General features: G+C 66.2%; 45 protein-coding genes, 1 tRNA gene and 2 pseudogenes. 34 read left to right on the top strand and 14 right to left on the bottom strand.

Features of this window, described 5'->3' with window-relative positions:
• The first annotated feature begins 111 nt into the window (after positions 1–111).
• The 6 genes and pseudogenes from pyrF (at position 112) to coaBC (ending at position 3,663) form a co-directional block, all read left to right on the top strand.
• On the top strand, positions 112–1,026 hold the full coding sequence (gene pyrF / locus ACM9NP_RS18435; protein ID WP_415647980.1) for an orotidine-5'-phosphate decarboxylase: 915 nt from the start codon (positions 112–114) through the stop codon (positions 1,024–1,026).
• A 171-nt stretch (positions 1,027–1,197) separates the two neighbouring features.
• Positions 1,198–1,521 carry an integration host factor, actinobacterial type gene (gene mihF, locus ACM9NP_RS18430; protein WP_415647977.1) on the top strand — a complete coding sequence of 108 codons (324 nt, stop codon included), beginning with the start codon at positions 1,198–1,200 and terminating at the stop codon, positions 1,519–1,521.
• 20 nt (positions 1,522–1,541) lie between these two features.
• Positions 1,542–1,670 (top strand): annotated as a pseudogene (locus ACM9NP_RS18425) (guanylate kinase); the annotation flags it as partial.
• Between the two features lies 1 nt (position 1,671).
• The coding region (gmk, locus tag ACM9NP_RS18420; protein WP_415647976.1) for a guanylate kinase at positions 1,672–2,153 on the top strand (482 nt) is incomplete at its 5' end.
• Between the two features lie 30 nt (positions 2,154–2,183).
• A complete protein-coding gene (gene rpoZ / locus ACM9NP_RS18415) occupies positions 2,184–2,465 on the top strand; it encodes a DNA-directed RNA polymerase subunit omega (RefSeq protein WP_415647975.1) in 282 nt (93 codons plus the stop codon).
• Positions 2,458–3,663 carry a bifunctional phosphopantothenoylcysteine decarboxylase/phosphopantothenate--cysteine ligase CoaBC gene (gene coaBC / locus ACM9NP_RS18410; protein WP_415647974.1) on the top strand — a complete coding sequence of 402 codons (1,206 nt, stop codon included), beginning with the start codon at positions 2,458–2,460 and terminating at the stop codon, positions 3,661–3,663. Before rpoZ ends, coaBC begins: the two co-directional genes overlap by 8 nt.
• A 23-nt stretch (positions 3,664–3,686) precedes the next feature.
• Here the strand turns inward: coaBC and ACM9NP_RS18405 are convergent, their stop codons facing one another.
• Positions 3,687–3,995, bottom strand: a complete 309-nt coding sequence (locus tag ACM9NP_RS18405; RefSeq protein WP_415647973.1) for a hypothetical protein — start codon at positions 3,993–3,995, stop codon at positions 3,687–3,689.
• 299 nt (positions 3,996–4,294) lie between these two features.
• On the opposite strand from ACM9NP_RS18405, the gene ACM9NP_RS18400 reads away from it, so the two are divergent.
• The 6 genes from ACM9NP_RS18400 (at position 4,295) to ACM9NP_RS18375 (ending at position 10,124) form a co-directional block, all read left to right on the top strand.
• Positions 4,295–5,113, top strand: a complete 819-nt coding sequence (locus ACM9NP_RS18400) for a pentapeptide repeat-containing protein (protein ID WP_415647972.1) — start codon at positions 4,295–4,297, stop codon at positions 5,111–5,113.
• Positions 5,114–5,260: 147 nt separating this feature from the next.
• Entirely contained in the window at positions 5,261–6,454 is a 1,194-nt protein-coding gene (locus ACM9NP_RS18395) for a trypsin-like serine peptidase (RefSeq protein ID WP_415647971.1), read from the top strand.
• Between the two features lie 116 nt (positions 6,455–6,570).
• Positions 6,571–7,761, top strand: coding sequence for a methionine adenosyltransferase (metK, locus tag ACM9NP_RS18390; protein ID WP_415647970.1), 1,191 nt, complete (start codon positions 6,571–6,573; stop codon positions 7,759–7,761).
• Between the two features lie 191 nt (positions 7,762–7,952).
• Positions 7,953–8,315, top strand: a complete 363-nt coding sequence (locus ACM9NP_RS18385) for an ArsC/Spx/MgsR family protein (RefSeq protein WP_415647969.1) — start codon at positions 7,953–7,955, stop codon at positions 8,313–8,315.
• Between the two features lie 59 nt (positions 8,316–8,374).
• Positions 8,375–9,193: a MerR family transcriptional regulator gene (locus ACM9NP_RS18380; RefSeq protein ID WP_415647968.1), complete on the top strand. Its 819-nt coding sequence runs from the start codon at positions 8,375–8,377 to the stop codon at positions 9,191–9,193.
• Between the two features lie 58 nt (positions 9,194–9,251).
• The gene (locus ACM9NP_RS18375; protein ID WP_415647979.1) at positions 9,252–10,124 is read left to right on the top strand and encodes a hypothetical protein; all 873 of its coding nucleotides are present in this window, start codon (positions 9,252–9,254) and stop codon (positions 10,122–10,124) included.
• A gap of 286 nt (positions 10,125–10,410) precedes the next feature.
• Here the strand turns inward: ACM9NP_RS18375 and ACM9NP_RS18370 are convergent, their stop codons facing one another.
• A complete protein-coding gene (locus ACM9NP_RS18370; protein ID WP_415647967.1) occupies positions 10,411–10,704 on the bottom strand; it encodes a single-stranded DNA-binding protein in 294 nt (97 codons plus the stop codon).
• A 386-nt stretch (positions 10,705–11,090) separates the two neighbouring features.
• Here ACM9NP_RS18370 and ACM9NP_RS18365 point away from each other — a divergent pair, with 386 nt between their 5' ends.
• Entirely contained in the window at positions 11,091–12,137 is a 1,047-nt protein-coding gene (locus ACM9NP_RS18365) for an NAD(P)H-dependent flavin oxidoreductase (protein ID WP_415647966.1), read from the top strand.
• Positions 12,138–12,327: 190 nt separating this feature from the next.
• Positions 12,328–12,999, top strand: coding sequence for a hypothetical protein (locus tag ACM9NP_RS18360; protein ID WP_415647965.1), 672 nt, complete (start codon positions 12,328–12,330; stop codon positions 12,997–12,999).
• Positions 13,000–13,138: 139 nt separating this feature from the next.
• Here ACM9NP_RS18360 and ACM9NP_RS18355 read toward each other — a convergent pair whose 3' ends face one another.
• Complete coding sequence (locus tag ACM9NP_RS18355; protein ID WP_415647964.1) at positions 13,139–13,417, bottom strand: hypothetical protein; 279 nt, start codon at positions 13,415–13,417, stop codon at positions 13,139–13,141.
• A 29-nt stretch (positions 13,418–13,446) separates the two neighbouring features.
• On the bottom strand, positions 13,447–14,046 hold the full coding sequence (locus tag ACM9NP_RS18350; RefSeq protein ID WP_415647963.1) for a hypothetical protein: 600 nt from the start codon (positions 14,044–14,046) through the stop codon (positions 13,447–13,449).
• A gap of 379 nt (positions 14,047–14,425) precedes the next feature.
• Between ACM9NP_RS18350 and ACM9NP_RS18345 the strand changes: the two genes are divergently transcribed.
• A complete protein-coding gene (locus tag ACM9NP_RS18345) occupies positions 14,426–14,809 on the top strand; it encodes a hypothetical protein (protein ID WP_415647962.1) in 384 nt (127 codons plus the stop codon).
• 55 nt (positions 14,810–14,864) lie between these two features.
• Here ACM9NP_RS18345 and ACM9NP_RS18340 read toward each other — a convergent pair whose 3' ends face one another.
• From ACM9NP_RS18340 to ACM9NP_RS18325, 4 genes and pseudogenes are all read right to left on the bottom strand, one after another.
• Positions 14,865–15,224: a hypothetical protein gene (locus tag ACM9NP_RS18340; protein WP_415647961.1), complete on the bottom strand. Its 360-nt coding sequence runs from the start codon at positions 15,222–15,224 to the stop codon at positions 14,865–14,867.
• On the bottom strand, positions 15,187–15,399 hold the full coding sequence (locus ACM9NP_RS18335; RefSeq protein ID WP_415647960.1) for a hypothetical protein: 213 nt from the start codon (positions 15,397–15,399) through the stop codon (positions 15,187–15,189). Before ACM9NP_RS18335 ends, ACM9NP_RS18340 begins: the two co-directional genes overlap by 38 nt.
• Before the next feature lie 421 nt (positions 15,400–15,820).
• Positions 15,821–15,946: pseudogene (locus ACM9NP_RS18330) on the bottom strand (IS5/IS1182 family transposase); the annotation flags it as partial.
• Between the two features lie 232 nt (positions 15,947–16,178).
• A complete protein-coding gene (locus tag ACM9NP_RS18325; protein WP_415647959.1) occupies positions 16,179–16,574 on the bottom strand; it encodes a RidA family protein in 396 nt (131 codons plus the stop codon).
• Positions 16,575–16,698: 124 nt separating this feature from the next.
• Here ACM9NP_RS18325 and ACM9NP_RS18320 point away from each other — a divergent pair, with 124 nt between their 5' ends.
• From ACM9NP_RS18320 to ACM9NP_RS18310, 3 genes are all read left to right on the top strand, one after another.
• Positions 16,699–17,685, top strand: a complete 987-nt coding sequence (locus ACM9NP_RS18320) for a helix-turn-helix transcriptional regulator (RefSeq protein ID WP_415647958.1) — start codon at positions 16,699–16,701, stop codon at positions 17,683–17,685.
• A gap of 144 nt (positions 17,686–17,829) precedes the next feature.
• The gene (locus tag ACM9NP_RS18315; RefSeq protein ID WP_415647957.1) at positions 17,830–18,024 is read left to right on the top strand and encodes a hypothetical protein; all 195 of its coding nucleotides are present in this window, start codon (positions 17,830–17,832) and stop codon (positions 18,022–18,024) included.
• Between the two features lie 239 nt (positions 18,025–18,263).
• Positions 18,264–19,145: a DUF6892 domain-containing protein gene (locus ACM9NP_RS18310; protein WP_415647956.1), complete on the top strand. Its 882-nt coding sequence runs from the start codon at positions 18,264–18,266 to the stop codon at positions 19,143–19,145.
• A gap of 133 nt (positions 19,146–19,278) precedes the next feature.
• Here the strand turns inward: ACM9NP_RS18310 and ACM9NP_RS18305 are convergent, their stop codons facing one another.
• Complete coding sequence (locus ACM9NP_RS18305; protein WP_415647955.1) at positions 19,279–19,542, bottom strand: hypothetical protein; 264 nt, start codon at positions 19,540–19,542, stop codon at positions 19,279–19,281.
• Positions 19,543–19,767: 225 nt separating this feature from the next.
• Between ACM9NP_RS18305 and ACM9NP_RS18300 the strand changes: the two genes are divergently transcribed.
• From ACM9NP_RS18300 to ACM9NP_RS18270, 7 genes are all read left to right on the top strand, one after another.
• Positions 19,768–20,187: a CBS domain-containing protein gene (locus ACM9NP_RS18300; RefSeq protein ID WP_415647954.1), complete on the top strand. Its 420-nt coding sequence runs from the start codon at positions 19,768–19,770 to the stop codon at positions 20,185–20,187.
• Positions 20,188–20,364: 177 nt separating this feature from the next.
• A complete protein-coding gene (locus ACM9NP_RS18295) occupies positions 20,365–20,718 on the top strand; it encodes a hypothetical protein (RefSeq protein ID WP_415647953.1) in 354 nt (117 codons plus the stop codon).
• Between the two features lie 198 nt (positions 20,719–20,916).
• Positions 20,917–21,147 carry a hypothetical protein gene (locus ACM9NP_RS18290; protein ID WP_415647952.1) on the top strand — a complete coding sequence of 77 codons (231 nt, stop codon included), beginning with the start codon at positions 20,917–20,919 and terminating at the stop codon, positions 21,145–21,147.
• A gap of 22 nt (positions 21,148–21,169) precedes the next feature.
• A complete protein-coding gene (locus ACM9NP_RS18285; RefSeq protein WP_415647951.1) occupies positions 21,170–21,376 on the top strand; it encodes a hypothetical protein in 207 nt (68 codons plus the stop codon).
• Between the two features lie 77 nt (positions 21,377–21,453).
• Positions 21,454–21,999, top strand: a complete 546-nt coding sequence (locus ACM9NP_RS18280; RefSeq protein ID WP_415647950.1) for a hypothetical protein — start codon at positions 21,454–21,456, stop codon at positions 21,997–21,999.
• Between the two features lie 345 nt (positions 22,000–22,344).
• Positions 22,345–24,093, top strand: a complete 1,749-nt coding sequence (locus tag ACM9NP_RS18275) for a hypothetical protein (protein ID WP_415647949.1) — start codon at positions 22,345–22,347, stop codon at positions 24,091–24,093.
• A complete protein-coding gene (locus ACM9NP_RS18270) occupies positions 24,090–25,382 on the top strand; it encodes a hypothetical protein (RefSeq protein ID WP_415647948.1) in 1,293 nt (430 codons plus the stop codon). Before ACM9NP_RS18275 ends, ACM9NP_RS18270 begins: the two co-directional genes overlap by 4 nt.
• A gap of 402 nt (positions 25,383–25,784) precedes the next feature.
• Here ACM9NP_RS18270 and ACM9NP_RS18265 read toward each other — a convergent pair whose 3' ends face one another.
• On the bottom strand, positions 25,785–27,602 hold the full coding sequence (locus ACM9NP_RS18265) for a hypothetical protein (RefSeq protein WP_415647947.1): 1,818 nt from the start codon (positions 27,600–27,602) through the stop codon (positions 25,785–25,787).
• A 605-nt stretch (positions 27,603–28,207) separates the two neighbouring features.
• Positions 28,208–28,282 (bottom strand) — tRNA-Val (locus tag ACM9NP_RS18260).
• Positions 28,283–28,511: 229 nt separating this feature from the next.
• Between ACM9NP_RS18260 and hrpB the strand changes: the two genes are divergently transcribed.
• On the top strand, positions 28,512–31,082 hold the full coding sequence (gene hrpB / locus ACM9NP_RS18255) for an ATP-dependent helicase HrpB (RefSeq protein WP_415647946.1): 2,571 nt from the start codon (positions 28,512–28,514) through the stop codon (positions 31,080–31,082).
• A gap of 90 nt (positions 31,083–31,172) precedes the next feature.
• Here hrpB and ACM9NP_RS18250 read toward each other — a convergent pair whose 3' ends face one another.
• Entirely contained in the window at positions 31,173–31,868 is a 696-nt protein-coding gene (locus ACM9NP_RS18250; protein WP_415647978.1) for a cytidylate kinase family protein, read from the bottom strand.
• A 405-nt stretch (positions 31,869–32,273) separates the two neighbouring features.
• The gene (locus ACM9NP_RS18245; RefSeq protein ID WP_415647945.1) at positions 32,274–33,029 is read right to left on the bottom strand and encodes a TetR/AcrR family transcriptional regulator; all 756 of its coding nucleotides are present in this window, start codon (positions 33,027–33,029) and stop codon (positions 32,274–32,276) included.
• An 83-nt stretch (positions 33,030–33,112) separates the two neighbouring features.
• On the opposite strand from ACM9NP_RS18245, the gene ACM9NP_RS18240 reads away from it, so the two are divergent.
• The 5 genes from ACM9NP_RS18240 (at position 33,113) to ACM9NP_RS18220 (ending at position 38,274) form a co-directional block, all read left to right on the top strand.
• On the top strand, positions 33,113–33,685 hold the full coding sequence (locus tag ACM9NP_RS18240; RefSeq protein WP_415647944.1) for a hypothetical protein: 573 nt from the start codon (positions 33,113–33,115) through the stop codon (positions 33,683–33,685).
• A gap of 262 nt (positions 33,686–33,947) precedes the next feature.
• Positions 33,948–34,367, top strand: a complete 420-nt coding sequence (locus tag ACM9NP_RS18235) for a CBS domain-containing protein (protein WP_415647943.1) — start codon at positions 33,948–33,950, stop codon at positions 34,365–34,367.
• Between the two features lie 108 nt (positions 34,368–34,475).
• Positions 34,476–35,816, top strand: coding sequence for a cytochrome P450 (locus tag ACM9NP_RS18230; protein WP_415647942.1), 1,341 nt, complete (start codon positions 34,476–34,478; stop codon positions 35,814–35,816).
• 278 nt (positions 35,817–36,094) lie between these two features.
• A complete protein-coding gene (locus tag ACM9NP_RS18225) occupies positions 36,095–36,706 on the top strand; it encodes a bifunctional 4-hydroxy-2-oxoglutarate aldolase/2-dehydro-3-deoxy-phosphogluconate aldolase (RefSeq protein WP_415647940.1) in 612 nt (203 codons plus the stop codon).
• A gap of 5 nt (positions 36,707–36,711) precedes the next feature.
• A complete protein-coding gene (locus tag ACM9NP_RS18220; protein WP_415647939.1) occupies positions 36,712–38,274 on the top strand; it encodes an N-acyl-D-amino-acid deacylase family protein in 1,563 nt (520 codons plus the stop codon).
• 61 nt (positions 38,275–38,335) lie between these two features.
• Here the strand turns inward: ACM9NP_RS18220 and ACM9NP_RS18215 are convergent, their stop codons facing one another.
• Positions 38,336–38,974 carry an FMN-dependent NADH-azoreductase gene (locus ACM9NP_RS18215; protein ID WP_415647938.1) on the bottom strand — a complete coding sequence of 213 codons (639 nt, stop codon included), beginning with the start codon at positions 38,972–38,974 and terminating at the stop codon, positions 38,336–38,338.
• Positions 38,975–39,093: 119 nt separating this feature from the next.
• On the opposite strand from ACM9NP_RS18215, the gene ACM9NP_RS18210 reads away from it, so the two are divergent.
• From ACM9NP_RS18210 to ACM9NP_RS18200, 3 genes are all read left to right on the top strand, one after another.
• Positions 39,094–39,588, top strand: a complete 495-nt coding sequence (locus ACM9NP_RS18210; RefSeq protein ID WP_415647937.1) for a MarR family winged helix-turn-helix transcriptional regulator — start codon at positions 39,094–39,096, stop codon at positions 39,586–39,588.
• Positions 39,589–39,711: 123 nt separating this feature from the next.
• Positions 39,712–40,395 carry a MerR family transcriptional regulator gene (locus ACM9NP_RS18205; protein ID WP_415647936.1) on the top strand — a complete coding sequence of 228 codons (684 nt, stop codon included), beginning with the start codon at positions 39,712–39,714 and terminating at the stop codon, positions 40,393–40,395.
• Positions 40,392–42,443, top strand: a 2,052-nt coding sequence (locus ACM9NP_RS18200; protein ID WP_415647935.1) for a VIT domain-containing protein, incomplete at its 3' end; no start/stop codon positions are given. The genes ACM9NP_RS18205 and ACM9NP_RS18200, both read left to right, overlap by 4 nt.

Genomic DNA, 42,443 nt, shown 5'->3' with positions numbered 1-42,443 from the left:
ACCCGGAGACGCCGTACCGGGACGCTCGGCCGTCGCAATACCCCGATCCATCGCAGTACCCCGACCCTCAACCCCCGCACCACCCCTACCCGCCACAAGGAGACGATCGCCGTGCCTGACAACACTTTCGGTGCCCGGACCGCCGCGGCCCTCTCCCGTCGCGGCCCCCTCTGCGTCGGCATCGACCCCCACGCGCAGCTCCTGCGCTCCTGGGGCCTCGACGACAGCCTCGACGGCGCGCGCCAGTTCTGCGAGACGCTCGTCGCCGCCGTCGCCGGTCACGTGGCCTTCGTCAAGCCACAGTCGGCGTTCTTCGAACGCTTCGGATCGGGCGGCATCGCCTTGCTGGAGAACGTCATCGCCGAATCACGTCGTGCGGGGGCCCTCGTCCTCCTCGATGTCAAACGCGGCGACATAGGCTCGACGATGTCCGCGTACGCCCAGGCGTACCTCGACGCCGACTCGTCACTGGCGGTCGACGCCATCACCGCCAGCCCGTACCTCGGTTTCGGTTCCCTGCAACCACTCTTCGACACGGCGCAGGCCAACGACCGGGGCGTGTTCGTACTGGCGTTGACATCGAACTCCGAAGGCGGGCAGGTGCAGTTGGCACGTCGCAAGGACGGTAGGACTGTAGCTCAGTCCATCATCGACGAAGCAGCGGCACTCAACGCCGAAGCCGAGCCCCTCGGTGACATCGGCATCGTCATGGGCGCGACCGTTCCCGGGTGCAAGGAGTCGAATGCCTTGACGCTACGGCAATCCACCTACGGCATCACGCACAACGTCGTCCACAACGGTGAGACGGCTCACGACCTGTCGGAGCTCAACGGTCCGATCCTGGTGCCCGGCATGGGCGTCCAAGGCGGCCAGCCGAGCGATCTGCGACGCGTGCTCGGTGCGTCCGCGCAATGGGCGATCCCTTCGTACTCAAGGGAAATCGCTCGTCACGGCCCCACTGTCGCAAGTGTGCGCTCGGTCGCGGAACAGACCGCTAAGGACTGCGCGGACGCGATTGGGCGTTGAGTACGAATTCGGAGGACCGGCGTCACGGGGCCACCCCGCGTGCTGACGCCGAGGGTCATGTGGTTACGTTTCCCGCGCTGGATTAAAAAACCAGCGTGTGGGAGGGACCGGTGGTCATCGGGCCCTCTACATAGTCCATGAAAGACCAATCGCCTCACCCAAGGAGACCCTGTGCCGCTCCCGCAGCTTACGCCTGAGCAGCGCGCTGCCGCCCTCCAAAAGGCCGCAGCCGCCCGTAAGGCCCGTGCTGAGCTGAAAGAGAAGCTCAAGACCGGTGAGAAGTCGCTGGCCGACGTCCTCGCCGCTGCGTCGGAAGACGACATCGCCGGCAAGATGAAGGTGTCTGCCGTGCTCAAGGCCCTCCCGGGAATCGGTGACAAGCGCACCGTCCAGATCATGGAGAAGCTGAAGATCGCCGACAGCCGTCGTCTCCGGGGACTTGGCGAGCACCAGCGCCAGGCGCTTCTTGCCGAGTTCGCTGACGGCGACGCATAGTCGTCGGGTAGAAAAAACACGTGAGCTTTGACGACAATCGCCGCAAAGCGGCGCGCCTGACGGTTCTCTCCGGGCCGTCAGGCGTCGGCAAAGGCAGCGTGAAGGCGCTCATCCGAGAGCGATACCCCTGGGTGTGGTTCTCGGTGAGCNCCACCACGCGCTCGCCCCGGCCCGGCGAAATTCCCGGTTTTCACTACCACTACTACGATCGCGCGCATTTCGAGAAGCTCGCCGCCGACGGCCAGTTCCTCGAGTGGGCGCAGTACGCGAACAACTTCTACGGAACGCCCCGCGCCCCCGTCGAAGAACGGTTGGCTCGCGGCGAGAACGCCGTCATGGAAGCCGACGTGCAAGGCGCCCGTCAGGTGCGCAAGGCGATGCCCGAGGCGCAATTGGTGTTCTTGGCACCTCCCAGCTGGGAAGAGCTGGAGCGCCGCCTGAAGGGCCGCGGCACCGAGGACGCGGAGACGATCCGGCGTCGACTGGATCTGGCTCAGGACGAGTTGGCGTCAGAGTCTGAGTTTGACCGCACGATCGTCAACTACACAATCGAGCAGGCCACCGAGGAGCTGGTAAGCTTGCTCGGTTCGCCCAGCGAGTCCTCATCGACTTGCTCGGCCATTCATCATTAATCGCGATCCACGTATTGAGGCTGATTCCGCGTGTCTGGAACCGTTGCCGATCCGGTCGGTATCACCAAGCCGCCCATCGACGATCTGCTTGAGAAGTCGCAGTCGAAGTACCAGCTGGTGATCTACGGCGCCAAGCGCGCCCGCCAGATCAACGCCTACTACAGCCAGCTCGGTGAGGGCTTGCTCGAGTATGTCGGTCCGCTGGTCGAGACGACCCCGCAGGAGAAGTCGCTGTCGATCGCGCTGCGCGAGGTCGACCAGGGCCTGCTGATCACCGAACCGTTGGCGGAGGGCGCCGAGGACGTTGTCTGACCGTCCGAACGTCGTCCTCGGGGTCTCCGGCGGAATCGCCGCCTACAAGGCGTGTGAGGTTCTGCGCCTGTTGACCGAGTCGGGGCACGACGTGACGGTGGTGCCGACGGCGTCGGCGCTCGAATTCGTGGGGGAGGCGACCTGGGCGGCCTTGTCGGGCCGACCGGTCGCCACCGCCGTGTTCGAGGCCGTGCACGAGGTGCCGCACGTGTCGATCGGTCGTCGTGCCGATCTCGTCCTGGTCGTCCCCGCGACGGCGGACGTGATGGCGCGGGCGGTCGGGGGCCGTGCCGATGACCTGCTCACGGCGACGCTGTTGACGGCGACCTGTCCCGTCGTGTTCGTTCCGGCGATGCACACGGAGATGTGGGAGCATCCGGCCACTGTGGATAACGTGGCGACCTTGCGGCGGCGCGGTTCGACAGTGTTGGAACCGGCGTCGGGGCGGTTGACCGGCAAGGACACCGGCAAGGGGCGGTTGCCCGATCCTCGGCAGATCGCGGAGTACGCGTTCGCGGTGCTGGCGGGTCGATCGAATGCCCGAGACCTCGTCGGAACGCGCGTCGTCGTGACGGCGGGTGGGACCCGTGAACCGCTGGATCCGGTGCGTTTCATAGGGAATCGTTCGTCCGGCAAACAGGGTTACGCGTTGGCGTCGGCCGCGTTGGCACGGGGGGCCGCGGTGACCGTGGTCGCCGCGAACGTCGCGTTGCCGGACCTGGCCGGGGTCGACACCGTGCGCGTGGAGACGACGGCGGAACTGCGTGACGCCACACTCGCCGCGGCGGAGAGCGCGGACGTGATCGTGATGGCGGCGGCACCGTCGGATTTCCGACCGGCCGAGTACGCCGAGCGGAAGATCAAGAAGACGCCAGACGGCACGGTCGCGCCGTTGAAGTTGGAGCACAATCCGGACATCGCGGCCGAGCTGGGCGCGGCGAAGCGTCCAGGTCAGCTGCTGGTGACCTTCGCGGCCGAGACCCATGACGGCCTCGTTCACGCGCGGGACAAGCATTCCCGCAAGCGCGCCGACCTGTCGGTTCTGAACGAGGTCGGTGACGGCAAGGCGTTCGGGACCGACGACAACGCCGTGACGTTGCTGCGGTCGGACGGGTCGATTGTGGACGTGCCATCGGCGCGAAAGAGCGTTGTCGCCGACCGGGTGTGGGACGAGATCGCGTCGATGCGTGACGCCTGACCGCTTCGGCGGGCCGGACATGCTCAGTGGGCGGCGTTCCCGCCGGCCTTCTCCCAGATGGCGGCGCAGTGGTCCGCGTCGATGCGCATGCGCGTCAAGTCCGGGTCGTACAGGTCGAAGGGCGGGTTGAACGGCCAATCTCCGTCGAGTTCGGCGCTCAGGCCGTCGCCGTCGCCGTCGAGCACGACGCGTCGGGTGGCGTGGCCGTCGCCGTCGAGTTCCGGGTACATCGGCGGGTCGTCGTCCTCGACGAAGAGCATGTGGACCCGGTCGTGACCGACCAATGCGCCGAACTCCGATTGCCTTCGTTGTTCGGATCGTTTGTCGCGCAAGGATTTCAGCGGGCCGAGATCGTGTCGGCGAGGTCGATCGTCTCGAGGTCGGTGTCGGTTCGGCGTCGTGCGCTCGTGTCGGGTTAACTGACGACGAGGACCTCTGGCGATGGTCTTCATGATCTGTCCTCCCGACTCCGCGAGTACCCACCACCACAGGGCGCCGATCCCGTAGTCGTGGACGACGAGGTATCGGTGATGCTGGGGGCATGTGGTCATTGCGCCGCGTTCACCGTGGCGCGCCAATTGGTCGGACTGACGGCGGCGCCGGCCATTGTGAGGTTTCGAAGGGGTGAATGATGACGAGCAACTCGAGTCCGACGTCGTTGGTCTTGCGCGCGGATTGCGGGTCGTGCCGCGGCCTGTGCTGTGTCGTGCCCGCGTTCGCCGCGTCGGCGGATTTCGCGGTGGACAAGCCCGCGAGGAGACCCTGCGCGAATCTGCTGGCCGATTCACGGTGCGGGATCCATGATTCCCTGCGGGACAAGGGCTTCGTCGGTTGCACGGTATATGACTGCTTCGGCGCGGGACAGCGGGTCTCGGCGCTGTTCGACGGTCGTGACTGGCGTGATGGCGCGTCGACGGCGACACCGATGTTCGCCGCCTTTCCGGTAATGCGGGACCTGCACGAGCTGCTGTGGTACCTGTCGGCGGCGGCACGGTTCGACGACGTCGCGCCGCTGCGGTCGTCGATCGAGGCCGAGACGCGCCGGATCGAGGGTTTGGCCGCCCGCCCACCGTCCGAGCTCGTAAGGATCGATGTGGACGGTTGTCGGCGTGCCGCGAACGTGGTGCTGACGCAAGCCAGTGAGGCGGCCCGGTCGAGGTTTCGTCGTCGTCGGGATCATCGTGGCGCGGACCTGGTCGGCGCGCGGTTGTCCGGGGCCGACCTCCGTGGGGCGAGTCTGCGGGGGAGTCTGCTGCTCGGCGCGAACCTGTCCGGCGCCGACTTGCGGTCGGCGGACGTGATCGGCACGGATCTGCGTGGATCGGATCTGCGTGGCGCGGACCTGTCGGGGGCGTTGTTCCTGACGCAGGCGCAGTTGGATTCGGCTGTGGGGGACGGGCGGACCAGGATGTCGGCGCCCCTGCGGCGCCCCGGTCACTGGCCGGAGTGAGCGAACAGGGTCGTGACAGGCGTTCTGCCCGGTGTGGACCATTCGTCCGGCTTAGATCGGTTCGGGCTGTTTACTTTTTCGAGTCCCTTTCGTAACCTTACGTAAGACATTGATCAATGTCGTTGTATCGAATCGAAAGGATCTGACGTGACTTCTCCCGTCACTCGCTGGCGCGCGTTGGCTTCCGCGTCCGCGGTCGGCGTAGCGGCCGTCGCCGTCGCCGGTGTCGGCTGGGCGCAGCCCGCCGAAGATGCCCAGGCCCCGCCCGAGCCCGTCGTTTTCCAAGCCGGCGAGATCGTCAACGCCGGCACCTCGCTGTCGGCCGACGCGGCCGACACCCGTGTCGTGTCGTACCCCGGCGCGACCTACATCAAGGTGCACTTCGCATCGCTGGACCTGGCACCCGGCGATTACCTCACCGTCTCCTCGCCGGACGGCACCGAGGTGCACACCTACCACGGCGCGCCCGGGGACGGCCTGATCGACGGCGACTCCGGATACACCGTTCACGGCGACTCCGGCTTCGCGGCGATGTCGGTCTTCGGCGACACCGCCGAGGTCACCATCCACTCGTCCGGCGACGTGTCGACGTCGAACCTTGTCGTGGACAAGTACTGGCGCGGCTATGGCAAGGGCGAGTTCAACATCGTCAACGCCGACATCATGAGCGTGTGCGGGAACGACGCCCGCCGCGACACGGTGTGCTATCAGGACAGTCACCCCGCGGAGTACGAGTCCTCGCGCGCGGTGGCACGTCTGCTGTCGAACGGCTCCGGTCTCTGCACGACCTGGCGTGTCGGCAACACCAACCGGATGCTGACGAACAACCACTGCGTCAGCAGCCAGTCCGGCATCGCCGCGACCGAATCCCAGTTCGGCTACGAGTGCGCCACCTGCGGCGGCGACAACCCGTCCGAGGGGGTCAAGGTCGGCGGCGACACGCTGATCCAGACCAACAGCACCCACGACTTCACCCTGTTCTCGGTGCAGAACTTCGACAGCATCACCAGCTTCGGGACGTTGTACATCGCGAACCGGGAACCCGTCGCAGGTGAACGGATCTACATCCCCGGCCATGGCGACGCGATCGCCAAGCGCCTGTCCATATATGAGGAATCGGACGGCGGGGTCACCTGCAAGATCGATACCCCGCAGGACTCGAGCGTCACGACCGGATACATGTGCGACACGTCCGGCGGCAACTCCGGTTCCCCGGTCGTTCTCGGTGACAGCAACGAGGTGATCGCCCTGCACGCGCTCGGCGGTTGCGAGAACTCCGGTTACCGGATGAGTCTCATCTATCCCTTGATCGCGGGGGACATCGACAACTCGCGAGTGTGACGGACGGCATCCGCCCCGGTGGCCTCGGGTTATGCCCGGCGTCACTGGGGCGGCGTGCCGCGCGGTCGTTAGACTGGCACGACGGTATCGACGACCATGATCACACTAGGAGCACCGTGGCACGCCGCCTATTCACCTCGGAGTCCGTGACCGAGGGCCATCCCGACAAGATCGCCGACCAGATCAGCGACGGTGTCCTCGACGCCTTGCTGACGCAGGACCCGGCCAGTCGCGTCGCGGTGGAAACGCTCATCACCACCGGCCAGGTTCATGTTGCCGGTGAGGTGACGACTCGCGCGTACGCCGACATTCCGCAGATCGTTCGTGACACGATCCTCGGCATCGGATACGACTCGTCGAAGAAGGGCTTTGACGGGGCGTCGTGTGGTGTCAGCATTTCGATCGGTTCGCAGTCACCCGACATCGCGCAGGGCGTCGACAAGGCCATCGAGATGCGCCAGACCACGTCGGACCACGACGAGCTCGACCTCCAGGGCGCCGGCGACCAGGGCATGATGTTCGGTTTCGCGTGCCGTGAGACGCCGGAGCTGATGCCGTTGCCGATCGCGCTGTCGCACCGTATGTCCAAGCGACTGTCGCAGGTCCGCAAGGACGGGACCGTTCCGTACCTGCGTCCCGACGGGAAGACCCAGGTCACGATCGAATACGACGGTCTCAAGCCCGTCAAACTGCACACGGTCGTCGTGTCGAGCCAGCACGCGCCCGACATCTCCTTGGACTCGCTGATGACGCCCGACGTCATCGAACACGTCATCGCTCCCGAACTGGCCGCGCTTGACATCGACACCAGTGACTACCGCGTCCTCGTCAACCCGACGGGCCGCTTCGAGATCGGTGGCCCGATGGGCGACGCCGGTCTGACCGGCCGCAAGATCATCGTCGACACGTACGGTGGCTACGCCCGGCACGGCGGCGGTGCGTTCTCCGGAAAGGACCCGTCCAAGGTCGACCGTTCCGCCGCTTACGCCATGCGTTGGGTCGCCAAGAACATCGTCGCGGCGGGCCTCGCGGAGCGCTGCGAGACCCAGGTCGCCTACGCCATCGGCAAGGCGCACCCGGTCAGCATCCGGATCGAGACCTTCGGGACCGAGACCGTCGCGGTCGAGAAGATCGAGTCCGCCGTGGCGAAGGTGTTCGACCTGCGTCCGGCCGCGATCATCCGCGACCTGAACCTGCTGCGTCCGATCTACCGTCAGACCGCCGCGTACGGCCACTTCGGCCGTGAACTGCCCGACTTCACCTGGGAGCAGACCGATCGCGTCGACGCCCTCAAGTCGACTGTCTAAAGTAGCCTTAGGTCGCCGCCTTCCATGCGGAAGGCGGCGACCTTTTTGCGCCACCACCGCTGTATATCGAAACCGATGCATTGTTGGGTGGATGACACCCGGCCGATCCGACCCGCGCGCACCCGCCGATCCACCCGGGCGGCTGCCTAAGCTTGCAACTCGACACCACCGATTCGACCGAACGAGGAGACATGAGCGAGTACACCGTCTGGCACAACCCGTCCTGTTCCAAGAGCCGCGCCGCCCGCGACGAACTCGCCGAACTCGGCGCCGACGCCACCCTTCGCCTGTACCGCAAGGAACCACCGTCCGCTGACGAGATCACCGACGTCCTCGCCAAACTCGGCCTTGAACCGTGGGACATTACCCGGATGAACGAACCCGCCGCCGTCGAACTCGGCCTCGCCGACTGGACTCGCGACGCGTCTACCCGGGACACCTGGACCAAGGCGCTCGCCGACAACCCGACCATGATCCAGCGCCCCATCGTCATCAAGGGCGACCGCGCCGTCGTCGCACGCGAACCCGGCTGGCGAGTGCGTCTCGACGGGTGAGGAGCGCCATACGGGTCGCCACTTGACCCCGCCCCAAGGGCACGCCGCATGCTTGCGGCGTGGATGACAACGACGAACTCCTCCCCGGAGCCTTCGGCGACGCGACGCGACTCTCGGCCAAGGCGCTTCGCGTCTACGCCGACCAGGGCCTCCTCACACCCGCTCGGATCGACGCCCGCACCGGATACCGTCACTACCGGCACGACCAGATCCCGCGTGCCCGACTCATCGCCGACCTGAGAGCCCTCGATCTGCCTCTCGCCCGCGTCGCCGAACTCCTCGACACCGACGCCGCCACCCGCGCCACCCGCCTGCACGAGTGGCTTGACGCGGCACAAGCGCGACTGCACCGCCAACGCGCCGCCGTCAACGCCCTCGGACGGCGAGGCGCGGGCGACCCCGCGCTCGCCGACGCGATCCGCGTCCACCCGATCCCGCCGCGGCGCGTCCTCTACCGGCAGCTCCGCGTGCGGGTCGACCTCATGGACGACGCCATCGCCGAATCCGCCCGTCGTATACGGGCACACCTCGAGGCCGAGGGCATCCCCGACGACGGCCGCATCCTCGTCTTCTTCCACGGCATGGTCACCCTCGACAGCGACGGCCCCATCGAGATCGCGGTGACCGCGCCACGACCCGTCGAACCCGTCGACGACCTGCGCGTCCGCATCGTCCCCGCACACCGGGCCGCGCGGCTGTCCGTCGAGCCGCGACACCGCGACCACCCCGAGGTGCTCGCCTACTACGACGCCCTTGACGCCTGGCTGGAAGCCAGACCCGACGCGCGCCTCATCGACGCCGTCTACGAGACCCACCCCGGTGGCACTCGGCTCGACATCAACTACCCGCTAAGCCCCGACCTCACCGCCTCACCCTGAAAGGGAAACCGTGAACTACATCGGCTCCGGGCCGTACTGCTACGCCAACTCCCTCGCCATGTCGATCGACGGGGCCTTCGACCCCCGCCTCCTCGAAGTCGCCACCGGCTCACCCTTCGGGGCGCAACTCCTCGGCGGACGCATGCCCATGTTCGACCCGTACGGATGGGACCCGGACCTCGGCCTCGCCCAAGCCATCGACGCGATCGGCTGGGCCTGCGACGTCACCACCGGAGGCACCGCCGAAACGGCCGAAGCCCGTCTCCGGGCCGCCAGTCCACGGGACCCCATCCTCGTCGGCCCCGTCGACATGGGGCTACTTCGCTACCAACCCGGCATGAGCGGCCCCATCGGGGCCGATCACTTCGTCGTCGTCCTCGGAGTCGACGCCGATCGCGTCGTCAGTCACGACCCCCACGGACACCCGTACGCGACCCTGCCCATCCACGACTTCCTCGCCGCCTGGTCCAGCGGAACCGTCGGGTACGGGGAACCGTTCACCGGCCGAACCGCCTTCCGTCGAGTCCGTGACGTCAGTCCCGACCAGGCACTGCGGACCCTCCTACCGGCATTCACCGAATGGTCGGCCGGCCGCACCGACCTCCCCGTTCCGCCGGGCACGCTCGGCAACCGCGACGCCGTGCTCGCCCTCGCCGACGCCGCGGACGACGGGCTCGACCCCGAAGTCAAGGGCACTCTCACCTACTTCTCCGCACGGGTCGGCGCTCGTCGTGCCGCCGATGGCGCGTGGGCGCTGCGGGAACTTGGCCTGCCGGAGGCCGCCGACGTCCTCACCCAGCGGGCGCGGCTGCTCGGCGGATTGCAGTACGACCTCGTGCACGACATCCCGATCTCCCCGGCGCTTCGCCGACTCGCGGAGACCTACCCACCGTTGACCGAGCTCCTTCGCGCCGCGCCGGTCGGCCGGTGAGAAGTGGGCCCGGCCGACGGCTCGGTCGGGCCCTAATGCGGATGTTCGATCGTTTCCTGCCGCGTGAACTCCAGGCGGCGCCTCTCGATGCTGTGGGTACCCCGCAGCGTTCAAGTACGCCGGAGGCGACGAACGCCGGCTTTGCGTCATGCCGGCGTGTACGTCTGATGCGGTTCCAACGGGGGTGAATTCCCCTCACGCGACCTGGACGTTCGTTTCAGGAGGGAGGATCGGCGACCGGACGCGACCACGACAGTGGCCCCATCGACGGCTCACGTCGGTGGGGTTACGTGCGGTATTCGGTTGTGGGGCTATAGAACAGTGATGGCGTCGGCGGGTGCGACGAGGTGGTATCGGCCCAGTTGGATGCCGTCGGTGATGACGATGGTCGCGGTGATTGTGGCGGTGTCGAGGTCGGGGTGCGGGCCGGTGCGGCGTTGAACCGGAGTGAGGTGCCGGATGCGTCGCGGTAGGAGTCGTTGAACAGGATCCGGAAGGTGGCGTGCGAGCGGCCGGTTTTGGTCGTGCGCATCTCGAGCGTGGCGGCGAGGCGGCCTTCGACGATGTGGACGTACTGCATGGGATTCTCCTGATGTGTGGGGCACTCGGAGCCGGTGTGGCGGGTGGTGCCGCGTTGACGCGGACACACAGACCCGGCGGTACGCGCGGGGACGTCAAGGTGGGCGGCGGAAGTTTTCGATGAGGACATCCGAAGGAAGCGCAGCGGTGTCCGTCGAAAAGTTTCGACAGTCCACCTTGCGAGCGAAGCGGCGCCCGTGGAGCCGTCGGGTATGCATGTGGATGTGCAACGAGCACCCACCGGACACCGGAACCGTCCACCCGTTCAGGAGCCGACGCCATGGGGCTGCGGCGTTATCGAGGCCGGCCGTGGACCGAACAATGAACCGCGGTGTTACGCCTGGAAGGACCGCAGCGGCCCACGAGAACCACGATGGAAGGACCCCCATGACCACGCATCTCCCTGAGACCGACAGGCTCCTCGGGACATCGTCCACGCTGGTGGCCGCGCCGATGGCGGGAGGGCCGACGACCGTCGCGCTCGCCACCGCAGTCGCCGAAGCGGGCGCGTTTCCCTTCCTCGCCGGCGGCTACAAGAGCGTCGAGGCGCTCGCCGCGGAGATCGAAGAGCTCCGCAGGACCGGTCACCCCTTCGGCGTGAACCTCTTCGTCCCCGATCGCACGGCCGTCGTGGACGCCGAGGCGTTTGCCGCGTACGCGGCAGCGCTCAAGGACGACGCCGACCGGTACGGGCTCGTCCTGTCCGCCGAGCCGGTCGCCGACGACGACCACTACGCGGACAAGCTCGCACTGCTGATCGAGCACCCGGTCCCTGTCGTCTCCCTCACGTTCGCCCGCCCCGATCCGGAGGACGTCCAAGCGCTGCAGCGGGTCGGGACCCGGGTGATCGCCACGGTCACGAGCCCCGACGAGGCGCGGCTCGCCGCGACGGCGGGCGTCGACGGGCTCGTGGTCCAGGGCCCCGGCGCAGGCGGGCACTCGGCCACCTACGACCCGGCCCGCACCATCGAGGACGGCGACACAGCGGACCTCGTCCGGGCGGTGCGCGAGGCCACGGGCCTGCCAATCATTGCCACCGGCGGCGTCGACGGGCCCGACGCCGTCAGGCGGCTCCTGGACGCCGGGGCCGAAGCGGTCGCGGTGGGCACCCTGCTGCTGCGCTCGGACGAGGCGGGCACCTCCGCCACCCATCGTCGGGCCCTCGCCGATGAGGCGTTCACCGAGACGGTCCTCACCAGAGCGTTCACCGGCCGCCCCGCCCGCGCGCTGCGGTCTGCGTTCATTGACCGGCACGAGCACGAAGCCGTGGGCGCGTACCCGGCGGTGCACCACCTCACCCGCGCCCTGCGCCAGGCCGCGGGCAGCGCCGGCGACGCCCACGTGCTGCACCTGTGGGCCGGCACCGGGTGGCGCAGCGCTCCCACAGGCCCCGCCGCCGACATCATCGCCTGGCTCGCCCCGACGGAGAGCTGAGCCGTGCCGCCGATGGTGCGGGCAGGGCGGGTTCAGTCGGCGGTGACGCCGACGTCGCTCTCATCCGGCCGAAAAACCTGCCCGCCGAGAAGCCCAGCGACGCCGCCCGGTCCGGGCAGGCCCAGCAGATCACACTGCCGCCTATCTACAGTGGAAGCCATCGATGGTTGGTCGGAAGAGGTGTCGGAACGTGAATCTCGATAGGGATGTCCACCGCGACGAAGCTGCCGCGTTCGGACCGGCGTCGTGCGTCGAGGGCGCGATCCTGCCGTATGAGGGCCGCGCCCAGGTACGGCGCTCTGACGGGCCGTGGACGGAAGCGCTCGCGCGGGACGAAGACGGATGGCTCGCTCCCGCGAACCCGGTCCTCGTGCGCGGGCAGGCGAGGATCCTGCCGCTCGCGTGGCGCGGCGACCCGAGCAACGGCCGTGCTACCGGCGTCGAGCCAGAGGAGATCGCCGAGTTCGCGGCCCAGATGGAGGGATCCGGCTACTACTGGGCGCGCAGCGCGCGCACGCTCGACGAGCTCAGCGGGCACCAGGGAGGCAGCATCGCGTCGTACCTGCACGCTCTCCGGGCGGCCGGCACGACGAAGGCCACGTTCTGGACGATCTCCTGGACGATCGGCATCGCATTGGTCTGGGCCGGCGACGAGAACGAGGGGACCATGTCATTGGCGCTTCACGTCGTCCCTGCGAGCTGGGTGTCCGAGACCGTCACCGCGAAGGCTGTGCGAGGGATCGATGTGGGCTGGTCATGGGCGGACGTCATCGAACTGTATGAGCGCCGAGTGGGTCCGAGACAGGACGCCGGCCCCGGGCCGCGGACGAACACCGACGGAGAACGCGATGGACATCGATGAGCTCATGCGCGTCGTGCATACCGAGAGCCTTGACCCCCGGTGACGTCCCACCTCTATGGATTCCCCCGGTCCGCATCCCACGGATTGCTGCCCGGCCGCGTTTCACTCGATCGGCCTGACGCTAGTCACCGGGGCTGGTCTAGGGGACGGAGACCGTCGGCCACGGGTCATCGACGGGGACGTGATTGTCAGGTTCGGATCGGGTGGTCTTGCGGCGGGCTATCGCCACGGATGTTGCGGTGACGCGGAGGTTCGCGTATTCGTTGTTGTCGCCGCTGCGGTCCAGGCGCAACGCCTTACCGACGACCACGACCGCATCTCCTTTATGGAGCTCTTCGGCGGCGTTCTCGTCGAGGTCACGCCGCCGCTGCAGCAAGTGTTGTTCAAGGTCTTCGTCGCTGTAGGTGGCAGGTCGCATTCGCTGATGCTACCCAGCCATAGGACATTTCACTGCTGCCAGAGGAAGGCCGCCTTAACGCAGTCCACACAGTGAAAAATGTACGCAAGGCCTCCTCCGCCGAAGTTGCCGCTGGTGTCGTCCTCGTAGCCCTCTTCCAACTGCGCGGTTAGGGTCATCGCCGTACCGCAGCCGGGGCAGCTGGGGGTCTGGTCGGCCTGGATCCAGGCCGGTTTGCCACCCAGTTGCCCGAGTACGGTGCGTTCCCGGCCGGTACCCTCCCATGCTGAAAGCGCCTCGAAGTACTCATCGACGTCGATGGCCTCGGGTCGCAGTCTCGACACGGCTCCCAACTGGGTCATCCCTTCGTTGGGAACGGTTGCCGGTGCCAGATTCCGGTCGGTGAACAGGTATGCCTGGTTGCCTCCCTTGAAGGCTTCCCATTCATCGCACAGGCCGGGGTCGTTCTGGCACATGAACACCGACACGACACCGGCCTCGATCGGCAGATGCGCGATGAACTGAAGCGCCCCTTCGCATTCGGCGCAGGTCGGCCATTGGAAGTCGGCCGGGGCAAGCGGCACTCCGCCGGTGCGCAACACATCCGATTCCGCGTCTACCGTTCCGTCGTAGAACATCAAGGTCACCATGGGCGCATGATATTCAATGAAGTCACTCCTAGTGGAATGCGGTCTTCAGGGCCGACCACGCGACGGCCGGTTCGGATTTCAGCTGCTCAACACCGACCACGAATCACAATGCATCGTACGGAACTGACAACCCCGCACCGCAGTAGGTTTCGGGCCTGAGGTGGATCAACAGGTTCCATAGTGTCCAGATATGGCTTCTCACGGAAAGTGCCATTCGGATCCCCGGAGCTAGCTTCGAACCCCCGGATTATGAATACGACGTAGCAGTCGATCGGCTGGGCGGCGCAGCGATCGAGCTTGCTGGCCCCGTACTGATTCTCCCATCGTCGCGGCGTTCCCACGCCCGGATATCGCGGATGCTCCGGTTGCGGCCCAACACGTGTACCTGAAAGACGTCAATGCCGCCATCGAGGCGCGTCGCTTTCCCTCACTCCTGTCCGACCACAACGACGCTTCGAGCTACGCGGCGCGAATCCTCGTCATCGACGCGACCGAGTCGAACGCGAGCAGGTTGCACGCGGCGCAAATAATACTGTGGACGGAGATTGTCATGTCCCACGCCGACGGGGTCGGCTGGACGGCGGAGGCACTCGAGGAATGGGCGGGTTGCTCTACGGCGGGAACCCGACTCACCACCGGCTCACTGATGTTCCGATCCCGCAAACACGGCTGCCATCTGGCGTCGACCGACACGCCCATCGACATCGCGACCGTCGCCGCATCGCTCCACTATCGAACGATGGCGTCCGGTTCGGTTCCATGAACATTGACGATCAAGGTCGGTTCGAGCATCACCGTCGTCACGACCCGTCCTAACGTCATTGTGGACCGAGATTGATGTCTCCGACCTTCGCCGCCTGAATGAAGGTGGCGGAGCCGGACACGTCTCCACTGTTGCAGTTGTTCGTCACCATCGACTCTCCGCCGAGCAACGGAGCGGCAGCCCGCGCCAACTCGGCCTTGAAATCCGGGTCGAACGCGGTGATCAAATCGAGAGCCTGGACGAGCCCCTCCTCGTTCTGCTCCGGATCCCGCTCCGCGGCCTCTAGGGCCTTGGCCGCTGTCTGCTCTTTCGCGAACCGGCGCTTCACCAACGCCACGACGTTCTGCACCGTCGACGGGCCGCCCTTGATCGCCGCCTCAGTGCTCTTCCCCGCTACGGCGCCCACCACGGACATCAGCGCGACGCCTCCCGGATTCGAGATTCCAGATCACGTTCGTCGTCACGTGGGCGGCCCCGAGCTCGGCGCAGCGCTCCACGAGCGCCTCGACCGTCAGCTCGCGGGCCTTTCGCCACCGCCGCACCGCATCGGCGACCACATCAGAGAACGTCGAAGCACCAGAATCTGTCATAACCACAGAACCTAACCGACCCATTGCGTCCATGACCAGCACGACCAATGATCGACGCACAAGATCAACCCATGTCTGTCATATTGACAGGAAGGACCGTGCCTCGATGACCCCCGAACCGAACACCCCCTGGACCGCCGACCGTATCCGCGCTCGGTCCCGTCACCGACATCGAAACCGCCGGCCAGATCCTCACCATCGGCCGCACCCTCGCCTACCGACTCGCCAAGACCAATGAGTTCCCGGTACCGATCCTGAGAATCGGAGCGCTCTACCGCGTCCCCACCGAAGCACTCATCGGGGTCCTCTACAGGACTACGAACCCGTGATGGCGATGTCGGAACTATCCATGCGGCCCACGATTCTTCAAACTCGAGTGTGCTCGGACTAGGGCGTGTCCTGTGAACCTTTGTGTATATGTCAGCCAGGCCATGCTGGCGGCGATGGTGAGGCTGGCCTGGTAGATCGCGGCGCGTTTGGCGTAGCGGGTGGCCAGGTCTCGCCATTATTCGAGCCGGTTGAAACACCGTTCCACGACGTGACGTTTGGAAGGCATGGAGGGCAAGGAAAACATCGTGAAGGGCGGCGACGTGGTGGAGTTCCGCTTCAACGTCTGAGCCGCGTCGCCGGGTACACCTGCACGATCGGGGAACGGATGCACGGCCAGATCGGCGAATCGGCCGCGCATCCGTTCCCAGGTCGTGCACCTTGGATTCCGAAGGGATCCGCTGCACGCATCGATCTGAGTGACACGAGCAGCGGATACGACACCGGTCGCCTCAGGCGACGGCGGTTCCTTCGAGCTCGATCATCTGGCCGGGGATGGCGAGGCGTGTGACACCGAGCATCGTGGTCGTCGGGGCGACTCCTGCTGCGCCCAGCTTCCCCGCGAGGACGCCATAGTGTTGGAACAGCGCGTCCACGTCGGTGGAGTAGACGTTGAGACGAACCAGGTTCGCCAGTGACATGCCCGCCTCGGCGAGCACGGCCTCGAGGTTCGCCACGGCCAGTGCGAGCTGGGCCGCGATGTCCCCATCGTGCTCCGGACGACCGTCCCTGCTCATCGCCGTCTGCCCCGAGATGTACAGGGTGCGCGTTTCGCCCGAGATGACCTCGCCCTGGTTGAAGCCCATCTCCTGCGACCATGACACAGGGTTGACTGCCGTGCGTTTCATTGCTGCTCCGATCGTTCATTCCGCAGCGCCCGACGGCCGGATGGCCGCCGTCCTCGACGCCTCACAAGCACCTTTGCAATGAATCACGACACCTTGTGTCGTGATTACTGATAAAGATGGATCCATGCGAGCAGACAGGTTGGTGTCGATGGTGCTGCTGCTGCGTCAGCGAGGCCGCATGACCGCGGAACAATTGGCGAACGAGCTCGAAGTGTCGACGCGCACCGTGCTGCGCGATATCGATGCGCTCTCGACGGCTGGCGTCCCTGTCTACTCCGACCGTGGTCGCTACGGCGGATTTTCACTCCTTCCCGGTTTCCGCACGGAATTGACCGGGTTGAATCACGACGAAGCCCTCGCTCTGCTCACGGCGGGATCGGATCGGGGCCAGAAGGTCTTCGGCCTCAGCGCGCCCCTGGCTTCGGCGATGCGCAAGGTCGTCGACGCGCTGCCAGAAGGACACCGGGCGAGCTTGGAAGACGCCGCTAAACGCTTCCTCGTCGAGCCGGAGATCGACCTCCTCTCGCGACGCGTGGCAGCCGAGGAGTTGGCCGATGGGGTCATGAGCGAGGTGCGCAGCGCCGTGCTCACCGGACGCCGGCTCCGGTTCGACTACGTGCCACCAGGGAAGACACCGCTCCCGCGCACTGTCGATCCGATCGGGCTGGTCACCGTTCGCGGCCACACCTACCTTCTGGCGACCGAAGCCGGCGACGACCGGACCTACCGGCTGTCGCGGATGCTCAGCGCCGAAGCGCTCCCCGAGCCGGCGCAGCGCCCCGCGCATGTCGACCTCGACCGCATCTGGGCTGAGCGCAGCACCCGGTTCCTGTCCAAGGACCACCTCCCCGTGGTCGTCCGAGTCAAGTCGTCTCGCCGCGACGAACTGCTCGATGCCACGCGCGCCGTCCGCCTCGAGGAATCGGAGCAGGGCGATTGGATCCGTCTCGACGTGACGTTCGAGGACCTGCGGCATGCGGTCTGGGCCGTGCGGCAACTCGACACGGACGCCGAAGTCCTGGTGCCTGAAGCGCTACGGGTTGCACTGCGCGACCGGGCTTCCCTGCTCGTCAATCGGTATGACTCGATTCGGAGCCCAGACGTTCGCTAACCGCGGCGACGTGGTTGAGTTCCGCTTCAACGTGGCCCGGAGCTTCCTCGTCTGCTTGGCGACACGTTGGTGCGGGACCGGCATGGGATCGGCCTCGCCGCTGAGAGGGTCACGGCGGAACCGGATTCCCTGCGGAGGCAACCGATGAGCACTGAACGCGACGTCTGGCTCGTCGAGTTCACCCGCCGGTCTGTCGGATTCCAGCAGGCAGAAGCTGGTGGGGAGGTCGTTGGTGCCCTTGATTTTGCCGACCGCGACGAGGCGCTCGCGATCGCCGAGGAGTTCGTCGAGGGCGACTTCGCGGCTCTTCGCGCACGCTCCTTGAAGCCCGACGCCTGACAACCGCCACGCGACGCAACGCGATCACCGAAGGGGAACAGGCCGAGGCAGCTCTGACGGTTCGAGAGCCGGAGGTTGTCTGCACCTGAATGCGGTGAAACTCCGCTTCAACGTCTAAGGTCATTCGATCCAGCGCGGCAGCCAGAAGCGGGTCGACGTGTTCCGCCAGTTTGCTCACACGTGGAGCGGAATAGGCTTCGGTACGACTGACCTGGGAAACTACGAACGGTGGTAACAAGGTGGCAAGAGTACTGACGGTCGATATTCGGCTCGACGGAATTGAAATCGATGACCGCCTGTACGGTTACCCGATTCCGCTGGCTGAACTGGACGCATTGTTCGACGAGGAACCCGAGAAGTTTGACGGATCCGGTGGTGGACGGACCTCGGGTTTCTGGTCGTGGCGCGAATCGGGGGTGACGGTGAAGCACACCGACGGCATACACGCGCTTCAGGTGAAGTTCAGCGTCACTGGCCCCGCCCACCGGGTTCGGATCGAAGGGCGGCCTTTCGCCGATGAGTTCGGTCCGGCGGGTCCGACCTATCCGAATCGCGATTTCGGCAGCGGGTACGTCATGGCGCGGCGAACCGATCCCGGGCCTGATCAGCACGTGATGGAGGTCGGCGTCGAGCAGAAGGTCCGGCGGCAGAAGAAGAAGGCCACCCCGGCGAAGAAGAAGGCGAAGCCGATCCCGGTCGCCGACGCGGCCGAGTTCACCGACCTCAACTTCAAACTGCTCGTCCTGCAAGACCTCATGTACGACAAGGGCCTGATCAAACCCGCCTTCGACATTCACCAATTCATCGATGCATACAGCGAGCGTGACATCGATGTCGACGAAGAGGGGTACGCACCCATCCCAGAGGCCCTCGCGTACTTCGCCGAGCTTCCGGTGCCACGGGCCCTGTTGAGCGAGGTCGTGGAACTCGTACTAGACGGCGGCAACGACATCTACATGCAGATCGCACCGCGGTGGGGTGGCGAGGACGACTTCTTCGACATCACGGACTTCACCGACGTCGACCTGCTCCCGAACCTGCGATCAATGACGTTGACCGGCGTCGATGAAGAAACCCTGGAGTCCCTACGCGAGAAGGGTATCGACGCCCAGCTCCTGTGATGTATTTCGACTGCCAGCTTCTTAGGGACGCTCACGTCAGTCGCCGGCCGCGCTCAGACGCGGGAGGACCACGACAACAAAGCCGTGAAACCCACCCGCGAACCCGGACATTCACGTCCGGGGCACGTTGACATCAGATCCAGCGGGCACCGATCTCGTCGTGAAGCTGCTGGGTCTTTTGCACATTCAGGATTCCCTCAACAACCGTGACTTCGAGACCAACCTCCTTAGCGAGGGCGATGACTGCGTCGCGTTGTTCTGGATGATCATCGGCGTCCCCACCATCCCAGAGTTGGAGCCACCGGTCTGTGGGGTCGTCACTGCCGCAATCGGCCCAAATCCGGCAGATCAGATCAAGTTCGCCCTGGTTCATGGGGCGGTTCGGGGTCGCGTACACAGCGGGCTCCTCGGTAATCGGCTGTCTGGAATCGCAGAGTAGACGGAAGGTGTGACGGCCAGCAAGTGCCCTGCGATTCCCACGACCAGGCCCGATACGTTGAGCGCCTGAACAGTGGGTTTGGCTTGATCCTTGCCGACCCTCGAATTATTGCTTTGGGTGCGTGAGGTCCCGCTGAGCGGGTAGGAAGTCATAGAACCAGTACATGGGGAGAGAGGAGCGATCGTGAAAACCGTTGCGGATGTCATGACGGCTGATCCGGCGTGTTGCATGCCGTCGACGAGCGTTGTTGAGGCGGCGCAGATCATGCGCGACAAGAACATTGGCAATGTTCTGGTCGTTGAGGACTATCGTTTGGTCGGAATCGTCACCGACCGGGACATCGTCGTGCGGGGGATCGCACAGAACGGCACGATGGAGGGAATGAGTCTGGATCGGCTCATAACCGGCAGTCCTGTGCGAGTCAAGATGACCGACGATTCTGACTTGGCTGTCGCGTTGATGCGCGAGCACGGAGTGCGTCGTGTGCCGGTGTGCAATGACTTGGGACGACCGGTGGGAGTGGTGTCGTTGGGTGATCTTGCTGTCAACAGGGACCCGAATTCGGTGTTGGCGGACATCAGTAAGGAACCGCCGAACAACTGACATTCGCGAGCCTCATCCCGCGTGCAGTATCCGCGGACGGGGTTCGGCTTGCTGTGCATTGTGTCTGGTGCGAGCGCGTGAGGCGTGCCGGGCATTGCTCCGGGGGGAGAGGGGGGTTGAGGCGTGCCGAAGACGACACATAGTCCGACGTTGCGGCATCTGCGACGGTGGGGCGCGGTGTATCTGCTCGTCATCATGTTCGCGGGTTCGTGGTTCGGTCAGTTCATGTTTCAGCTGATCGAGTTCTCGAACGAGCAGCGGCAACTCGGCGTCGTCTTCAGTTGGTCGGAGTTTCTGCCGAGGTTCTTCGCGTCGACCTTCGAGAACTGGCAGAGCGAGTGGTTTCAGTTGATCTTCCAGGCGATCCTGCTGTTGGGTGCCAAGCATCTGCTGTTCAGGGTCGATGCGCAGGATCTTGAGCGTATCGAGCAGAAGATTGATCAGGTTCGCTCTAGCCTCGGTCAGTCCGAGGAACCACCGAGCGACATCGAAGACGCCAGCGACAAACGGCCGGGCCAAACCGGACGCTGAACTCACTGACCGCGGCCCTGCAAGTGCGGGTCGAGGCTTTGGTTACTGACGAAAGCGCTGTCGGCGGATCGCCACCGGATCAGTTCCGGGAACGGGTGGGTGCGTCACCGTCCGCGGTGTTGGTCGTTGGTTTTTGTATGAGCAGGGAATCCGCTGGCATCGGATTCTCTAACCGTCTCCCCGTTCTGGAGGCCGCCCATGGTGCTTCACGCGTCGACCCGCAGGGTGATCCTCAGCATCGCCAGCGATCTCGGCGACACCCGTGACAAGGATCAGCTGACGCCACTCGTCGTCGAGGCCCTCGCTGTCCTCAATACGCTCACTGAGAACGGCGAGATCACTCGCGATGATGGACTCCGCATCGTCATGGCGCTGTGCGGATATGACGACGACCCCAACCTCGTCAAAGACATTCTCAACTCGATCTGAACGACACTGCGAAGGTGTGCGTATGAGCAGCATCGTGGAGATCACGCTGGGCAACATGGTGCTATTGGGTGTCGATGAGGATGTGGTCGGCGCCTATCGAAGACGGGCTCGACGACTGTGGTGGCGGATCGTGCGGCTGCGCTCGATGAGATCGCGGCCAAGAGGGGACTGCCGACCGCACCTGAGGTTGACGAAGTTGTTCGGGTTGGTTCGGGGCGACAGTGGGTGACTGTCGAATGGTAGTCCCGGTTTGATGGCGTCGATACACTGTGCGGCAACCGAAACGCCACCGCTTTGGAGTTGCCCATGACCGCCGCCACCCCGGCCCCGCTCCCGCACGCACCTTTGTCCACTTCGGCAACTGCTTCAGTCGCGCAGCCGCCGCGTCGACCGGGTGTCGTCGTCACGGCGTTCGTCATCCTCATGTTCTTCACCGTCTTGGGGTTGCTCGATCTGGGGATCGGCGTCTCGATCGACCCGGACCCCGACCTCACCGTGGCGGAGTACGTAACGTCGAACATCACGAGTGGGATCTCGCTGGCGGTCCTGTTGGCGTCGGCCATCCCGTTCTGGCAGGGCCGCGAGATCGGTCAGATCGGTCTCGCCGTCGGAGGCGCCATGTTCCTCCTCCCGATGCTGGAGGTTCTCACCACGATCGTCGTGTCCGGCTTCGACGACGCCAGCGGTGACCCCGTCGCATCCGGAATCTCCCGCATCCTCCTCATCGTTGTCGCCCCTGCCGCCGCGCTTCTCATCACCGCGCTGGTACTACTCGCCCGCCGCAGCACGACCGAGTGGATCAATGCAGCCACAAACCACAGACACATGAACAGAAAAACCACCCCATCATGACCGGCATGGACACGACGAAACATGAAAGCTAGTGTGTGCAACTCGTAGGTGGTGTTCGCATCTTTCCGACGACGCTTCAGCGGCCGAGTGAGCTGTCGAACGCGAAGTCACATATGGAATGCTCGGCGGCCAACATCCTCGTCCGAGTTCCAACAGACACCACTCTTTCGAGACATGGCTCAGAACTGGTTTCGATCCGGGCGGATTCCGCCCACACGTTGGCGCTAGCGCAACCCAGACCAGGACCTGCCGTTCGTGACATGGGCTCCCGAACACACATCGAAGGCGACGGCGCGCGGACGCGTCGAAGGAGGGACACATGCACGATTCAGCGGACACTCGCTCATGGATTCCAGCATCTCGGACGAGACGATGACGGACTTGTCGAGCTCGTTCCGGTTCCGTGCCACGGGTACTCCGTACACCGACCGCTACATCGTGCGGGGGCCGCGAGGTACCCGAGCCGAGTTCTCCGGCTTCCGCGATGGCGAGTTTCTATTCCTCATATCAGATCAGGGATGGGCCGGCCTCGATGACGAGCAGAAGTTCGAGCTCCAGCGGTACTTTCTGTCCGCGGCTCTCAACCAGATCTGGGCATCGTGTGGGAACCGGATCGCATGGCTCTTCGAATCCGCGACCGATGCGGAGGCACTCCGCGACGACATCGCCGCCTTGGTCGATCGATGCCGAAGCGAGTTCGACGGCGCCTCGATCTCATTTCACGTCGTCGACGCATCGGCTGTCGACGGGACACCCTCAGATCGTCCGCTCCTGAACTCCGACAACAGAACTGCATCGGAAACATCCACAGGGGTGTATCTTGACTCGATCGGCCTGGTCGCGATCGGCCGCCCGATCGGCTTCGTCAACGAGACGCAACGGTACTTCTTGCTGGAGGCCCGCGGCCGACCGATCACCGTGAGCGCATCGGCCGGTCGGGTATGGCTCGTACTGCGCACCGGGCCCGCAACGACGACACGTCCACTCACCAGAAGGGATGTCGAGCGGTTCGATCGACGCCCAAGTGAATCGATCTCCGAGGCGCTGGCAGAACTGGAAGCATGCGGCTTGATCAGCGAGTGGGCGGACGATGAGGATGCCACAGCCGCGCTGTTCCGGCTGCGAGTACTTCCGCTCCAGACTTTCGCGTCGGGCGTCGACGGATCATCGGTCGCCGCAGTCGCAGATCCAGGCGACGAAGACGCCTTCGTGACCACTCCAGTGAGCAGTCGAGCGCGGGCCCTCCTCACATTGGGCCCGGCGTGTGATGACCTCTCCGAAGCGGCGAGAACGGCATCACGCCTCGAAGAACTGGGCGAGCTCAACGGCACGTCCGCCATCACCGAATTCGCTCGTGAACTGCCACTTCTACTGGCCCGCGATGTCGCCTACCTTGATCTCCCTGAGAGCGAGTGCAGCCCGGATAGCATTCCCGACTCGTCGCCGCTCGATGTCGAGATCGCGCCCGCGTCAGATCTCGGGTTCCTGGCCGTGGGGCTGATCGTCGACGCGACCGCTGGACGTCCCACAATGATCCGAGTCGCCGGTCGACTGGAACCGCTCGACGCCGACGAGAGTGGACTGTGGCGAGTGGTGCGCGGGCTCAACCCGTTCCGGGGACCGAACGCGCCGGAGTTGCAGGAGCTCAATGGCGTGGCACGCCATCGACGGATCCGCAACGTGGAGGCGACCCTCGACCGGCTCACGCGGCGAGGGCTCGTGCGGCGTCTTCAAGGCGCCGATGCACTACGTTCCCTGTCCACCTTGCGCTTTCACCCGCTCTTGGCCGGGCTGGGCGACGTCACGTACCGGCAGTCGCGCACCCAGACGCGACGACAGTGGCTGCTGGGTACAACACATGACGAGCGGACGCTGGCCCGACTGGACGACGTCAAAACGGCGATCTGGGGCGCGACCGGAAGCGAGCTCCCATCGCTCCAACATGCCGTCTCACTGCTGGTGCATGAAGCCGATCTCGGCGAAGTCAGCTTTATCCTCGGCCACATCAGATCAATGGTCGACCATGGTTCGGCCTATCTGGACACCATTTCCGGGCATGGTGCACGGAACGCGACCGAAGGACCGAGGTCATGATGACGCCGGACGGCACCCGCCAGGTATTCCATGGGCAATATGGGACCGCGCTCACCGGCATGTACCAGGGCGCGACGCTGGTCGTGGACGAACTCGGCGGCGACCGAAGCGCGCGGTTCGACGGGATACGCGGCGATTCGCTCACGATCGGCTTCGTCACGTTGGAGGCGCTGAGCGGCTTCCCCGCTCAGATCGATGACAGCGGCGAGTTGACCCCGGAAGCGACGGCCCGATTCATCGCCGACGCGCGCACCCAGGTCGCGGTCGCGGCGGGACGTCCCGTGCTCTGGGCGTGCGAACGTGCGCAGGACGCAAATGTCCTAGATCGACTGTTCGACGGCCCGCTCGCCGACCTGCGTGCCGGCCCCGGCACCGTCGGCATCGAAGTCGCTCACCTGCCCTACGAGCTCCTTATAAGGCAATGGCGCGAACGCGCCGACACCGGATTGTGGACGCCTCGCCTTGACAGGTTGCCCGATTCCGTGTTCGTTTCGGCTCCTGGGCAGCAGGCCAACGATCGAGCCCCGGCAACATCGGCCGCACCGCGGCCACCGGAGCTCCCGAAGCCTTCCCGAAACGTCCCGGTTCAACCGAACCTGCCTCCCACCACACCCCGGCCGACGAACTTTGGACTCAACCGCCCCGACTCCCTTCTGACGACGTCGATCGTCGTCCCGCTCGGCACTCCCGGTCCGCAGACCCGCACCGCAGATGACCTCCCTTACTGCGACATCACTCTCGGCGGCGAAACCACCGCCACCAGCGGCGCGGAGACGCTCATCTGGTCCTTGTGCGCGACGCGTCCGCCCGGGACCACCGTCGCCTCCGTCGTCATCGAGCTGACCGACGCCGGCGGGGAACACGCCATCGACACTCTCGTGCACCTGTTCCGCGCCGGACTGCTGGCGCAAGTGGACCTGAGCGAACCGGCCGCTGTATACGAGTTCGCGCAGACATACCGCCTGCTCCCGATGGTGCCCCTTCCCTTCGGAGGACGTCCAGGCGGCATCGTCCGCACGGAGAACGCAGACGGCGCCCCGCTCGAACTCGACGCCCTCCTCGCGTCGATCGCGAACGAGGGAATGACCAGCAGGAACCTCATCGAAGCCTGCACTCCGCACGGAAAGATCCGCCCGCCGGACAGGAGACCGCACATATTCAAGTCGCCCAATTTGCTCCGTCGACACCCGAGTGTCGTCCACGAGAACGGAATCGTCGGATGGGCGCTGGACAAGGCGATCCCTCTCATCGGGGAGGGCGTCCTCGCCTTCGACCTCGCCGCAAACTGATGCATCTCAAAGGTCGTGTTCGATCTCGTTCATCGTGAGCGGCGGTCGAGTGGGCATTGCAGTAGCGGACGAGACCTCTGCGCACCAGTGTTGTGTGTGGGCGCCTCACGTCTCGCCACGATGCGCCCACCGAACGTCGCACAACAGAACGACAGGTCCGAAGACAGCCTCATAGGTTGATATGCAATCGGCGTCGGCTGCGGGGCACGTCCTAGCCGTTGTCGACTTGGACGACGTACCAGATGCCGCCGAACAACTGGAGCCGCACGTACCAGACGATCAACCACGACCAACCACAACCGGATTATCGGGTTACCACTTTGGTGCTTTGCTTTGCTTTGCTTGGCGCTGGGGCATATTTCGGCGGGGTCTGGGCGGGCCGGGTCGGTCGGGTTGTTGGTTTTATGGCGCGAGTGCGTTGAAGAGGTCGGGGATCAGGACCGCGTTGGGGTGGCTCAGGGGCGCGGTAACGACCGGTTTCTCGACGCCTGTTTGATGGATCGAGACGATGCCGTTGTGGAGGGTCGGTGGGCTGATGGAGGCCCAGGGTAGGGAGAAGCGTGGTTTCGTGCATGCGATGCCGTCTTGGCTGAACTCCACGCTGCCGGCGACGGTGATGGTCTCGCCGCGGCGAACTCGGGTGATCAGGTCGTCGAGCAGTCGGGGTTCCAGGTATTGCTTGGACAGGTTGATCAGGAATGTCCACCCTTGCGGCTGTTCTGCGTGGCGGCCTCCCTTTGAGAAGGACACGGCGACTTTGTGTCCGCTGTAGTAGGGGTACTGCCCCACGTGGAAGGTCCAGTAGTTCTGGTAGAAGGTGGGGAACAGGAACCGCTTTTCGGCGACCTGCGTCGCCGTATAGCTGACCCACTCCACTTGGTCGAGCGCGATCGATTTCTTGCCGTAGGTGATCGTCTGCGGGTCGGCTTGGAGACGCGTCCAATCGGCGGTGGTGTCGAGGCGAGGAACCGTGCCGGGTCGTGACGGTCTCGGGGATGCCATCGGGTTCGAGGGGTCACCTGATGGGGACGCGATGTTGTGAGGCGCCACTGCGGCAGGTCGCGCGTCCGATGCTTGTGATGGCAGGGGTTGGTTCTGGGGCTTTGCGCCAGTTGCCGGTGGCGTTGTGCGGGGGGCGGGCTTGTCGGCGTTGGCGATGTGTTCGGTGAGCCAGGCCGGTGTGTGTGGGCGTGGGTAGGCGGCCAGGTCGTCGCGGTAGTGGTCGGCGGCGAGTAGGTGGTCGTCGGGGAAGGGCCGGTCGCCGTAGTCGTAATCGGTGCTCAGCTGGGCGCCTGTTCCAGCTCCGATGTTGACGCTCAGCAGCAGGCGCCACCACGGCCCGGCGGGCATCCGCGCGGCGAGGTGCCGCTGTCGCCGGACGAGTAGGGCTATCTGCTCGGGTACTCGTGCATCGGTGACCTGGTTGCCGGACCAGAACTGCAGCTGGGCGACCTCTGCGCCCACGGTGAAGGAGAAGACCGCCGAGAAGCGGTCCCAGCCGGGCGGTCCGAGCTGGGCCACCTGTTGCGTGATCGGTGCCAGAAGTGCTGAAGCCCGCTCGGCGATCGCCTCGTCGGGGGTGTCGATGGTGAACGATGCGATCGCCAAGGGACCGTCCGATGCGGAGTCAAGCCGCATGGCTTCATTCCAGAGGTCTGCCATCGAGTTCTCTCCCGCGAGCGGGCGGCGCACGTACGCCTCCTCAGCGGTGAACATGCCCTCCGCCGCAGGCGGCGGGATCGAACTCGACGTCTCCTTGATCCGCCCCGCATCGCTGACCAGGAAGACCGATCTGCCGACCGGCATGTCCCGAAACGCCATCGGATCGCTGTCGTCGATGTCCACCGGCGCGTACACGCTCCAGCCTGCCTTGAAGCGATCCGCCACGAGCCCCTGCACGGGGTAGTCCAGGCCGCGAGCCTGGATCCGTTCCACGACAAGCCGAATTGCCCGTTCCGCAGGCATCTGCTCGTCCTCCGGTGTCGAGACGCCGTCCAGAGGATGGCCGGTCTCAGCGTCGCTGCCGGGAGTTTGGAAACCATAATGCTGCGTCAGGTCGAACCACAGACGCACCTCCTCGGCGGTCTCGTCGTCGACACCTGCCGCGACCACCGACCAGGCTCCGCCGGCATCCCGTCCGTAGACGGTGGTGAGGTCGCGCTCATCGACAACCGATACGTAGTTCGTTCGAGACTCATCGCCGAACGCGGTGACCTCCACCAGGTCCGGTACGGCGAGGACGGTGCGTTCGTCGAGAACTTCGCCACCTACGTTGGTGGCAGCCATTATGTAATAAGTCATCGACCGGCTCCTTCGCTACCATGAGTCGAGGAAATGGGGGCCACACTCCACACCAGAAGCCAACTGGGGACTCCGTACCAGTGCAGAACCCTGTCACAGTAACGAGTCCATCATGCGGGTGCAGCACCAAGACGAGGCCTCAACTCAGTCTGGCCCATAAGCAGAACGATCCGCCATTCCTGACCAGGCTCGAATCGCACCCCAGTGCAGACACGTCACGATAGCGGCCTAAGCACTCAAAAGTCCTGCCGGATTCTGTCTACATTGAAAGGTGTCGGGATGCACTGCCAGTCCTGAGTGTTGCTGAGGACCTGCCGTAGCGACGGCTAGGTCGCCTCTTGCTCACACCTCGCCCTTGCGGACACGCCACCACGGCGACGACGCGACGGATCTACCGAACAGACCTGCGCCCGGTCATCGCGAGTGGGGCCGATCTGATGGCGAAATGGTGGGAAGGAAAACCCTCAGGCCCTCTATTAGGCCCTGACGCCCCTCGCTGGTCATCCGGTGAGGGGCGTTTGTGCTGGTGGTCGATACTGGGATCGAACCAGTGACCTCTCCGGTGTGAACGGAGCGCTCTCCCGCTGAGCTAATCGACCCGAAGGCATTACTAATGTACCCGAGGCTGTTGTCGCGGTGGCAGGTGGGGCCGGACGTGACGTGATGCTGGTGGGGGAGTGGTCCTCATGTCGCAGCCATGGCCATGGTGAGCGCTGCGGGGTGGACGTCGCCTTGCCCGAAGCGAGTTGTTCTGGATGGGTAGGTTTCCGGAGGCCGGGCGGTGACGCCACCTCGCGACCTGGTTCACCCCGGTTCTCCGATGGCGGTATGACGGGGCAGACTGGCGGCATGCTTCCCGCCGTCGCGGACAGTCCCGCCTCAGATCTTCCCATTCGCGAAGTGTTGGGCTCTCTCGTGGACGCCGTCACGGCGACGGGCACTGCAGTCCTGGTCGCGCCGCCGGGCTCGGGTAAGACGACTCTCGCGCCGTTGGCGCTCGCCGACCAGGTGACCGGTCGAGTGGTCGTCGCCGAGCCCCGCCGGGTCGCGGCTCGGGCGGCCGCTCAACGGATGGCGACGCTGACGAACACGGCCCTCGGTGACCTCATTGGATATTCGGTTCGGGGAGAGCGTGTCGTGTCGGCCGCGACGCGGATCGAGGTCGTGACGACTGGCCTGCTCGTTCGTCGACTGCAGCAGGATCCCGAACTGTCGGGTGTGGACGTCGTGATCGTCGACGAGTGTCATGAGCGGCATGTCGACACCGATCTCGCGGTGGCGTTCTTGTCGGATGTGCGAACGAATCTGCGCGATGACCTCGTCGTCGTCGCGGCCTCCGCGACGGCCGAGGCCGATCGGATTGCTGCGTTGCTGGGTGGCCCCGCTCCCGTCATCACGGCCCCGTCATCTCCGTTCGATGTGGACATTCGGTGGAGTCCGCCGTCGAGTGCCGTCTCGCCGAGTCTGGGCGCTCGTGTCGATCCAGCGCTGCTGCGGCACGTCGCCTCCGTCGTTCGTCGTGCGCTCGTGGAGCATGACGGCGACGTGTTGGTCTTCCTCCCTGGTGTGGGTGAGATCGAGCGGGTCGCGGGGCTCCTCGTCGACGTCGACGCCCGAATCATGAGACTCCATGGTGGACAATCTGCGCGCGATCAGGACAGCGCGTTGAAGGCGCTGCCGGAACGTCGCGTCGTCTTGGCGACGGCTGTCGCGGAGAGCAGTCTCACCGTCCCCGGTGTACGGGTGGTCGTGGATGCGGGGTTGTCGCGTGAGCCGCGCATGGATCACGCTCGAGGGCTCGGTTCCTTGGTGACGGTGCCGGTGTCCCGCGCCGGAGCGACCCAGAGGTCGGGTCGTGCCGGCCGTGAGGCGCCGGGCGTCGCGTACCGATGCTGGTCGGCGTTCGATCACGAGCGCCGACCAGCCCAGCCGAGCCCCGAAATCCTGGTGGCGGACTTGTCCGACGCCGTCCTGCAGCTGGCGAGGTGGGGATCGGTCGCGGGCGCCGGTCTGCCGTTGCCGGACGCGCCGCCGATCGCGGCCGTCACGGTCGCGCGCCAGACCTTGGGGGCACTCGGCGCGATCGATGTCGACGGCAAGGTGACGTCGCGTGGCGAGCGCTTGTCCAGGGTCGGAGTCCATCCGCGACTCGCGCGGGCGTTGCTCGACGGAGCGGACCTGGTGGGGGCGCAAGTCGCGGCGGAGATCGTGGCCGTCCTGGCGTTGGACGGGCGTCCGTCGAGTGATGACCTGGAGGAGTGCCTGCGGCGGTTGAGGCGGGGTGACGACCCTGCGGCGGGGCGCTGGAAGCAGGAGGTGCGCCGTCTAACGCGAGCCGTGCCACGTGAGGGCTCCGACCGGCGCCGATCCATTTCGCCCGGTGGCGACGGATCGCGGGCGGGGCGGTCCGTGGCAACGGGAAGCGTTGTGGCGTTGGCGTATCCGGAACGGATCGCTCGCGTTCGATCCGAGGACTCGTCGGTGTACTTGACGGCTGCCGGCACCGCAGTCCGCATTGTGGACGGTTCGGTGCTCTCGGGCGAACCGTGGATCGTGGTCGCCGATGCCCACCGTCCACCGGGGACGCCGGAGGCGCGGGTTCGCCTGGCCGCTGCCGTGTCCGAGGACGTCGCGGTGGTCACGGCCGAGCCCTTGGTCGTTAACGAGCGTGAGGCGGGGTGGATCGACGGGGATGTGGCGGTGCTTCGGCGCCGCAGGCTGGGCGCGATCGTGTTGTGGCAGCGCACGGATGAACGTCCATCTCGGACGGAGCGGGCGGCCGCGCTCCACGAGGGTCTGCGTTCCGAAGGGCTGACGCTCCTGAACTGGACGGACGCCGCGCGGGCGCTTCGGAAGCGGCTCGCGTTCTGCCATCATGCTTTCGGGGACGATTGGCCCGATGTCGGGGACGCGCGGCTCGTGTCGGAGGTGTCGCGATGGCTCGGCCCGGATCTGGAGCGGGCGTCTCGGCGTGCCGATCTCGCCCGGATCGACGTGACGGGCGCGCTGCGCCGTTTGTTGTCGTGGCGGCAGGCCGCGGAGCTGGATGAGGTCGCGCCCGAACGGTTGCGCGTGCCGAGCGGTTCGCGTTTGCGGGTGGATTATGGTGATCCGTCGGCGCCGGTGCTCGCGGGGAAGCTTCAGGAGTTCTTCGGGATGACGTCGACTCCGCGCGTCGGCGCGGGCCGGGTGCCCGTCGTCGTGCATCTGCTGTCTCCGGCGGGGCGGCCCGCCGCGATCACGGCCGATCTCGAGTCGTTCTGGGGTGAGGGCTATCGCCAGGTCAGGGCGCAGTTGCGTGGCCGGTACCCGCGCCATCCGTGGCCGGAGGATCCGACCACGGCGACGGCGACTCGTCGGGTCTCGCATCCTCGAAAGTCCACGGACCGACAGCGATAGTCCGATGTAAACCAAATTATCCACTGTGGGCAATTGTCGGCGTGCTGCCTCGTCGACGAGGGGAGTCGCCCCGAGCCCGACGCATCGCCGTCACTCCTGTGTAGTCGACCGGCGTGGTCGGGTTTCCCAGCTGGGTTGCCGGGGTTCGTTGTTGTGCACGATGATGTCGGCGTGGTCGGTCGGGCGGATCGTGGCGTTGTAGTGCTGTTGGGAGGGGATGTACCGGTATCGGAAGCGTCGCTCGACCTCGGCGATGGATCCGTTCTTCGTCAGGTCTCGGATTCGGGCGCGCTCCAATGTCTCCTCGAACGCGACGGATACGAAGATGCGCAAGTCCCACCGGTCGAGCAACTCCGGGCGCATCAGGAAGACGCCGTCGAAGAGCAACACTGTGTCGGGAGACGCCGTCGTGAGCTGCCGGGCCAGTGAGGTGTCCGTGCTCTGGTCGTAGACCGCCCGCTGGAACCTTCGGTTTCCGCCGGGCCCCAGCGGATCGAGCAGGACTTGGTGCAGCGCGTCGAAGTCGAAGGCGTCGTGATAGCAGGCGTCCGCCGAGTACTCGCCCCGCCGATAACGTCGTGCCCGAGGGAACAGGAATTCGTCGATCGAGGCTTGGATGACGTCGCGGCCCCGTGCACGTAGGACGACGGCCAGCTCTCCGGCCAGGGTGGTCTTTCCCGCCGCGGGTGGTCCGTCGATGGCGACCCGTGTCGGGTGCGGGATCGCGACGGATTCGATCGCTTCGACGAGACTGCCGATGAGTTCGTCACGTGTTCCGTTGTCCATGCCCGCCACCCGTCTCTGCGTGTTGTCGCGTCGGCCCACCCTACGTGGATGTATTCGAGCGGTTTCGCTGCGACGCTCCCTTTGCGCCGCGGTGCCGACGATGCGCGCGAACACGATGAGGCGAGCGTGTGGACGGCAGGTCAGCCAGTGCATGGACTGGACGGCAGTCCTTGGTCGACGGCGACCGGCACCGATCGGTTCGTGCTTCGCGGTCGGATCTGCTGAGGATCGTCGCGGGACGCGGACGGCCACGATCATCACGTCGAAGCGGCCGTCAGGTATCGGATCGGGACTCCCACGGTGGTGACAGCTGTGACGTGGTCAGGGGCATTCGGTGCGTCCGAATTGGAACATCCGGCGCGACGGTCCGAATGAAATGGTCGGACGCTGCGAAGTGCACGGGCATCACGACCGGACAACCCACCGAGGCGCTTGGTCGGCCAACCCGCCCGCGGCGACTTCGCCGGTCGTCCGCCTCCCGGTCGGTCCGGGTCGTAGAAGCGGCCCCCGGCAGGTCGGCGGATCGCGCGGCCCACCTTGAGTCGACAATAACGCCACTGTGGATTCCTTGGTGGCGGGGGCGACGATGACCTGGACGACGACGGTTCGCAGGATTTCGTGGGCCGCCTCGGCCGTGACAGTCGACTGCGGAGTCAGGAGACTAAGACACAGCCCGTCGAGCAGCGCGAGCAAGGTCGCGGTGTGATGCCGGGGCGCGGTCTGTCTCAGCATCCCCTGTTCGTCCAATATGGCCAACCACGATTCGACCCGGTCGCGTCCCTGCCGCGCGAGGGTCGCCAGCAGTCGGGATCCCTGCTCGCCCGGTCCGGCGCCGACGGCGGAGGCGTGCAAGGTGAGCCACCCTTCGAGTTCCTTCGTTCGGGTGTCGTCCTGTGGGAGGAATTGGCCGAGGCATTCGACGAGGCGATCGGTGGCGGGGATGGACGCGTCGGCGATGCGCAGATCACTCAGCTGGGCGTGGAAGAGCCGAGCGGCGACAGCGTCGTACAGGTCGCGCTGGGACGGGAAGTAGTGCCGAAGCGTGCTGGCGCCCATGCCCGCGCGGGTGGCGACGGTGCGAACGCTGAGGGCGGCCATGCCCTCCTCGGTGGCGATGGTGGTGGCGACCCGCAGTATGTGCTCCCGGCGGTCGTCGCTCATGTCGACGCTCCTATCTAGTACGGCGTACCGGTACGGTGTGCTAGCGTGGTGCTTTGGTACAGCGTACTAGAGGAGGCGGTTCAGTGAGCGTCGACGCGTCGGAGCTGATCGACTACATGCTGGCGATGGTGCTGCGTGCGCCGCACTTGTATGCCCTCACCATCGGGTACTGGTGTTTGGTCGTCGCGGTCATCGCGACCCGATACTGGGGAAAGCGGCGGCGAATGAGCGAAGGGCTCATGTGCGCCGTCGTGGCACTGGGCGTCGTCGCAGTGATCCTTGCCTTCGTGGATGTCGCGATTCGCGGTCCGGAGCTCATCCAGCTGTCCCTGGTGGCGTACTTCGCGACGCCGATCGGGGTCGGTCGGTATCTGATGCGACTGTGGGACGGCGACCCGATGCTCGGCTGGCGCGGGATCGCCGTTCGAGAGCTGACGTACGTTTCCGCGTTCATCGCCTTCGTCGGTTTGAGCGCCGTCGCCGGGGACCCGTGGTGGTTCGAACGCCCGGTCGTCGATCGCAGCGACCCGATCGCGATGATCGAACGCACCAACTGGCTGCACCTGATGGGGACGGTCTTCGGCATCGTCGCGATCATCGAGGCGGTGAGCGGTGGCTTCGGCGTCGTTCGACAACGTCTCGCGTCTCGTGTCTGACGACAGTCGGCCGCAGTAGAGGCCTCCCGGTCGGTTTAGGCGAGGTAACCGAGTCGGCCGCAGGCGGCGAGCCTGAGCCCCGACGACGTCGGAGCGCTTGCGCGGAGTCGCGCTCGAGGCGAGCACGTGGTCGCGCCGGCTATGCCAGCGGGTTCGATAGGCCTGACGACGTTCCGTCCACGCGTCCTGGGCCGAACGGTGTGTGAGGGCTCGTTCGTCCGGGTAACCCTCCCCCTGACAACCAATCGAAAGGGGCGAAGCCATGAGTACTGTTGCTGACGTGATGACCGAGAATCCGGCCTGTTTCCCAGCGTCGGCGTCGGTCACCGACGCGGCTCAGGTCATGCGGGATCGACACATCGGGGATGTGCTCGTCGTCGACGACGACCGGTTGATCGGGATCGTGACGGATCGCGACATCGTCGTCCGCGGCGTGGCATCCGATGATGGGACGGACGCGATGCGCCTGGAGGAACTCGCGACCGCGACTCCTGTCCACGTGTCGATGAGCGACGACTCCGACATGGTGGTCACGATGATGCGTGAACGCGGCATCAGGCGGGTCCCCGTGTGCGACGGGGATGGTCGGCCGATCGGTGTCGTATCGCTGGGGGACTTGGCGATGGACAAGGACCCGGGATCGGCGCTGGCCGAGATCAGCCACGAGCCGCCGAACAACTGATCGCTTCGCCCGATCGGAGCACCGTCGTCAAAACGCCCGGCCCCGGGATCACGTCGGTTAGCGTGACCGGGGACGGGGTGCCCAACCGCGTCACTGGGGGTGGGTTCGATGACGACGACGGCGGGTCGACGGGCGATGACCACGGCGACGGTCGCCGACACGGTACGCGCGACCACGATGATCGCGCTCCCGACCATCCTGTGTGGCGCGGTGAAACGTCGTCACTGGGTCATGCGCATCGCGCAGCGGTACCAGTGGGACCGTCGTTCGATCACCGCCATGCGGCAGCTCGCCGAACGCTACGGCCCATCACCCGTGCGGTTGCGGATACCGGGCAGGACCGTCGCGTTGGTGTTGAACGCCGATGACGTCCAACGCCTGCTCGTCGAGTCGCCGGAGCCGTTCACGCCCGCAAGCCGCGAGAAACGCGCCGCGCTGTCGACCTTCCAGCCGCACGGCGTGCTGATCTCGCACGGCGAGGAGCGCCGCCGCCGTCGGCAGTTCACCGAATCCGTTCTGGACACCGGAATGCCGGTGCATCGCCTCGCCGCGCCGATCGTGGTACGAGCGAAGGAGGAGTACGCGTCGCTGGCAGTCGACGTCGCGCGTGGGGCGGTTCTCGACTGGCCCACATTCGAGCGAGCGTGGTGGCGGCTTGTTCGACGCATCGTCCTCGGGGACTCCGCACGCGAGGACGAAACCCTGATCACCCTCCTCGAGTCATTGCGCCGCAGCGGAAACTGGGCGTACCTGGGACGTCGACGAACATTGACCAGGCAACGTTTCGCCGAGCGTCTGCGCTCCCATCTCGAGCGCGCGGAACCGGACAGTCTCGCCGAGTTGATCGCGTCCACAACCACGCCGACCCGCACCTGCCCGAGCCATCAGGTTCCACATTGGCTCTTCGCCTTCGACGCCGCGGCCATGGCTGCATTCCGAGCCCTCGGTCTCCTCGCGACGCACCCTGACCGGTTCCAGGTCGCGCGAGCGCGTCTCGACCGGGAGGGCTTGGGGACGAACGAGCATCCTTACCTCGCCGCCAGTGTCCTGGAATCCCTGCGGTTGTGGCCGACGACGCCGATGATCCTGCGGGACACCACGGCATCGACACTGTGGGGCGGCGTTTCGGTGCCGTCGGGTGCGTCCTTCGTCGTGTTCACCCCGTACTTCCACCGCGACGAGCGGAGCCTGCCGCACGCCGACGGTTTCGAGCCCGAGGCGTGGCTGACCGCCGAGGCGGACGAGCCCGGTGTCGTGCCGTTCAGTGCGGGGCCGGCGGCCTGCCCGGGGCGGGAGCTGGTGCTGTTCGTCGCGAGTGCCGTGCTGGCCGAACTGTTGCGCCGGAACGATTACCGATTGGATTCGGATGGACCGCTGCGACCCGGTGCGCTGATCCCAGCGACGCTCGATCCGTTCACGATGCGTTTCGCGCTCGCGAGTGACGGGTGATGTCGTCCGGGGCGGGGCCATCTGTCAGGACGCCGCCTGAGGAGGCGGATCCACGTGGCATCGCGCCCTGCGATTCCTCAGGGGAGTCGACCATCGCACGGGTCGGTCCCGGACTCGAATTCGGGAGGCGATCGCCGTGGGGGGTGCTGCCTGATCCGGATCGGTGCGAAGTGCGTCCCGGGGTTGACGGAGGCGCTCGGTGCCGAGGCTCGCCACCCAGGTCCGCGTTCTACACTACGAACCAGTCGTAAAGAAGCTTTCCAGAAATGGGGTCGACCGTGACCGCCACCGACTTCGACGCCCTGTTCGCCGGACAGCGCCTCATGGTCATCATTCGGGGTCGATCGCCGCGCGCGACCGTCGAACTCGCCGAACGAGCGTGGGAGATCGGCATCCGGTCCGTCGAGGTGCCGATCGGGGAGCCCGAACAGGTCGAGGCGCTCGTCGCGACCATCGAGGCGGCCAAGCCTCGCGGCCTCGACGTCGGAGCGGGCACCGTCGTGTCCGTCGAACACGTCCGACGCGCGAGCGAGGCGGGCGCCGCGTACACCGTGGCACCCGGCTTCGACGCCGAGGTATTCGCGGCGAGCCTCGCCGCGGGCCTACCCCACCTGCCCGGGGTCGCCACTCCCACGGAAGTCCAGCGCGCGGTCGGACGGGGTTGCCGCTGGCTGAAGGCCTTCCCCGCCACCACACTCGGCGCCACGTGGTTCTCCGCCATTCGAGGGCCGTTCCCGAACATCGCGCTCGTCGCCACGGGAGGCGTCACCGTCCACGACGCACAGTCCTATCTCGACGCCGGAGCGCGCGTCGTCGCGCTCGGCTCGGCGCTCGCCGACCCGACCCAGGTCGACGCGCTCGCGCGGCTCGTCGTCGACAGAGAGACCTGACCGAGGTGCACGACCTCGTATTCCGTGACGTCGATGTCGCCGACGGCAGCGGCGCCGCCCGCTATCGCTCGGACGTCGGGGTCGAAGGTGGTCGCATCGTCGCGATCGGCGCTGGTCTGGCCGGGCTCCGGATCATCGACGGTCGTGGTCGGACGCTCGCACCTGGCTTCATCGACATGCACTCGCACTCCGATTGGGCCGTCGCCACCGACGACGACCACAGCGTCAAACTCGCTCAGGGCTGCACTCTGGAAGTTCTCGGCCAGGACGGCCTCGGGTACGTGCCCGCGACGGATGACTGGGCGTCCTCCCTCCATGATCGACTGAGCGCGTGGAACGGGCCCGCCGCTCCGCCGTGGCGCACCGTCGCCGACTACCTCGCGGTCCTCGACGAGGGTCGCCCGGTCAACGCCGCGTACCTCGTTCCGCACGGTGCCGTTCGGATGGCCGTCATGGGGTGGGCCGATCGTGCGGCGACCGCGACGGAACGGGACGCGATGTGCGCGCTCGTCGCCGAGGGTCTCGCCGCCGGGGCGGTGGGGCTGTCCGCTGGACTCACCTACCCGCCCGGAATGTACGCCGCCGCCGACGAACTGATCGCGCTCTGCCGCGTCGTCGCCGATCACAATGGATATTTCTGTCCGCATCAGCGCAGCTACGGCGCGGGCGCCCTCGACGCCTATCGCGAGATGATCGACATCGCCCGGATCTCCGGTTGTCGACTGCACCTCGCGCACGCCACCATGAACTTCGCCGTCAACAGCGGCAGAGGCGGAGAACTGCTCGACCTCGTCGACGCCGCGACCGATCTCGACATCAGCCTCGACAGCTACCCGTACCTTCCCGGCGCGACGTCGCTCGCGGCGCTTCTACCGAGCTGGTCGATGAGCGGTGGACCGGCCGCCTGCGCGTCCCGGCTCGTCGACCCGGTTCAGCGTGAGCGCGTCCGATTCGAACTCGATGTCACGGGAACCGATGGGTGCCATGGTGTTCCCGTCGAATGGGACCGCATCGAGATAAGCGGCGTCACTCTCGACCGGCACCGGCACCTCGTCGGTCGGAGCGTCGCCGACGCCGCCGGGGGTGGCCGACCGTCGGACTTCTACCTTGATCTACTTCTGGCGGAGGACTTCGCCCCGACTTGTCTCATGCACGTCGGCCACGAGGACAACGTCCGCGCGATCATGCGCCACGACCGGCACACGGTCGGCACCGACGGGTTGCTGTACGGCGATCGACCGCACCCCCGGGCCTGGGGCACCTTTCCCCGCTACCTCGGCCGCTATACCCGCGAACTCGGCCTGTTCACGGTCGAGGAGTGCGTCGCGCGCATGACGTCGCGCCCGGCGCGCGTCCTCGGCCTGACGGACCGCGGCCGCGTGGACGTGGGATACGCGGCCGATCTAGTCCTGTTCGACCCGGCGATCGTCGCCGACACCGCGACCTTTGCGGAACCGCGGCGGACCCCGATCGGCATCGACGTCGTGGTCGTCAACGGGGCCGTCGCCATCGACGAGGGCCGACGAACCGAGGCGTTGGCCGGACGGGCGATGCGCCGACCGACCTGATCGACTCCGGACACGGCGACGCCGGGCACTCGCGGTGGCGTTGCCCGGCGTACCAAAAGCTCTAGGAGACGGTGGCGAGCTCGCGGGCGGTGGCCCGCGCGGCGTTCCGCGTCTCTTCGAAGACGTGCTTGAACTCGGCCAATGCCGGGACGACCAGTGACAACGTCATCTCCGTGTGGATGAACTTCAGGTTCTCGTCGACCCCGAGGAAGCCCAAGTGCGTGCGCAGCAACGGTTCCTGGTGGTCGCTGGAGGCCCGGGGCGTACCCGGCGCGTAGGAGCCTCCGCGCGAGGTCGCCACGATGAAACGCTTGCCGGACAACGCGCTGCGGCCGTCGGCGTCCGGGCTGAACGCGGGGACGGCGAGTCGGTCCAGCCACGCCTTCAACGTCGTGGGGATCGTGAAGTTGTACATCGGGGCTCCGAGCAGTATGACGTCGGCCGCCGACACCTCGTCGATGAGCGGTTTCGTAATCCGCCACGCGGCGGCCTGCTCCGGAGTGTGGTCGGCTTCGGTCGTGTTCGCCGCGGTGTGCCCGGCTACGTCGAAGTGCGGGATGGGGTCGGCGGCGACGTCGCGGTAGACGTACGTCCCGGTCGGATTCGAGGCGCGCCACTGCTCGGCGAACGCGGCGGTGGTCGCTCGGGAGTGGGAACGCTCGCCGTTGAGGCTGGAGTCGATGTGCAGCAGCGTGGACATCAGTCGGACACCTTTCAGTTAGGGATGACTTCGGAAGTTACGATAACAGATGATCCGAAGAAAGATCATCCGAAGTAAGAACAGTTTCGTTCGGATGAATGTGACGTAACATTGGCGACATGGCCGCCCTCGACGAAACCGTGATCGCCTGCGCGAACACCCACTCGCCCACCGCCGACGTGACGTGGTTGTTGCATCGTTCCGCGCAACTCATGCGTCAGGAACTCGACGCGGTGGCCCGCGACAACGGCCTGGGGGACCAGCGCGACTGGATCGTGCTCAGCGCGATCAGTGAGGACAAGCGTCGTACGCAGTTGGAGATCGGGAACCACGTCGGCCTCGACAAGACCACGTTGACGGCGATTCTCGATCGCTTGGAGCGCAACGGTCACCTGATCCGAACCATCGATCCGCAGGACCGCCGTGTCCGGGTCCCGGAACTGACGGAGTCGGGCCGCGAGCTGGTGGCGCGCATCGCCTGCATTCGAGACTCGATCGAGTCCTGCAAGCTGTCGGGGTTCACCGACGAGCAGCGCGAGGTGTTCCTGCTCGTCCTGAACAGCCTGGCGGGTCTCAGCGGGGACGAGACGGTGGCCCCGGGTTCGTGCATGTGAAGTCCGGCGACTCCGCGTTTCGCGGGCATCCGGGTGTCAAGGCGTGACACTGTCACATTCGTGGAAGCCTGAATGTCGCCACCCCTATTGACAGTGTTATCTGACAGTGTTAGATTCACTCGCATGGACCGTGACGAACGTTGGCCGATCGCCGAACTGGCGAGACGAGTGGGCCTGGCGCTCGCCGACGGCTATGAGGGCCAGGCGAGCGGGCGGGTCCGCGACGTCCCCGACGTCCGCGCGATCCGCTGGTATACGACGATCGGCCTGCTCGACAAACCCGTCGCCTTCCGCGGGCGCACCGCGTTGTACGAGCGCCGCCACCTTTGGCAGGTCGTCGCCGTGAAGCGCAGACAGGCGGCGGGCGCACCGTTGGCCGAGATCCAAGCCGAGCTCGCGGGGGCGTCGGACGCCCGACTCGCCGAGATCGCGCAGGTTCCCTCAGTCGCCATGGTCGACACCTCTCCGCCCGCTGTGGTCGAGGACGCGGGCGACGCCGTACCTCGCACGTCGTTCTGGCGTTCACGGCCTCTGGCGGCCGCGAGTCCCCACGTCGAGACGCGGAACGAGCCCGCCTCCGCAACCGAACCCACTATCGAACCCGGTGTCGACGGCGTTTCGGAGGCCACCGCCTCCTCCGGCGTCGACCTGCGATTCATGCTCGACCTCGGTTTCGGGGTCGCCATCACCTTTCCGACCGATCATCGACCAACTCATGCGGATGTCGCGGCGCTACGCCGCGCCGCACAACCCTTGCTGCGAGCCGCCGAAGCTCGTGGTCTCACCGATGAAGGAGCCCGCTCATGACCATGAGCATTTCCGCCTTGCCAGAGACGCTCGACCCGCCACAGGGAGAGAGCGGCTTGGGAGCATTGTCGACCGAGCGGGGCAATCTCCCACTGCGCGGGCTCGACATCTCCGTCGACGTCACGGGCCTGTCGGCGAAGACGACCCTGCGGCAGAGATTCCACAATCCACACGCGGAGGCCATCGAGGCCACGTACATCTTCCCGTTGCCCGAGCGCGCGGCGCTGACCGACATGACGATGACCGTGGCCGGACGTGTCGTCACCGCTGAGCTTCGCGAGCGGGGTGAGGCCCGCGCCGTCTACGACCAGGCCATCGCGGCGGGTCAGCGCGCCGCGATCGCGGAGGCCGAGCGGTCCGACGTGTTCACGATGCGGGTCGGCAACATCGCTCCAGGCGAGGAAGCGGTCGTCACGCTGACGACCGTCGGCCCGTTGAGCTATGAGGACGGAGAGGCCGGATTGCGGTTGCCGCTGGTGGTGGCGCCGCGCTTCATCCCGGGCAAACCGCTCCCTGGAGAGTCCGTCGGAGACGGCGTCGTGCCGGACACGGACGCGGTTCCCGACGCCTCGCGGATCCGGCCGCCGGTCCTTCTGCCGGGCTTCCCGAACCCCGTGGACCTGTCGATCGCCGTCAATCTCGACTCCGCCGGTTTCACCCTGCGCGACGTCCGGTCGAGCCTGCACGCCGTCGTCGAGGAGGAGTCGACCGACGAGATCACACGCCTGCGGATCAACCCGGGCGAACGGGTCAACCGTGACTTCATACTCCGCTTCGCCTTCGCCGAGCCGGACGCGATCGCGTCGACCTTCGAGGTCGCCGACGGCGCCGAGGACGGCGAGTTCTTCCGGCTCACGGTACTTCCTCCACAGTCCACTGTCTCCGCCCGTCCGAAGGACGTGGTCGTGCTGCTGGACCGTTCCGGGAGCATGGGCGGCTGGAAGATCGTGGCCGCCCGTCGGGCCGCCGCCCGCATCGTCGATACCCTGCAACCGAGCGACCGGTTCGCCGTCCGCTGTTTCGACCACGACGTGACCTCCCCGCCCGACCTCGGCCCCGGGCTGGTCTCGGCGACCGATCGCCACCGCTACCGCGCGGTCGAGCACCTGGCGCGCTCCGAGGCGCGCGGGGGCACGGTCATGCTGGCCCCGTTGACCGAGGCCGCCGACCTGCTCTCCGCGTCCGCCGACACCGAGCGCGATCGGGTGCTGATCCTCGTCACCGACGGTCAGGTCGGCAACGAGGATCAGATCCTCGCCGAGTTGTCGGGCCGCATCGCCGGCGTCCGGGTGCATGTCGTCGGCATCGACCGCGCCGTCAACGCGGGCTTCCTGCACCGCCTCGCCCTGGCCGGTCGGGGACGCTGCGAACTGGTGGAGTCGGAGGACAGGCTCGACGAGGCGTGCGCGCACATTCACCGCAGGATCGTCGCGCCGGTCGTGACGAACTGCCAGGTCGAACTCATCGGTGCCGAGCTGCTGCCGGATTCGTTGACCCCGTCACCGATCCCGGACCTATTCACCGGTGTTCCGCTGGTCGTCTCCGGGCGCGTGCGGGCCGCCGACGAGACGGTGACCGCGGTTCTGGCCGGAATCGACGCCGAGGGCAAGCCATGGCGGGTCGAGGTACCCAGCGTGGCCGCTACGGGCGAGGTCGCCGTGCGGACCCAATGGGCACGCGCGCGGCTCCGTGACCTGGAGGACCGCTACGCGTCGGCCGGTCACGGCGATCTGTCCGATATCGAGAAGCAGATAGTCGACGTTTCGCTGTCGGCCGGTGTCATGTCGAAGTTCACGGCCTTCGTCGCCGTCGACGAGGAGACCGTCGAAGGAGGCGGCACGCCACGAAAGGTGGTTCAACCGGTCGAACTGCCCGACGGGTGGCAACCCCCGACGGTGCAAGCCAACCCGTACGGAGCCCAGGGCGGAATGCGGCTCGCCGCAGCGCCCGTTCCCGCTGCCCCCGCGACCATGGACTGGATGTCGGCGGAGGTGACGCGTGGGTCAGCCGAGGCCGCTCCGACGTACGGAGGCCCCCCGCCACCGCCC

Origin of the sequence: Stackebrandtia soli (assembly GCF_965137155.1) — a bacterium.
Lineage (GTDB): Bacteria > Actinomycetota > Actinomycetes > Mycobacteriales > Micromonosporaceae > Stackebrandtia > Stackebrandtia soli.
The sequence above is the reverse complement of the archived record's forward strand: the minus strand, read 5'-3'. Positions and strand labels throughout refer to the sequence as shown.

Coding starts and splice junctions, on each gene's coding strand:
- ACM9NP_RS18375 (WP_415647979.1), top strand. CDS start 9,252: ATGTCGATCGACGGGGCCTTCGACCCCCGCCTCCTCGAAGTCGCCACC.
- ACM9NP_RS18275 (WP_415647949.1), top strand. CDS start 22,345: ATGGATTCCAGCATCTCGGACGAGACGATGACGGACTTGTCGAGCTCG.
- hrpB (WP_415647946.1), top strand. CDS start 28,512: ATGACGGGGCAGACTGGCGGCATGCTTCCCGCCGTCGCGGACAGTCCC.
- ACM9NP_RS18400 (WP_415647972.1), top strand. CDS start 4,295: ATGACGAGCAACTCGAGTCCGACGTCGTTGGTCTTGCGCGCGGATTGC.
- ACM9NP_RS18245 (WP_415647945.1), bottom strand. CDS start 33,029: ATGAGCGACGACCGCCGGGAGCACATACTGCGGGTCGCCACCACCATC.
- ACM9NP_RS18315 (WP_415647957.1), top strand. CDS start 17,830: ATGAGCACTGAACGCGACGTCTGGCTCGTCGAGTTCACCCGCCGGTCT.
- ACM9NP_RS18280 (WP_415647950.1), top strand. CDS start 21,454: ATGACCGCCGCCACCCCGGCCCCGCTCCCGCACGCACCTTTGTCCACT.
- ACM9NP_RS18235 (WP_415647943.1), top strand. CDS start 33,948: ATGAGTACTGTTGCTGACGTGATGACCGAGAATCCGGCCTGTTTCCCA.
- ACM9NP_RS18365 (WP_415647966.1), top strand. CDS start 11,091: ATGACCACGCATCTCCCTGAGACCGACAGGCTCCTCGGGACATCGTCC.
- ACM9NP_RS18290 (WP_415647952.1), top strand. CDS start 20,917: ATGGTGCTTCACGCGTCGACCCGCAGGGTGATCCTCAGCATCGCCAGC.
- ACM9NP_RS18325 (WP_415647959.1), bottom strand. CDS start 16,574: ATGAAACGCACGGCAGTCAACCCTGTGTCATGGTCGCAGGAGATGGGC.
- ACM9NP_RS18340 (WP_415647961.1), bottom strand. CDS start 15,224: ATGTCCGTGGTGGGCGCCGTAGCGGGGAAGAGCACTGAGGCGGCGATC.
- ACM9NP_RS18230 (WP_415647942.1), top strand. CDS start 34,476: ATGACGACGACGGCGGGTCGACGGGCGATGACCACGGCGACGGTCGCC.
- ACM9NP_RS18320 (WP_415647958.1), top strand. CDS start 16,699: ATGCGAGCAGACAGGTTGGTGTCGATGGTGCTGCTGCTGCGTCAGCGA.
- ACM9NP_RS18215 (WP_415647938.1), bottom strand. CDS start 38,974: ATGTCCACGCTGCTGCACATCGACTCCAGCCTCAACGGCGAGCGTTCC.
- ACM9NP_RS18205 (WP_415647936.1), top strand. CDS start 39,712: ATGGACCGTGACGAACGTTGGCCGATCGCCGAACTGGCGAGACGAGTG.
- ACM9NP_RS18370 (WP_415647967.1), bottom strand. CDS start 10,704: ATGCAGTACGTCCACATCGTCGAAGGCCGCCTCGCCGCCACGCTCGAG.
- ACM9NP_RS18350 (WP_415647963.1), bottom strand. CDS start 14,046: ATGGTGACCTTGATGTTCTACGACGGAACGGTAGACGCGGAATCGGAT.
- ACM9NP_RS18250 (WP_415647978.1), bottom strand. CDS start 31,868: ATGGACAACGGAACACGTGACGAACTCATCGGCAGTCTCGTCGAAGCG.
- ACM9NP_RS18335 (WP_415647960.1), bottom strand. CDS start 15,399: ATGACAGATTCTGGTGCTTCGACGTTCTCTGATGTGGTCGCCGATGCG.
- ACM9NP_RS18270 (WP_415647948.1), top strand. CDS start 24,090: ATGATGACGCCGGACGGCACCCGCCAGGTATTCCATGGGCAATATGGG.
- ACM9NP_RS18210 (WP_415647937.1), top strand. CDS start 39,094: ATGGCCGCCCTCGACGAAACCGTGATCGCCTGCGCGAACACCCACTCG.
- ACM9NP_RS18355 (WP_415647964.1), bottom strand. CDS start 13,417: ATGCGACCTGCCACCTACAGCGACGAAGACCTTGAACAACACTTGCTG.
- ACM9NP_RS18385 (WP_415647969.1), top strand. CDS start 7,953: ATGAGCGAGTACACCGTCTGGCACAACCCGTCCTGTTCCAAGAGCCGC.
- ACM9NP_RS18285 (WP_415647951.1), top strand. CDS start 21,170: ATGAGCAGCATCGTGGAGATCACGCTGGGCAACATGGTGCTATTGGGT.